The 57671-nt window shown below is 42.6% G+C and carries 47 protein-coding genes, 1 pseudogene and 1 riboswitch (1 of these 49 running past the window's edge); of the genes and pseudogenes, 32 read left to right on the forward strand and 16 right to left on the reverse strand.

Annotated elements, in window-relative coordinates; genetic code table 11:
- The 9 genes and pseudogenes from FTU64_RS04900 to lpxC all read left to right on the forward strand — a co-directional run.
- A pseudogene (locus FTU64_RS04900) lies at positions 1-91 on the forward strand (IS5/IS1182 family transposase); the annotation flags it as partial.
- 329 nt (positions 92-420) lie between these two features.
- On the forward strand, positions 421-1365 hold the full coding sequence (gene gshB, locus FTU64_RS04905; protein ID WP_168379397.1) for a glutathione synthase: 945 nt from the start codon (positions 421-423) through the stop codon (positions 1363-1365).
- Between the two features lie 303 nt (positions 1366-1668).
- Entirely contained in the window at positions 1669-2766 is a 1098-nt protein-coding gene (gene murG, locus FTU64_RS04910; protein WP_168379398.1) for an undecaprenyldiphospho-muramoylpentapeptide beta-N-acetylglucosaminyltransferase, read from the forward strand.
- A gap of 14 nt (positions 2767-2780) precedes the next feature.
- Complete coding sequence (gene murC / locus FTU64_RS04915) at positions 2781-4229, forward strand: UDP-N-acetylmuramate--L-alanine ligase (RefSeq protein ID WP_078190576.1); 1449 nt, start codon at positions 2781-2783, stop codon at positions 4227-4229.
- A 59-nt stretch (positions 4230-4288) separates the two neighbouring features.
- Positions 4289-5218, forward strand: a complete 930-nt coding sequence (locus FTU64_RS04920; protein ID WP_078193219.1) for a D-alanine--D-alanine ligase — start codon at positions 4289-4291, stop codon at positions 5216-5218.
- 3 nt (positions 5219-5221) lie between these two features.
- Positions 5222-6076 carry a cell division protein FtsQ/DivIB gene (locus FTU64_RS04925; protein WP_180054183.1) on the forward strand — a complete coding sequence of 285 codons (855 nt, stop codon included), beginning with the start codon at positions 5222-5224 and terminating at the stop codon, positions 6074-6076.
- Positions 6077-6144: 68 nt separating this feature from the next.
- Positions 6145-7407, forward strand: a complete 1263-nt coding sequence (gene ftsA / locus FTU64_RS04930; protein WP_078190573.1) for a cell division protein FtsA — start codon at positions 6145-6147, stop codon at positions 7405-7407.
- 159 nt (positions 7408-7566) lie between these two features.
- Positions 7567-8757: a cell division protein FtsZ gene (ftsZ, locus tag FTU64_RS04935; RefSeq protein ID WP_168379400.1), complete on the forward strand. Its 1191-nt coding sequence runs from the start codon at positions 7567-7569 to the stop codon at positions 8755-8757.
- A 125-nt stretch (positions 8758-8882) separates the two neighbouring features.
- A complete protein-coding gene (gene lpxC / locus FTU64_RS04940; RefSeq protein ID WP_180054184.1) occupies positions 8883-9785 on the forward strand; it encodes a UDP-3-O-acyl-N-acetylglucosamine deacetylase in 903 nt (300 codons plus the stop codon).
- Positions 9786-9882: 97 nt separating this feature from the next.
- On the opposite strand, the gene FTU64_RS04945 is transcribed toward lpxC, so the two are convergent.
- Positions 9883-10323, reverse strand: coding sequence for a DciA family protein (locus tag FTU64_RS04945; RefSeq protein WP_180054185.1), 441 nt, complete (start codon positions 10321-10323; stop codon positions 9883-9885).
- 106 nt (positions 10324-10429) lie between these two features.
- Here FTU64_RS04945 and FTU64_RS04950 point away from each other — a divergent pair, with 106 nt between their 5' ends.
- The 3 genes from FTU64_RS04950 (at position 10430) to FTU64_RS04960 (ending at position 16091) form a co-directional block, all read left to right on the forward strand.
- Positions 10430-11122, forward strand: coding sequence for a M23 family metallopeptidase (locus tag FTU64_RS04950; protein ID WP_180059327.1), 693 nt, complete (start codon positions 10430-10432; stop codon positions 11120-11122).
- 281 nt (positions 11123-11403) lie between these two features.
- On the forward strand, positions 11404-14106 hold the full coding sequence (aceE, locus tag FTU64_RS04955) for a pyruvate dehydrogenase (acetyl-transferring), homodimeric type (protein ID WP_180022342.1): 2703 nt from the start codon (positions 11404-11406) through the stop codon (positions 14104-14106).
- 2 nt (positions 14107-14108) lie between these two features.
- On the forward strand, positions 14109-16091 hold the full coding sequence (locus FTU64_RS04960) for a 2-oxo acid dehydrogenase subunit E2 (RefSeq protein ID WP_180054187.1): 1983 nt from the start codon (positions 14109-14111) through the stop codon (positions 16089-16091).
- Between the two features lie 48 nt (positions 16092-16139).
- Here FTU64_RS04960 and FTU64_RS04965 read toward each other — a convergent pair whose 3' ends face one another.
- Positions 16140-16847, reverse strand: a complete 708-nt coding sequence (locus FTU64_RS04965) for a methyltransferase type 11 (RefSeq protein ID WP_180054188.1) — start codon at positions 16845-16847, stop codon at positions 16140-16142.
- Positions 16848-16905: 58 nt separating this feature from the next.
- A riboswitch (yybP-ykoY riboswitch) is annotated at positions 16906-17048 on the forward strand.
- 74 nt (positions 17049-17122) lie between these two features.
- Between FTU64_RS04965 and FTU64_RS04970 the strand changes: the two genes are divergently transcribed.
- The 7 genes from FTU64_RS04970 to recJ all read left to right on the forward strand — a co-directional run bounded on the left by FTU64_RS04970 (position 17123) and on the right by recJ (position 24671).
- Positions 17123-17701 (forward strand): TMEM165/GDT1 family protein, encoded by a 579-nt coding sequence (locus FTU64_RS04970; protein ID WP_180041739.1) that lies wholly within the window; start codon positions 17123-17125, stop codon positions 17699-17701.
- Between the two features lie 194 nt (positions 17702-17895).
- Positions 17896-18693 (forward strand): MBL fold metallo-hydrolase, encoded by a 798-nt coding sequence (locus FTU64_RS04975; RefSeq protein ID WP_078190564.1) that lies wholly within the window; start codon positions 17896-17898, stop codon positions 18691-18693.
- Between the two features lie 99 nt (positions 18694-18792).
- Complete coding sequence (locus FTU64_RS04980; protein WP_078193208.1) at positions 18793-19158, forward strand: YkgJ family cysteine cluster protein; 366 nt, start codon at positions 18793-18795, stop codon at positions 19156-19158.
- A 220-nt stretch (positions 19159-19378) separates the two neighbouring features.
- Entirely contained in the window at positions 19379-20845 is a 1467-nt protein-coding gene (guaB, locus tag FTU64_RS04985; protein ID WP_078190562.1) for an IMP dehydrogenase, read from the forward strand.
- A gap of 118 nt (positions 20846-20963) precedes the next feature.
- Positions 20964-22295, forward strand: a complete 1332-nt coding sequence (gene glmM / locus FTU64_RS04990; RefSeq protein WP_180054189.1) for a phosphoglucosamine mutase — start codon at positions 20964-20966, stop codon at positions 22293-22295.
- A gap of 18 nt (positions 22296-22313) precedes the next feature.
- A complete protein-coding gene (gene pdxH, locus FTU64_RS04995; protein WP_180041705.1) occupies positions 22314-22970 on the forward strand; it encodes a pyridoxamine 5'-phosphate oxidase in 657 nt (218 codons plus the stop codon).
- Entirely contained in the window at positions 22971-24671 is a 1701-nt protein-coding gene (gene recJ, locus FTU64_RS05000; protein WP_180054190.1) for a single-stranded-DNA-specific exonuclease RecJ, read from the forward strand. It begins immediately after the preceding gene.
- 74 nt (positions 24672-24745) lie between these two features.
- Here recJ and FTU64_RS05005 read toward each other — a convergent pair whose 3' ends face one another.
- The gene (locus FTU64_RS05005) at positions 24746-25531 is read right to left on the reverse strand and encodes a putative porin (RefSeq protein WP_111884472.1); all 786 of its coding nucleotides are present in this window, start codon (positions 25529-25531) and stop codon (positions 24746-24748) included.
- 325 nt (positions 25532-25856) lie between these two features.
- Positions 25857-26675 (reverse strand): putative porin, encoded by an 819-nt coding sequence (locus FTU64_RS05010; protein ID WP_180008781.1) that lies wholly within the window; start codon positions 26673-26675, stop codon positions 25857-25859.
- Between the two features lie 181 nt (positions 26676-26856).
- Between FTU64_RS05010 and prfB the strand changes: the two genes are divergently transcribed.
- The 5 genes from prfB (at position 26857) to FTU64_RS05035 (ending at position 31937) form a co-directional block, all read left to right on the forward strand.
- Positions 26857-27952 (forward strand): peptide chain release factor 2 gene (prfB, locus tag FTU64_RS05015; protein ID WP_111884474.1). Its coding sequence is split into 2 segments (ribosomal slippage): positions 26857-26928 and positions 26930-27952, totalling 1095 coding nucleotides; the frame shifts between segments, so codons are not numbered across the junction.
- Positions 27953-28106: 154 nt separating this feature from the next.
- Positions 28107-28406 (forward strand): helix-turn-helix transcriptional regulator, encoded by a 300-nt coding sequence (locus tag FTU64_RS05020; protein WP_078190555.1) that lies wholly within the window; start codon positions 28107-28109, stop codon positions 28404-28406.
- 37 nt (positions 28407-28443) lie between these two features.
- Positions 28444-29532: an alkene reductase gene (locus FTU64_RS05025; RefSeq protein WP_111884475.1), complete on the forward strand. Its 1089-nt coding sequence runs from the start codon at positions 28444-28446 to the stop codon at positions 29530-29532.
- Positions 29533-29619: 87 nt separating this feature from the next.
- Positions 29620-30900 carry a 3-deoxy-D-manno-octulosonic acid transferase gene (locus tag FTU64_RS05030; protein ID WP_180059328.1) on the forward strand — a complete coding sequence of 427 codons (1281 nt, stop codon included), beginning with the start codon at positions 29620-29622 and terminating at the stop codon, positions 30898-30900.
- A gap of 326 nt (positions 30901-31226) precedes the next feature.
- A complete protein-coding gene (locus FTU64_RS05035) occupies positions 31227-31937 on the forward strand; it encodes a 16S rRNA (uracil(1498)-N(3))-methyltransferase (protein ID WP_180059329.1) in 711 nt (236 codons plus the stop codon).
- Here FTU64_RS05035 and FTU64_RS05040 read toward each other — a convergent pair.
- Positions 31923-32894, reverse strand: coding sequence for a mechanosensitive ion channel family protein (locus FTU64_RS05040; protein ID WP_078190551.1), 972 nt, complete (start codon positions 32892-32894; stop codon positions 31923-31925). The genes FTU64_RS05035 and FTU64_RS05040 overlap by 15 nt on opposite strands.
- Positions 32895-33017: 123 nt before the next feature.
- Positions 33018-33596, reverse strand: coding sequence for a DUF805 domain-containing protein (locus tag FTU64_RS05045; protein ID WP_180011586.1), 579 nt, complete (start codon positions 33594-33596; stop codon positions 33018-33020).
- 284 nt (positions 33597-33880) lie between these two features.
- On the opposite strand from FTU64_RS05045, the gene acs reads away from it, so the two are divergent.
- Positions 33881-35824: an acetate--CoA ligase gene (gene acs / locus FTU64_RS05050; RefSeq protein ID WP_180011584.1), complete on the forward strand. Its 1944-nt coding sequence runs from the start codon at positions 33881-33883 to the stop codon at positions 35822-35824.
- Positions 35825-36129: 305 nt separating this feature from the next.
- On the forward strand, positions 36130-37308 hold the full coding sequence (locus FTU64_RS05055) for an acyl-CoA dehydrogenase family protein (protein ID WP_168379415.1): 1179 nt from the start codon (positions 36130-36132) through the stop codon (positions 37306-37308).
- A gap of 71 nt (positions 37309-37379) precedes the next feature.
- Here the strand turns inward: FTU64_RS05055 and FTU64_RS05060 are convergent, their stop codons facing one another.
- The 4 genes from FTU64_RS05060 to msuE form a co-directional block, all read right to left on the reverse strand.
- Positions 37380-37994, reverse strand: coding sequence for a riboflavin synthase subunit alpha (locus FTU64_RS05060; protein WP_180059330.1), 615 nt, complete (start codon positions 37992-37994; stop codon positions 37380-37382).
- Positions 37995-38118: 124 nt separating this feature from the next.
- Positions 38119-39537: a deoxyribodipyrimidine photo-lyase gene (locus tag FTU64_RS05065; RefSeq protein ID WP_180059331.1), complete on the reverse strand. Its 1419-nt coding sequence runs from the start codon at positions 39535-39537 to the stop codon at positions 38119-38121.
- Positions 39538-40031: 494 nt separating this feature from the next.
- Entirely contained in the window at positions 40032-41138 is a 1107-nt protein-coding gene (sfnG, locus tag FTU64_RS05070; protein WP_078190545.1) for a dimethylsulfone monooxygenase SfnG, read from the reverse strand.
- Between the two features lie 39 nt (positions 41139-41177).
- The gene (msuE, locus tag FTU64_RS05075) at positions 41178-41909 is read right to left on the reverse strand and encodes an FMN reductase (RefSeq protein WP_078190544.1); all 732 of its coding nucleotides are present in this window, start codon (positions 41907-41909) and stop codon (positions 41178-41180) included.
- Between the two features lie 375 nt (positions 41910-42284).
- On the opposite strand from msuE, the gene FTU64_RS05080 reads away from it, so the two are divergent.
- Positions 42285-42935 carry a response regulator transcription factor gene (locus FTU64_RS05080; RefSeq protein WP_078190543.1) on the forward strand — a complete coding sequence of 217 codons (651 nt, stop codon included), beginning with the start codon at positions 42285-42287 and terminating at the stop codon, positions 42933-42935.
- A gap of 426 nt (positions 42936-43361) precedes the next feature.
- Here the strand turns inward: FTU64_RS05080 and FTU64_RS05085 are convergent, their stop codons facing one another.
- Positions 43362-44111: a hypothetical protein gene (locus FTU64_RS05085; protein WP_218950840.1), complete on the reverse strand. Its 750-nt coding sequence runs from the start codon at positions 44109-44111 to the stop codon at positions 43362-43364.
- 447 nt (positions 44112-44558) lie between these two features.
- On the reverse strand, positions 44559-48047 hold the full coding sequence (locus FTU64_RS05090; RefSeq protein ID WP_078190541.1) for a PAS domain-containing hybrid sensor histidine kinase/response regulator: 3489 nt from the start codon (positions 48045-48047) through the stop codon (positions 44559-44561).
- Between the two features lie 181 nt (positions 48048-48228).
- Here FTU64_RS05090 and FTU64_RS05095 point away from each other — a divergent pair, with 181 nt between their 5' ends.
- Positions 48229-48561 carry a DUF485 domain-containing protein gene (locus FTU64_RS05095; RefSeq protein ID WP_078190540.1) on the forward strand — a complete coding sequence of 111 codons (333 nt, stop codon included), beginning with the start codon at positions 48229-48231 and terminating at the stop codon, positions 48559-48561.
- 1 nt (position 48562) lies between these two features.
- Positions 48563-50278 carry a cation acetate symporter gene (locus FTU64_RS05100; RefSeq protein ID WP_180054197.1) on the forward strand — a complete coding sequence of 572 codons (1716 nt, stop codon included), beginning with the start codon at positions 48563-48565 and terminating at the stop codon, positions 50276-50278.
- 89 nt (positions 50279-50367) lie between these two features.
- Here the strand turns inward: FTU64_RS05100 and FTU64_RS05105 are convergent, their stop codons facing one another.
- A complete protein-coding gene (locus tag FTU64_RS05105) occupies positions 50368-50742 on the reverse strand; it encodes a hypothetical protein (RefSeq protein ID WP_180008801.1) in 375 nt (124 codons plus the stop codon).
- A 254-nt stretch (positions 50743-50996) separates the two neighbouring features.
- Between FTU64_RS05105 and FTU64_RS05110 the strand changes: the two genes are divergently transcribed.
- Positions 50997-51692, forward strand: a complete 696-nt coding sequence (locus tag FTU64_RS05110; RefSeq protein ID WP_180008803.1) for an ion channel — start codon at positions 50997-50999, stop codon at positions 51690-51692.
- 58 nt (positions 51693-51750) lie between these two features.
- On the opposite strand, the gene omp33-36 is transcribed toward FTU64_RS05110, so the two are convergent.
- Positions 51751-52650 carry a porin Omp33-36 gene (gene omp33-36, locus FTU64_RS05115; protein WP_180059333.1) on the reverse strand — a complete coding sequence of 300 codons (900 nt, stop codon included), beginning with the start codon at positions 52648-52650 and terminating at the stop codon, positions 51751-51753.
- Between the two features lie 1099 nt (positions 52651-53749).
- Here omp33-36 and FTU64_RS05120 point away from each other — a divergent pair.
- Positions 53750-55456: a diguanylate cyclase gene (locus FTU64_RS05120; RefSeq protein WP_180022384.1), complete on the forward strand. Its 1707-nt coding sequence runs from the start codon at positions 53750-53752 to the stop codon at positions 55454-55456.
- Between the two features lie 59 nt (positions 55457-55515).
- On the opposite strand, the gene FTU64_RS05125 is transcribed toward FTU64_RS05120, so the two are convergent.
- The gene (locus FTU64_RS05125) at positions 55516-56325 is read right to left on the reverse strand and encodes a toxin-antitoxin system YwqK family antitoxin (RefSeq protein ID WP_180059334.1); all 810 of its coding nucleotides are present in this window, start codon (positions 56323-56325) and stop codon (positions 55516-55518) included.
- A gap of 202 nt (positions 56326-56527) precedes the next feature.
- Between FTU64_RS05125 and blaOXA the strand changes: the two genes are divergently transcribed.
- A complete protein-coding gene (gene blaOXA / locus FTU64_RS05130) occupies positions 56528-57379 on the forward strand; it encodes a class D beta-lactamase (protein ID WP_373886570.1) in 852 nt (283 codons plus the stop codon).
- A gap of 270 nt (positions 57380-57649) precedes the next feature.
- Here blaOXA and FTU64_RS05135 read toward each other — a convergent pair whose 3' ends face one another.
- A protein-coding gene (locus FTU64_RS05135) for an NF045616 family extracytoplasmic (lipo)protein (protein WP_180054201.1) crosses the window boundary here: on the reverse strand, positions 57650-57671 show its end. It continues 479 nt past the right edge of the window; the window shows 22 of its 501 coding nt (coding positions 480-501); its start codon lies beyond the right edge, outside the window; the stop codon is at positions 57650-57652.

Raw genomic sequence — 57671 nt, forward strand, 5'->3', positions numbered from 1 at the left:
TAGAGGAATTGCCACAAGATACGATAAGCTAAAACGTAACTATCAAAGCGCTGTTGCTTTAGCTTGTATATTTATATGGTTGCCTCTTTAGCTCAATTTATCGGCTGTAAATGTCAACACACCCTAACACAATAGCTAAAAAAAATAAAAAGCACGTGTTTTTTCACCAAAAATAGTGATGGGCGAGATGTAGATGTGATGAATATCTGTATCGATTGTTTGGCGTCGATTTACACAGGCCTAACGCCATAATGCTTTCACGGCTTATTTCCTTTATTGAGATAAGGCCGATGATAGAAATATATCGAATTATCGCCTGCATCACACGAATCCATACATACACATGCAAAATCAGAATAAACAAAAGAAAAATCTCGGCTATACTCATTCATAAATTGATAATGAACAGAGCACTGAATAATGCGTGTACTTGTTGTGATGGATCCCATCGAAAATGTAAACCTAAAAAAAGATACCTCAATGGCGATGCTATGGGCAGCAGCACGTCGTGGACATGAGCTAGGCTATGCATTACAGCAAGATTTATATATCGATCAAGGCAAAGCCTTTGGTTTGATTTCACCGCTAAAAGTTTTTGAAGACTACAACCACTATTACGAACTCGGCGAAAAACAAAAAGAACCAATTGCTGCTTATGACGTGGTTTTGATGCGTAAAGATCCGCCGTTTGACATGAACTTTGTCTACACCACCTATATTTTGGAACAGGCTGAACGCGAAGGTGCATGGATTATTAACAAGCCACAAAGCCTACGTGACTGCAATGAAAAATTGTTTGCGACACAATTCCCTGAACTTCAAGTACCAACCTTGGTGACTTCGCAGCAAAGTCTGATTCGTGAATTTTTACAAGAACATGGTGATGTGATTGTGAAGCCATTAGACGGCATGGGCGGCATGGGCATTTTCCGTTTATACCAAGATGGCGTTAATATCGGTTCAACCATTGAAATCCTGACCAATAACGGCACTCAGCCGATTATGGCGCAGCGATACATCCCAGAAATTGTGGATGGCGACAAGCGCATCTTGATGATCAATGGCGAACCCGTACCGTATTGTTTGGCGCGTATTCCGCAAAATGGCGAAGTGCGTGGCAACTTGGCGGCAGGTGGTTTGGGCGAGGCGCGTCCATTGACCGAAAATGATAAAGCCATTGCAGCCAAAGTTGGGCCATTCCTTCGTGAAAAAGGGTTAGTGTTTGTTGGTCTGGATGTGATTGGTAATTACGTGACTGAAATTAATGTCACCAGTCCAACCTGCGTACGTGAAATTGATGCGCAATTTGGCACCTCGATTGCCGATGATTTATTTGATGTCCTTGAGGCAGGTTTAAAAGCTTAATTTTGCACTAGATTTAAAAGAGTCCTTCACGGGCTCTTTTTTTGGCCTGCGCTAAGGGGAGGGGAGCTTAAAAAGCAAAAAAACTGTAAGTGAATGCAATTAAAGTGAAAAATTGTCTGATTTTTTTTCAATTCTCATAGATTAATAATAAAACTAGTTTAAACTTTTAAAATAGTAGAAAAAAACAATCATACGCCTGTTGAAAAAAAGTAAATTACCTTTCACGGTCATGCGTTTGTGATTACAATTGTTTGCTTAAAATCGAATATCATTAGCCTCTTTTTAGAATTGAAGAATTAGACAGTGACCGAAGTAACGCAAGTAAAGCCGAAACATGTCATGATGATGGCTGCCGGAACCGGTGGTCACGTCTTTCCAGCGCTCGCTGTTGCCAAAGAGTTGCAACAACAAGGCTGTGAAGTTTCTTGGCTCGCAACGCCAACAGGTATGGAAAATCGCCTGCTTAAAAATCATAATATTCCAATTTATCAAATTGATATCCAAGGTGTACGCGGCAATGGAGTCGTGCGTAAGCTGATGGCACCATTTAAAATTCTCAAAGCTACATTGAGTGCCATGCGTTATATGAAACAACTCAAAGTCGATGCAGTTGCAGGCTTTGGGGGGTATGTGGCTGGGCCGGGTGGCTTGGCAGCTCGTGCATTGGGCATTCCAGTCATTATCCATGAACAAAATGCGGTGGCAGGTTTTACCAATACGCAGTTGTCACGTGTGGCCAAAATTGTTTGTCAGGCATTTCCAAATACCTTTCCAGCACAAGATAAAATCGTAACCACAGGGAATCCTGTACGTAAAGAAATTACAGAAATTTTAAATCCGTCATGGCGTTACCAAGAGCGTGAAAAAGCTGGGTTGCCATTACGGGTTTTAATTGTGGGTGGCTCACTGGGCGCACGTGCCTTAAATGAATGTGTGCCGGCAGCCTTGCAGCAATTAGAACAGCCACTCAGTGTATATCACCAGTGTGGTCAAAATAACGCTGAAAGCACATTGGCTCGTTATGCAAATGCACCTGAACATATGCAAGTTGAAGTTCAGCCGTTTATTGAAGATATGGCAGCAGCCTATTCTGCAGCGGATTTGATTATCTGCCGTGCTGGTGCGCTAACCGTCACTGAAATTGCGACAGCAGGTGTAGCAGCCGTGTTTGTTCCTCTGCCAAGTGCAGTGGATGACCATCAAACTGCAAATGCAGGGTTCTTGGCCAATATCAATGCTGCAAAAATTTGCCCACAAGCGGATATGACCGCAGAAAGTTTAACAGCGTTGTTGAAGCCGCTGATGAATCGCCAACGACTTATGGAAATGGCGGTTAAGGCTCGACAACAGGCACAACCCGATGCGACACAGCACGTGGTTGGTTTAATTCAAGATTTGTAAAATTCGAGTAATCTATGTCTCCATCAACGCCTGCCGATCAAGCGAAAAAGCTCATTAAAGTGCCAGAAATGCGCCGTATTAAACACATCCATTTTATTGGGATTGGTGGTGCGGGCATGTGCGGTATTGCCGAAGTATTGAAAAACCAAGGCTATAAAGTTTCAGGTTCAGATATTAAAGCGTCGAAAACCACGGCTCAGCTTGAAGAAAACGGCATTCAAGTTTTCATCGGTCATGCTGCTGAAAATATTCAAGGCGCCAATGTAATCGTGGTATCAACAGCTATTGATTCTGAAAACCCAGAAGTGAAAGCGGCGATTGAAACCCGTACACCTGTCGTGCGTCGTGCAGAAATGTTGGGTGAATTAATGCGTTACCGTCATGGTATTGCCGTTGCGGGGACGCATGGTAAAACCACGACAACCAGTCTGGTGACCTGCATGTTGGCAGAAGAAAATCTGGACCCAACTTATGTCATTGGTGGTTTATTAAATCGTACTGGTGTGAATGCTGCATTGGGTGCAAGCCGTTATATCGTGGCTGAAGCAGACGAATCAGATGCGTCATTCCTGCATTTACAGCCGATGGCAACGATTGTCACCAATATCGATGCTGACCATATGGATACCTATGGCGGTAGTTTCGATGTATTGAAAGATACCTTCGTACAATTCTTACAGCGCCTTCCATTTTACGGTTTAGCTGTGATGTGTGGTGATGATGCCAACATCCGTGAAATTATGCCGCGTATTGGTCGTCCTGTCGTGACTTATGGTTTCAATGAAGACAATGACATTCGTGCCGTTGATGTGGCTCAAGAAGGCATGCAATCACACTTTACAGTTTTGCGTAAAGACCGTGAGCCGTTACGTTTAACCATTAACTTGCCGGGTCTTCATAATATCTTAAATGCCTTAGCAGCGATTGGTATTGCAACGGATGAAGGCGTTTCTGATGCTGCGATTGCGCGTGCCTTAGAAAGCTTCAGTGGCGTAGGTCGTCGTTTCCAAGTCCAAGGCGAATTTGAAGTTGAAGATGGCTTGGTGAAATTGGTCGATGACTATGGTCACCATCCAAAAGAAGTGGAAGCGACCATTAAAGCTGCACGTGCAAGTCATCCAGATCGTCGTTTGGTGATGATGTTCCAGCCACATCGTTTTAGTCGTACGCGTGACTGTTTTGATGACTTCGTCGATGTCTTGTCACAAGTTGATCAACTGTTGTTATTAGAAGTTTATCCTGCAGGTGAAAAACCAATTGTGGGTGCGGATAGTCGTGCATTGGCTCGAAGCATTCGTCTACGTGGTGAAGTGGAGCCGATTCTCATCGATCCAGTAGAAGGTAACTTACAAGCAGTAATGAAAAAAGTGTTACAAGCAAATGACTTGTTATTAACACAGGGCGCAGGTAATGTTGGAGCAATCTCAATCGAACTTGCTCAAAACAATCTCTATGTAAAATGATCATCGCTTGGTGATCCAAAGTTTGTTTAGACTGTAGATAAAAGTTTAAGGATATAAACGTGTCAAATGCTTCAAAATTCGGCAAAGTTGCCGTGTTATTAGGTGGGAAATCTGCCGAACGTGAGGTTTCTCTCGATAGTGGTAAAGCTGTACTTGAAGCATTGGTGCGTTCGGGTGTAAATGCCGAAGCATTCGATCCGCAGCAACGCAGTGTGACTGAGTTGGTGGCTTATGACCGTGCATTTATCGTACTTCATGGCCGTGGTGGTGAAGATGGTCAAATTCAGGGTACTTTGGAATGGTTAAACATTCCGTACACTGGAACGGGCGTTCAAGGCTCAGCGATTGGTATGGATAAAGTCAAAACTAAACAAGTTTGGCAAGGTTCAGAACTACCGACAGCACCTTATCGTATTGTCAGTAAAGATTCAGATTTACAAGAAATTGTAGATTCAATTGGTTTGCCATTTATTATCAAGCCGGTGCATGAAGGTTCAAGCATTGGTATGAGCAAAGTTGAAAAAATTGAAGACTTTGCAACCGCAATTGCAAAAGCGACCCAGCATGATGCAGTCGTGATGGCTGAAAAATGGATTACCGGACGTGAATTTACCATTGTGATTTTAAATGGTCAGGCATTACCGGTGATTCGTTTAGAACCGCCTGCAGATGTGGCTTTTTATGATTACGAAGCGAAATATAACCGTAACGATGTGCAATATGGTATTCCATGTGGCTTGACTGAAGATGAAGAAAAGCGTCTACAAGCTTTATCTTTACGCGCTTTCCAAGCGGTAGGTGCGAGTGGTTGGGGCCGTATTGACGCGATGCAGGATGCAGAAGGAAACTTCTGGTTACTTGAGGTAAATACTGTTCCGGGTATGACCAGTCATTCTCTAGTGCCAAAAGCGGCCAATGCCGTAGGTTATAGTTTTGATGATCTTTGTGTCGCGATTTTGGAACAAACCCTAACAGGTGCGGCACACTAAATTATGGCTCAACTTCCTGCGTCTATGCGCCGTAAACGTGCAGCAACGACATCGATACATGACAAACCACCGACACGTAAGGAAAAGCTTACCAATGTGGGTGGATGGCTGTTGTTGTTTATTGCATGTGTGGTCTTGATTGCCGGAATTTGGGGGCTATATAAAGTCATGACGGATGCACGTGTGGCTGAACTTGATGTGGTGGGTGTGCGGAGCGTCCAAGAAAAACAACAAGTCATGTCATACGTTTCACCGATGATGACTCAAAATTATTTTACCTCTGATTTACGTGTCATTCGTGACCGTACTTTAGAAATCTCGTGGGTCGATCGCGTGGTGGTATCGCGTGCTTGGCCAAATGCAATTCGTGTACGGGTGATGCCGCGTCAAGCAATTGCACGTTGGGGAACTGGGCGACTGTTAAGCGACAGTGGTGATGTATTTGCCGAATTAACCCCGACCAATCATCAGAATTTGCCGTTATTGCATGGGCCGACGAGTCAGTCCAAAATGATGATGCGTCGCTATAATGAAATTAATCAATTATTTATACCTGTTGGCATTCGTTTAAAAGAATTATATTTAACCGAACGAATGACTTGGTTTATGCAGTTTGATTCAGGCTTACGCGTGATTGTCGATCAAGATCAGACCATGAGTAAGTTGCAGCGTTTAAGTTATCTCGCACACAGTGACTTAAAACCTGTATGGCCACGAATTTCTGCCATCGATTTGCGCTACCGAAATGGTTTAGCGATTCAATGGAAAAACTCTGTGCCAGCAAAGTCGGTAAATGGTCAGTTTGTTGTAACCAGTGATGACATAGGCATTGCGAATGCAGCGCCGGTAAAGCCATAATGATCGGCTTTATAAGTAGAGGCTTTAAGCCATAAATTAAACAAACATGTGAATGGTAGTAGTAAATAATGAATGAAGCTGTTCCCTCGGTTGTTGCGATTGACATTGGGACACACAAAGTTTCAGTTTTGATTGGTAAGGTACACGCGCCAGACAATATCCAAGTGGTAGGGATGGCGACCGCTCGTAACCGCGGCATGAATAAAGGGAAAATTGTCAGTCTCGATAAAGTTGTTACCGCAATTAAAAATGCAGTGCAGGAAGCGGAAGATATGGCGGAATGTCGTGTACATTCTGCGTGGATTTCCATTCCAAGTGCTGAACTAAAAAGTTTTTATGCCTCTGGTCGCACTCCAATTGAAAATAATGACCATGCGATTACCACCAATGAAGTGGTGCGTGCATTAGAACTGGCCAAAGCCAGTCATTTAACGTCTGACCACTATTTGGTGAGTGCTGTACCTTTAGGTTTTGAACTAGATGATGAACCTGAGTGGGTATTAAACCCGATTCGCATGTCAGCACGGAGTATGACAGGGCATTATCATTTGATGATGTTGCCCATCAGCACCATGCAGAATTTGGATCGTGCATTAAAAGGCGCCAATATTGGTGTTGAACGCATGGTCATTTCATCATTAGCAACAGCTGAAGCCAGTTTGCTTAAAGATGAAAAAGAATATGGTGTGTGCTTGGTCGATATTGGTGCAGGTACGACCAATATCGCGGTGTATTTAGATGGTCGCTTGGCGATGACACATACCTTGCAACGTGGCGGTGAGCATGTAACACGTGATATTGCTGCTGTATTGCAAACCACAACAGAAGAAGCGGAACGCATTAAGCTGTTGTATGGTTGTGTCGACCTGAAAGTGGTTAAACCTGAAAGTATGATTCAGTTCCAAGGGATTGATGGTCCACAAACCATTAGCCGTATTGAACTGACCGAAATCATTATTGCGCGCTATGAAGAAATCTTTAATCAAGTGCGTAATGAATTGGTCGATCATGGTGCAATTCATGGTTTATACCATGGTGTTGTACTCACAGGTGATGCCTGCCAAATTGAAGGAATGGTGACATTTGCACGCCGGATTTTAGGTGTCTCTGCACATTTAGGTAATCCACCTATGCAAGTGTATGCCGATGATCAACAGCAAGCAGCTTTACGTCGTTCACAATACGCGACTGCCGCAGGTCTGTTAATTTTCAGTCAAAGCGAAACACAAGATACGATCGTTGAGCCAGAAGATACGGAAAAACTTTCAGTATTGAATCGGGTAAAACGGGCATGGTCGGGCTTCAATGACACCTTGAAGTCGATCTTTTAAGTTGAAATATTTGGGAATATTGTTGGGAAGTTGTACGGATTATTGCTTGTACTTGACAAGCTGGAACTTGGACAGCATTCTAAAAAACAATTTTTATTAAGATCAAGGCAGTATACGGGCTGAAGTGTCTGCCAATTATGGATTAGGAATTTTTTAGGCATGGCCTCATTTGAATTTTTAGAAGATGATCAAAGCGACAGCAACGGTCAAGCCCGTTTCACAGTATTCGGTGTAGGTGGTGCTGGCGGTAACGCTGTGCAACACATGTTGGAATCAGATATCGAGGGTGTGAAATTTGTTTGTGCCAATACAGACAAACAAGCACTCGATCGCATGAATGCACAATTTAAAATCCAACTGGGTGAGCAAAGTACCCGTGGTTTGGGTGCAGGTGCAAATCCACAAGTGGGTCAAACTGCTGCTGAAGAAAGCCGTGAGTTGATTCGCCAACACCTTGAAGGAACGGACATGGTGTTCGTGACTGCAGGTATGGGTGGTGGTACAGGTACAGGTGCTGCGCCAGTTGTTGCTGAAATTGCCAAAGAAATGGGTATCTTAACGGTAGGTGTGGTGACGACTCCGTTTAACTTTGAAGGTAAACGTCGTCAGCAATCTGCTGAGAAAGGTATCGAAGCACTTGAGCAACATGTTGATTCTCTGATTATTATTCCGAACCAACGCCTGCTAAAAGTGTTCCGCGATATTTCAATGAAAGATGCCTATAAAAAGGCAGACGATGTATTGTTAAATGCGGTGCGTAGTATCTTCGATCTTGTGGTGCGTCCTGGTCATATCAACCTTGACTTCGCCGATTTGAAAACTGCGATGAGTACACGTGGTTATGCCATGATGGGTGCAGGTTCTGGTCGTGGTGAAAACCGTGCACGTCAAGCTGCTGAACAAGCGATCCGTAGCCCATTGTTAGATAACGTGACGATCATGAATGCAAAAGGCATTTTGATTAACGTAACAGGTGGCGATGACGTAACCTTCGGTGAAATTGAAGAAATCACTGATGTAGTGAACCAAATTGTGGATCTTGATGAAGGTCAAGTTTTCTACGGTACGGTATTTGATCCAGATGCACGTGATGAAATTAGTGTAACGGTGATCGCAACGGGTTTAACGCGTAATTCTGCCGATTCTGCTGAGCCAGTGAAACGCCCTGTCGCACAAGCAACGCGTACAGTCGCTTCTGCACAAGCACCTGTAGATGAAGATGATGTACCAGCGATTCAACGTCAGCACAATGAAGCAGCTGCTCCGGCGGCTGCGGCGGCGTCAGCATCGAATTCACGCCCTACGCCAATGAGTATTCAAGACTACTTGAAAAATCAGCAACGTAAATAACATAAATTCAATGACTTAAGTGTCTATTGATTACAAAAGGTAGCTGATCAGCTACCTTTTTGTTTTTTATCAATGGCTAAATATGCTAACGTATAGCGGTTTTGTGAACTGATGATAGAAGACACATGTTGAAACAACGTACCCTGAAACGCATCGTGAAAGCGAGTGGCATCGGACTGCATAGTGGGCAAAAAGTGATGATTAACTTTGTGCCACATCATGCCGATGGGGGGATTGTGTTTCGTCGTATCGACTTAAATCCACCGATTGATATTCCAGCCGATGCTATGCTGATTCAAGAAGCATTCATGTGTTCTAACTTGGTGCAAGAAAATGCCAAGGTGGGCACAATTGAGCACATTATGAGTGCGATTGCTGGTTTAGGGATTGATAACCTGATCGTGGAAGTGTCGGCGTCTGAAGTGCCCATTATGGATGGGAGTGCCGGCCCGTTCATTTATTTGCTTATGCAAGGTGAACTACAAGAACAAAATGCACCTAAAAAATTCATAAAAATACGCAAACCTGTCGAAGCACTGATCGATGATAAACGTGCTGCCTTTCAACCGCATGACGGTTTCCAATTAAATTTTACGATTGATTTTGACCATCCTGCATTTAAGAAAGAATTTCAGTCGGCAACCATCGACTTTTCAACCGAAACATTTGTCTATGAAGTCAGTGAAGCGCGGACTTTTGGCTTTATGAAAGATTTGGATTATCTCAAAGCCAATAATTTGGCTTTGGGGGCGAGTCTCGAAAATGCCATTGGCGTAGATGAAAATGGTGTGGTCAATGAAGAGGGTTTACGCTTCTCGGATGAGTTTGTTCGTCACAAAATATTAGATGCTGTGGGTGATTTATATTTGCTTGGTCATCAAATTATTGCGAAATATGATGCCTATAAGTCAGGTCATGCATTAAATAATCAGTTATTACGCAATGTCAAAAGTGATCCAGATAGCTATGAAATTGTAACATTTGATGACATTAAAGATTGCCCAATTAGTTATGTGAATGTGACATAAGTCATTGTCTTATAATAGTGATGTTATATTGTATCACTTGTAAGTGTTAAGTCTGTCACATTCTGAATATTCAAATTTATCTGTTACAACTCGGTGGTTACTTTTTATTGCTTGCCAAACGCAGCATTGCTTGGCTAAGCTTAGGGTCGCTCACAAAGTCAGCAGCATTACGGAGTAAATCCTGAGTTTCTGTACTGAGGGTTCTTGAAATTTTTTCAGGGGAGTGGGGCGTTGGAGACGGAGTTCTCAGACGAACTTGAATCTTGTGTAAATCCTTGAATTCGTATATTTGTGATAATTGTGCAATATATTGCTTTTGCAAATAGGCCAACTGACTAATCAGTGCCTGATTTTCTCCAGTTAATATAAGTACACCATTTATATAACAAACAACTTGCCATTGATCCGGTTGGGGCAATAGCGGTTGAACAATTTTCGTAAGTTTCTGCCATGCAGCAACTTGCGTTGAGAGAAACGACAAGTTTCCTGTTTTTATGTGTTTTCTTGTTGGTTGAAAGACGTTGACAGGTTCTGACATACATATTTCCTACATGTTTATGTCTTAATCTTATGCGCTCCTTTTGGCTGATATCAAGGACGAAATCACACAAGGAACAAAAGAGAACAGTTTATAGAGGTTTTTTATGCATTTACGACGTATTTTATTGGCGTTTTCATTGGCAGCTTCGGCCGCTTCAGTCGCTTTTGCAGATTTAGTTGAATTAAATCAAGCAGACTCATCAGATCGTATTGAACAGTTAACTCGCACTTTGTCTCAAGGTGCTTACTCTGAAAGCAATGATATTGATGTTCCAGCGGAAACGAAGTTGAATGTTCAAATTCGTGAAAAATCAATTGAACTCAACAATGCGACAATCGCAAAAAAATACGGTTCAAGCAATTCCTCTCAAAACTATTCAGCAAGTTCAAATAATCCATATTCATGGTTAATTGCCCACCCACTTCCAGACATGAAGCGCGTGAGCTCAAATTATGGTGGCCGTACCATGGGTGGCCGTGCAGAAAATCATTCAGGTTTAGATCTTTCTGCGGCAAGTGGTACACCTATTTATGCAACGGGTCCAGGCATTGTAACCAAATCAGGCTGGGGCACAGGTTATGGCCAATATGTTGAAATCAACCATGGTAATGGTTACCTGACACGTTATGCACATGCATCACGCTTAATTGCACGTGTAGGCGACCGTGTTGCTGCGGGTGAGCATATTGCTAACGTTGGTTGTACTGGTCGTTGTACTGGCCCACATTTACATTACGAAGTAGTGAAAGATGGTCAACGTAAAAACCCATCAACGTATTTAGCGATGTTGCCATAAGCACATATAACATCTATATACGAAGCCATTGTCTGAACCTCTACAGACAATGGCTTTTTTATTTATCGCTAATAACTATAAAATTATCATTTTAAAAAATATTGTCTGTATGAAAAATGGCGAAAATTGACCCAAAAATGTAAATTTGTGTAATTGTTAATCAATGAGTATTTAGTAAATAAATAACAGAGCTATTTCGTATTCATTTGTGGCGATAACTGAGCTTAGCCAAAATATGGTACTAATAGAGCCATATATTTAGCACATAGGATAGGTGAAGTATGGCGTTTTATGGCGATACAGATGCGCAAGAAACCCAAGAATGGCAGGACGCATTTGATTCAGTTTTACAGCACATGGGAACTGACCGCGCTGCATTTTTGCTTGAAAAACTCTATCAACAAGCGATTGCTAAGCACGTTCCCATTCAGCGACTAAATACTCCTTACTTAAATACCATTTCAGTTGAAGAACAGCCACCTATGCCAGGTGATTCGGATATGGAGCGCCGTATTCGTGCGTTGATCCGCTGGAATGCCTTAGCGATGGTACTGCGTGCCAATAAAACAGGTGATGACTTAGGTGGTCACTTGGCAAGTTTTGCATCATCTGCAACTTTATATGACGTGGGCTTTAACCACTTCTTCCGTGCCAATAGCGACAGCTTTGGCGGTGACATGATCTATTATCAAGGTCACTGTGCGCCAGGTATCTATGCACGTTCGTTCTTAGAAGGTCGTTTGACTGAAGAACACTTAAATAATTTCCGTCGTGAAGTCGGCGGTAAAGGTTTGCCTTCATACCCACATCCGTACTTGATGCCAGATTATTGGCAGTTCCCAACTGTATCGATGGGTCTAGGTCCAATCATGTCGATCTATCAAGCACACATTCAAAAGTACTTGATGAACCGTGGCCTGATCAAAGAAGAAAACCGTAAAGTTTGGGCTTACCTCGGTGATGGTGAAATGGATGAACCTGAAAGTACAGGTGCCATTTCACTTGCAGGTCGTGAAAAGCTCGACAACCTAATTTGGGTCGTGAACTGTAACTTACAGCGTCTAGATGGCCCAGTTCGTGGTAACGGTAAAATTATTCAAGAACTTGAATCATTGTTCCGTGGTGCAGGCTGGCGGGTAATTAAAGTGGTATGGGGTCGTCATTGGGATCCGCTACTGGCAAAAGATGATTCAGGTGCCTTAAAAGCGGTGATGGAAGAAGCGGTCGATGGTGACTTCCAACGCTATCAAGTGAAAGGCGGTGCGTATACGCGTGCACATTTCTTTGGTAAGTATCCTGAAGCTGAAGAGTTGGTGCGCAACTTAAGCGATGAAGATATTGATAACCTGAACCGTGGTGGTCATGACCCATTCAAAGTGTATGCGGCTTATGCCGAAGCGATGAAGGAAACGGGTCAGCCAACAGTTATCTTGGCAAAAACAGTCAAAGGTTATGGTTTGTCGGAAGAGATTGAAGCAGTCAATAAGACGCATCAAATCAAGAAAATGCAGCTTGAGTCGTTGAAATACGTGCGTAACCGTTTCAACTTGCCATTTACCGATGAACAGCTTGAAGAAGTGCCATTCTACCGTCCAAGTGAAAATTCACCTGAAATTAAATACATGAAAGCACGTCGTGAGGCATTGGGTGGTTATTTACCTGCACGTCGTAAAGAAAGCGAGCAGCTGGCGATTCCTGAATTGTCTGTGTTTGATGCGGTACTCAAAGGCAGTGGCGGTAAAGAGCAATCGACGACCATGTTGATGGTACGTTTGATTTCATCATTATTGAAAGAAAAAGCCATTAAAGATCGTGTCGTACCAATTGTGCCAGATGAAGCGCGTACTTTCGGTTTGGAAGGTATGTTCCGTCAGTTGGGGATCTATGCTGCGCATGGTCAAAAATATACCCCTGAAGACCAAGAACAGTTGATGCATTACCGTGAAGCTAAAGATGGTCACATGTTACAAGAAGGGATTAACGAAGCGGGTGCGATGAGTGCTTGGGCTGCGTTAGGAACCAGTTATTCAACCAATAACTTGCCAATGATTCCGATGTATATGTACTACTCGATGTTTGGTTTCCAACGTATTGGTGATATTGCATGGGCTGCAGGTGATGCGCAGGCGCAAGGCTTCTTGCTCGGTGCAACTGCGGGTCGTACAACACTGAATGGTGAAGGTTTACAGCACCAAGATGGTCATTCACATATCTTGGCAAATACGATTCCAAACTGTATTTCTTATGACCCATGTTTTGGTTATGAGTTGGCAGTAATCGTACATGATGGTTTAAAACGCATGTACGTGAACCAAGAGCGTGTGTTCTACTACTTAACAGTAATGAATGAAAACTACGAACATCCAGCTATTCCTGAAGGTGCTGAAGAAGGCATTAAACGTGGTATGTATCTCTTCGAAGAAGATGAGAAAGCAACGGTTCAGTTGATGGGTTCAGGTGTGATTCTGCGCGAAGTAATCAAAGCAGCGAAAATCCTTCGTGATGAATATCAAATTCATTCAAACGTGTGGAGCGTCACTAGCTTTAACGAATTAGCTCGTGATGGTATGGCGTGTGAAGAATACAACCGCTTACATCCATTGGCTGAAGATACGAAAGAAGCTTGGGTCTCTCAATTGCTTCGTGAAAAAGACGGTATTGTGGTATCGGCAACTGACCACATGCGTGCATATAGCGAACAAATCCGTGCCTATCTTCCAGACAATCGTCCATTCGTTGCATTAGGTACAGATGGTTATGGTCGTTCAGATACACGTGGCAACTTACGTAGCTACTTTGGTGTCGATGCCGCACATATTGTGGTAGCAACATTGAAAAAACTCGCGGATGAAGGCGAAGTTGATGCACGTTTGGTTAAAGATGCCATCTCAAGCTTTGAACTAGATACTGACCGTCCAGTGGCATGGGCTCCGCAGGAAACGCCGGAACTGCATGCTGTGGCTGACTACAAAGAGGAGAACTAATCATGCAAATTACGACTCCTGATATTGGTGTAGATAAAGCAACGGTCGCTGAGATTTTAGTGAAAGTCGGCGACACCATTAGCGTTGATGACAGCATTGTGTTGTTAGAGTCTGACAAAGCCTCTGTTGAAGTGCCCAGCACTTCGGCAGGCGTGGTGAAAAGCATTGCAGTTAATCTGGGTGACAGTGTTGCTGAAGGTGCTGTGCTGATCGAGTTGGAATCAGAAGGTCAAAGTACTGCTACCGCTGAGCCAGTACAAAATGCAACTGAAGACCAAGCAGTAGAACCAACTCCGGTTGTGGAAGCAGAACAAGCTGCAGCAGCACCTGTTGCAGCCAATGCTACTCAGTCGCAAAGTATCGATGTGCAAGTTCCTGATATTGGCGTAGAAAAAGCTACGGTAAGTGAGATTTTGGTCTCTGTTGGTGATGAGATTGATGTCGATCAAAGTATTATCGTGGTGGAATCAGACAAAGCGACAGTCGAAGTCCCAAGTACTGTATCAGGCCGTGTTGAATCGATCACAATCAGTGCTGGCGATGTAGTGAAAGAAGGTGTAGTGATTTTAACGGTGAAAACGGCGGCTTCATCTGCTGCGGTTGAATCGGCTGCTGTGCAAGAAACTGCACAGCCTGTTGCTGCACCTGTTGTTGCAGAAGCAACACCAGCGCCGTCTACGGCTGCGGCGTCTGGACCTGTTGATATTGCAGTGCCTGACTTAGGTGTTGATAAAGCAGCAGTGGCTGAAATTTTAGTCGCTGTGGGTGATGTGGTTGAAAAAGACCAAAGCATCATCGTGGTGGAATCAGACAAAGCAACGGTAGAAGTGCCAAGCTCTACCGCTGGTAAAATCACCGCGATTCATGTCCAGTTAGGGCAAAGTGTCTCTGAAGGCGTCGCTTTAGTGACGATTGAAGCTGAAGGTCAAGCTGTTGCAGCACCCGCGCCAGCAGCGAAACCTACTCCAACTGTAGCACAGCCTGCGACAGTTGCTCCAAAAGCTGAAAGCAAAGTTGAAGCAGCACCGCAACCACAAGGCGCAGATAAGCTCACCAAAGAGCAAAATGCGGCGAATGCTAAAGTGTATGCAGGACCTGCCGTTCGTAAGCTTGCACGTGAATTGGGTGTGGTTTTAGCAGAAGTCAAAGCATCGGGCCCGCATGAGCGTTTAATGAAAGAAGATTTATTCGCTTATGTGAAAACCCGTTTGACCACTCCGCAAGTTGCACCTGCAGCTCAAGCTGTGGCACAGGTTTCAGGCTTGCCGAAATTGCCAAGCTTTGATGCTTTTGGTGGTGTGGAAGAGAAAGTTTTGACACGTTTACAACAAGTGTCGATTCCGCAATTGTCTTTAAACAATTTTATCCCGCAAGTGACGCAATTCGATGCTGCGGATATTACCGATCTTGAAGCTTGGCGTAATGATTTAAAAGCTAACTTTAAGAAAGAAGGTATTGGCTTAACCATTATGGCTTTCATCATCAAAGCAGTGGCTTATTTGTTGAAAGAAGAGCGTGAATTTGCAGGTCATTTGTCTGATGATGGCAAGTCAGTATTGCTACGCAATGAAATCCATATGGGGATTGCCGTTGCCACGCCTGATGGTTTGACCGTGCCTGTACTGCGTAATCCAGATCAAAAATCGATTAAGCAGATTGCAATTGAGCTGGGTGAGCTGAGTCAAAAAGCACGTGACAAAAAACTATCGCCAAAAGATCTACAAGGTGCGAATTTTACCATTACCAGTTTGGGTTCAATTGGTGGCACGGCATTTACACCGTTGGTCAACTGGCCACAGGTGGCGATTTTGGGTATTTCACCTGCAACCATGCAGCCAGTATGGAATGGTGAAAGCTTTGATCCACGTTTGATGCTGCCGCTGTCATTGTCATACGATCACCGTGTGATTAATGGAGCGGACGCTGCACGTTTTGCCAATAAACTGACGAAGCTGCTCAAAGATATCCGAACTTTATTGATCTAATCTGACCTGTTTAAGTTTCAAAATGAACCCTGCTTTGGCAGGGTTTTTTTATGGCGTGGTGGTGGACTGACAAAGCCAATCAGGAAGTTCAATGGGTGAAGGGTACAGCTTTAATGCCGAGTTTGCGTTGAGGTTGTAGGTGAGTGGAAGCGTACGATGCGGGTGCGCCGTCGGCCAAAGCTTGTGCCTTAAATGTTCAAAGCGTTGGAAGTCTTTTAAAAATAAGCCCCAAAACTTTTCATAATGCTCCAGTTCTTGCACATGTTGATGCTGATAAGCATGTGTTTGACCTTGTTGGTGTTGAAAGTCATAGCCCATCAGCCAAATACGATGCGGTTGAAAGAGATGTGCGAGTGAATAGGCTTGAAGGCCGCAATTATTACCATAAACAAAGTACGGTGAATGAAATAACTCCGCTTGCGTATCGATGCGCACGGTTTTGAAGTTAATCACTTCATGTTCAGGATATGGCCGGTTGTGACCTAAACCACATCCGCTAATGATGTCACCTTGAAAGCAGGCTTTGAGCATGGGCTGATACTGTAACCACCATGCATAGTCTGAATGATGAGCAATTTGAGCCTGAGGAAGTTGAAGAAAACTTTGATTACAGCAAATGATCAGCAGTTTTTTTGAGGGCTGAATGGTGGTTAAGTCGAAATTGAGCTGAGATGGACCACCTGCAATGATTAATACATCCTGCACATGCATATAGTGTTGAATAAATTCTTGAAATTTTTGATTATTGTTTTGCATATCAAATTGAGTCATCGAAAATTAAAATTGCGAAAACATGCATTCCTCGCTAGAATAACATTACTTCATTGGGGAGTAGCCGCTTTTTACGCAAAGTAAAAAGGTGATGGTCAACATATTTGCTCTAAAACGAGCATGGTCATCATAGCAAAGAACCAAATGAGCTCTTCGTAGCTTTCTTTTGTTGGCAAGACCTTTGATTTATCACTCTGCACATTGGCTAGCAGGAGGGATAAGTCATCGGTATATGTTTTTGCTAGCCAGAGAAATGCACCATGTTAACCGCTTTCTTCATTTCCCTTGCTGTTGTTGCCCTGTCAGAAATGGGCGATAAAACACAATTACTTGCTTTACTGCTTGCTGCACGTTTTCGTAAACCCGTTCCGATCTTAATTGCAATTTTCCTCGCGACTGTGGTGAACCACGGGGTTTCTGCTGTGTTGGGTCAATGGATTACCACTGTTTTAAGTCCAACCGTTTTATTGTGGATCGTTTCTCTGGGCTTTATTGCTATGGCGGTGTGGATGTTGATCCCCGATCAATTGGATGATGAATCTGAAAGTATCAATAAGTGGCAAAAATATGGGGTTTTCACCGCCACTTTCGTTTTGTTCTTCTTGGCTGAAATTGGAGATAAAACCCAAATTGCCACTGTTGCACTGGCTGCACGCTTTGACAGTATTGGCTGGGTGACTTTGGGGACGACACTAGGCATCATGTTGGTTAATGCGCCTGCGGTATTTATTGGGAACAAACTAGCAGAAAAACTACCGATTTCACTGATTCATAAAATTGGCGCCCTAGTATTCTTGGTGATTGGTTTGGCTGCGTTGGCACAACACTATTTATTTTAAATAATGATCTCACCATATTAAAAATACATGAAATCCTGAGTTAAAAACTCAGGATTCTTTGCCAATAAATGAGACCCAATTCACTGATATTTCAGATAATATTGACTGAATATTTATTGTAAGTTTCCCTAAATAAATATATGTTATTAACCTATAGAATATATTTTTTTTGATAAAAAATTTGGGGAATGGGAATGGCTTTCGAACGCACAACATCACAGGTACTTTATGATGATGGAAAGCATAAATGTATTAGCTTTACCAGCTTGGTAAAAGGCGAGGGCGTACAGGCGAACCAGTTCCTGATTTTGGATAATGAGCGCGCAGCGGTGCTCGATCCGGGTGGTGACTTGACCTATGTCCCACTGACTATGGAACTGAATAAATATACCCGTTTGACCAATCTTGACTATGTGATGGCCTCGCATCAGGACCCAGACATTATTACCTCGATGCCGCGTTGGTTGGTTTATACTGACGCCAAAGTGGTGGCATCTAAGCTGTGGGCGCGTTTCTTACCGCATTTAAACTCTGCATTTATGAGTGACCGGATGAAAGGCAACTGGTTGGATCGTCTGATCGAACTGCCAGATCATGGTCAGGTGATTCCATTAGGCAATAGTCATTTGGTGGCTGTTCCTGCACATTTCCTACATTCGGTTGGTAACTTCCAATTTTATGACCCGATTGCCAAAATTTTATTCTCAGGGGATATGGGCGCATCTATGGTGGATGATGCCTCTAAACCTTTAGAAAATTTTGCCGCTCATATTCCTAAAATGAAAGGCTTCCATCAGCGCTACATGTGTTCGAACAAAGTGATCCGTCTGTGGGTCAACATGGTACGGACGATGGATGTGGAAATGATCGTACCGCAGCACGGCACGCCATTTATTGGTAAAGAACAGATCAACCAATTCTTAGATTGGATCGAAACCTTGCAGTGTGGTGTCGATTTAATGGATGAAACAGTCTTTACTTGCCCAGTATAATGACTTGAAAATTCAGAAAAAATAATTGAGTTTGCAGATAACATTTTTTAGTATTTTTCGTCCATAAAATAAGCCTTTAGATGACGAGAATAGATAAAAATGTTGTCTCAAATACCGACTCAGGATGCATGTTTAACCTGTGGAGCATGTTGTGCTCACTATCGCGTTTCTTTTTATTGGGCAGAAGGGCTAAATATGCCTGAACATTATACGGAACCTGTGACATCGGTGTATTCATGTATGGTGGGTACGAATCAGGCAAATCCACGTTGTATTGCTTTGGGTGGAGAAGTAGGCAAACAGGTGAGTTGTAACATGTATGAGGCACGTAGTTCATCTTGTAAAGAAGTTCAAATCGCCGATGAGCAATGTAATAAAGCACGCATCGCGCATCAAATGATTCCATTGATCAGTATTCCACTGCATGACGCTGAAAATGACGAAGATTTCGATCAAGTCAGTTAAGGCTTTATTTCCAGAATAAATTTATTGAAATCTAAGAGGTAGAATCTTCGGATTCTGCCTGTATTGCACTGGATGCTGACCAACCCCCAGAGTATTCTTGCTGAAAACAGCATATTTGATGGTTAATATTGAAAACTCCGTAAAGAATTGCGGCAATTAAAATGAAAATTGAACGGAAATTTGTATATAATGGCTCACGGAAATTACCAGCGAGACTGTTATGTTGACCATCGTTCAAGAAGCCCTAACCTTTGATGATGTCTTATTACTCCCTGCCTATTCTACTGTTCTCCCAAAAGATGTCTCTCTTAAGACACGTTTCACACGTGGCATCAATTTGAATATTCCACTTGTTTCTGCTGCAATGGATACTGTGACTGAATCACGTATGGCGATTGCAATGGCGCAAAACGGTGGTATCGGTATCCTGCATAAAAACATGGATATTGCTGCACAAGCTGCAGAAGTTCGCCGCGTGAAAAAATTTGAAGCAGGTATGGTGAAAGACCCAATTACCGTTACACCAGAAACGACTGTACGTGAGCTGATTGCTTTAACTCAAGCAAATAACATCAGCGGTGTACCAGTGGTGAAAGACGGTCAAGTGGTGGGTATTGTTACTGGTCGTGACACTCGTTTTGAAACCAATCTTGAGCAACCTGTTAGTAACATCATGACAGGTCATGATCGTTTGGTGACTGTTCGTGAAAACGAATCAAAAGAAAATATCCAAGCATTACTTCAAAAACACCGTATTGAAAAAGTCCTTGTTGTAAATGACAACAACGAACTGAAAGGTTTAATCACGGTTACTGATTTCCGTAAAGCTGAAAACTATCCAAACAGCTGCAAAGATGACTTAGGTCGTTTACGCGTTGGTGCTGCAGTTGGTACAGGTGCAGAAACACCAAGTCGTGTAGAAGCATTGGTAGAAGCGGGTGTTGATGCGATTGTTGTTGATACTGCACATGGTCACTCTGCAGGTGTAATTGAACGTGTACGTTGGGTTAAAGCCAACTATCCACAAGTTCAAGTGATTGGCGGTAACATCGCGACTGGTGATGCAGCACTTGCATTATTAGATGCTGGCGCAGATGCAGTGAAAGTGGGTATTGGCCCAGGTTCAATCTGTACTACACGTATCGTTGCTGGTATTGGTATGCCGCAAATCTCTGCGATTGACAGCGTTGCCAATGCACTGAAAGACCAAATTCCATTGATCGCAGACGGTGGTATCCGTTTCTCTGGTGATATGGCAAAAGCGATTGGTGCAGGTGCGAGTACCATCATGGTAGGTTCATTGATGGCGGGTACTGAAGAAGCACCAGGCGAAGTTGAATTCTTCCAAGGTCGTTACTACAAAGCGTATCGTGGTATGGGTTCATTGGGTGCGATGGCAGGTGCAACAGGTTCTGCTGACCGTTATTTCCAAGACTCAAAAGCCGGTGCTGAAAAACTTGTACCAGAAGGTATTGAAGGTCGCGTACCGTACAAAGGCCCAATGGGTAACATCGTTCATCAAATGATGGGTGGTTTACGTTCATCTATGGGTTATACCGGTTCTGCAGTGATCGATGACTTACGTAAAAATGCACAGTTTGTCAAAATTACTGCGGCAGGTATGTCTGAATCTCACGTACATGACGTGACTATTACTAAAGAAGCACCAAACTACCGTGTTGGTTGATATTTAGTAGCTTTTAGCCGAAAAGGCCGTCATTAATATGACGGCCTTTTTGTTTTTGGTGTAAAGTATTTGCAGTAAAAAGTGATGATTAAGATCACCATTAAGAAGTGAGTACAACATGAGTTATTTTGGTACAGATGGCATTCGTGGCAAATTCGGTGAATTGCCTATTACCCCTGAATTTGCATTAAAACTAGGATTTGCCGCAGGTAAAGTATTAAAACAATACAGTAAAAAAGCAAAGCCCATCGTTGTACTAGGTAAAGATACCCGATTATCGGGCTATATTTTAGAGTCAGCATTACAAGCCGGTTTAAACGCAGCAGGTGTTTATGTTCATTTGCTGGGTCCATTACCTACACCCGCAATTGCCCATTTAACCCGTGCATTACATGCCAGCTTAGGCATCGTGATCTCGGCGTCGCATAACCCTTATTTTGATAATGGCATTAAGTTCTTCTCGAGCGAAGGTAAAAAATTGCCGGATGAAATTCAAGAAGCCATAAACAAAGAACTTGAAAATGACTTGGTGATCGAAGACCCTGCAAACTTAGGTAAAAGTGTGCGTGTAAAAGATGCCAATGGTCGTTATATCGAGTTTTGTAAATCAACCTTCCCGTACCATTTTGACCTGACAGGCTTAAAAATTGTAGTGGACTGTGCTAATGGTGCAGCCTATAGCGTTGGCCCTTCGGTGTATCGTGAACTCGGTGCAAAAGTGATTGCGCTGTTTAATGAACCGGATGGTTTGAACATCAATAAAGACTGTGGTTCGACGCATCCTGAATTTTTACAAAAAGCAGTGGTTGAACATCAGGCGGATTTAGGGATCGCTTTTGATGGTGATGCTGACCGCGTGATTATGGTCGATAAAAACGGTCAGCAAATTACTGGTGACCATATTCTTTATATTTTAGCCACTCAAGCGAGTCAAAAACCTGCGGGTATCGTGGGTACGGTTATGAGCAATATGGCGCTTGAAATTGCGCTAGATAAAGCCCAAGTGCCATTACTGCGTGCCAAAGTCGGTGATCGTTATGTATTGCAAGGTTTGGAAGAAAAAGGTTGGGTAACAGGTGGTGAGCCATCAGGTCATATTCTGACTTTGGACAAGAGCACCACAGGTGATGCGATCATTGCTTCACTTCAGGTGTTAACGGTGATGGTTGAGCAAGGTAAAGCTTTGCATGAATTGGTGGAAGGGTTTGAGTTATTACCAAATGTCTTGGTGAATGTTCGCTTGGCTGCGATGTTTGATCCCTACGCCGTACCTGCACTGGTGAGCGAGTTTGAAAAAGCTGAAGCTCAGCTTAAAGGGCGTGGTCGCATCTTGATTCGTAAATCAGGCACAGAGCCGGTCATTCGTGTCATGGTTGAAGGTAATGACCTTGAAGAAGTCACCGCATTGGCAAATCATTTGGCCGATGCTGTTCGTGCCAATGCAGCTTAAATCAAGAGGGGAAATTGCATGAATGATGTGATTAAGGACTTAAGTGAACTGCGTTTAACTTATCAAAAAGGTGAGTTGCATGAAGATCAGGTGAACCGTGATCCACATGAGCAGTTTTTATTATGGTTTAACCATGCCTTAGCAGCACAACTGCATGAACCCTATGCTATGTCTTTGGCTACGGCAAATGCCCAAGGTCGTCCGCACGTGCGGACGGTCTTGTTGCGCGGTGCGACCCATGCAGGTTATGACTTCTACACCAACTATGACAGTCAAAAAGGCAATGATCTGCTCGATAATCCTTATGCAGAATTATTGTTTTATTGGCAAGAGCAGGAACGTCAAATTCGGGTCAGTGGTCGTGTGGAAAAGATATCTCTCGAAGAATCGACAGATTATTACCATAAGCGACCGCGTGATAGCCAAATTGCAGCGCACATTAGTACTCCACAAAGTGGTGTTATCGCTAGTCGTGAAGAATTACAACAGCGTTTCCAAAATTTGCATGATCAAGTGGAAAGCAAAGACGTTTTGGAGAAACCTGAGTTTTGGGGCGGCTATCGTTTAGTTCCGGATTATTATGAATTTTGGCAAGGCCGTCCGAATCGTTTACATGACCGCTTGAGTTATAAACTACAGGATGGTCAATGGGTTTTACAGCGACTGATGCCATAAATGTCTAAACTTTTAATTCAACAAAGACCCTATTTGACGCGCCCTGAAGATATTCAGGGCGTTGCGCCGTTTATTGCGGACTTATTGGCACGTCGCGGGGTTTCTTCCGCACAAGAACTGGAATTGAAGCTTAAGCACTTACATGCGCCAAACTTAAAGGGTTTAGAGCAAGCGATTGAAATAATCGATCAAGCAATTGATACTCAAAAGAAAATCGTCATTGTTGGTGATTATGATGCCGATGGTGCAACCAGTACTGCATTGATGGTCTTGGCACTGCGTGATATGGGTGCGGATGTTGAATATCTGGTTCCAGATCGGTTCAAATATGGTTATGGCCTGACACCCGCCATTGCCGATTTGGCCTTCGTGAGTTTTACCCCAGATGTGCTGATTACAGTCGATAATGGTATTTCGAGCCATGCTGGTGTAGCACAGGCACAGGCGCATGGTATGCAGGTGATCATTACCGACCATCACCTGACCACTAAGGAAACACCACAAGCAGAAGCGGTGGTAAATCCCAATCAGTTGGGATGTGAATTTCCAAGTAAAGCCTTGGCTGGCGTAGGTGTTGCATTTTATGTGTTGGCCAATTTGGCCAGTATGCGTAAAAAAAATGCTAAATCCACAGCCAACCTCAGCCAATATTTGGATTTGGTGGCTTTAGGCACTTATGCCGATGTTGCAAGTCTAGATCTGAATAATCGGATCTTGATCGATGCTGGTTTGAAGCGGATTCAGCAAGGACTATGTCGTCCAGGGATCAGTGCATTATTGGATATCGCTGGTCGTGATCCCGCACAGTTAAAAGCACAAGACTTGGGCTTTGTGGTCGGCCCACGACTCAATGCAGCTGGGCGTATGGAGACTATGGATATTGGGATTGAGTGTCTGATTGCGGCAGATTTAAGTACGGCTTATCCGATTGCGCAGCAGTTGAATCAACTCAATATTGAAAGACGCCAAGTCGAAGGGCAGATTAAACAGGAAGCTCTGGCTGAGTTAGAACATATTCAGCTTGATCAGGATAACTTACCTGCAGCCTTGATCATGTTTGAACAGCATTGGCATCAAGGGGTGATTGGGATTGTTGCAGGGCGTTTGAAAGAACAATTTCATAGACCTGCAATCGTCTTTGCCGCAGATGAGGATGGCGTACATATTAAAGGCTCTGCGCGTTCTATCGAAGGTATTCATATTCGAGACAGTATTGAGCGTATTGCTGAATTACATCCGCATTTGGTGAGTCATTTTGGCGGGCATGCAGCCGCAGCAGGACTAACCATTCAAAAGCAGCATTTTTCTGAATTTAAAACCGCTTTTGAAGCACTCATCGCTGCGCAAGATGAAAGTTTATTTCAGGCCACTATTTGGACAGATGGCGAATTGCCCGATTCGGCCATTAATGTCGAAACCGTCGATCTTCTGCAAAATTTAAGTCCATGGGGACAAAAATTCCCTGCACCGGTCTATGAAGGCCTATTTAAAATTTTAGATTATCGTTGGTTGAAAGATGTGCATCTGAAATTAAAACTTGCTTTAGATAATGGTTTAATGGTGGACGCAATTGCATTTAATGCGGCAGAAAAATATGAATTTAATCCTATGCAAGATAAAATCCGCTTGGTCTACGAACTCGATAAAAATGAATTTAGAGGAAATGTCAGTGTTCAATTGAGAGTTCTACACTTGGCTTAATAAATTCCATTTTTACAGGCAAATAAAAAACCGCTCAGAAGAGCGGTTTTTTTTATGGTTTTGACTTCAATGGATTAGAAGCGGTATTTCGCTGCTACACCAAATGAATTGTAGTCATTGTTGCCAACTTCACCGAAACCAACACGACCTTCAAGGCTCACTTGTTGGTTGAAGAATTTACGTGCATTGATCCCTACTTCGTTACGATCAGTGACATCGTTGTTGTAGTAGTCAGCACCAACACTGAATGTTTTGTCGATGAAGTAATCCGCTGCTAGATTGAATTCATCTAGATCACCGAATGCTGCACCCGCTTCAAGGTTGATGTCTTTACCATTGCTTAAAGTTGTTACGTATTTAGCACGTAAAGTTGGATCTACACCGTCGTCATCGTCATTGTCCCAACCTTTTAGACCGGCAGCAACTAAGAAACCAGGTGCAGGAAGGTAACCCACTTCAGCTGCATAATAAGTTGTATCGTTGTCTACTGTGCCGAATGGAGTGTCAACTTCGACATTATTACGGCTTACATCACCAGATACATAGAAATCTGAGTTTGGTACGAAATATTCGATACCAACGCCATAAGTATTGTCGTCAACATCGCCACGGTCAGCGAAAGTTGCATGTGCATTTACGTTACTTGCACGGTTTAAGAATGCAGCTTCTGCAAGAGGAGCGTTACGCGTTTGAACAGGGTTGAAGTAATAAGTACCGTTTACACCAAATTCACTGCCAGAGCTTCCATTATCTGGGTCGATGTAACCAGCTGAAGCGCCTACTTCTGCTTGATAAGCATGAGCTGTACCTGTAATAGCAAGTGCAGAAAGAAGTGCTGAAGCAATTGCGAGTTTTTTCATGGAAACTACCCCTCTAAATTGTTTGGCTAAATTTAATACATTTTTTGTTACAAGTTTTAGTCTAGAGAATTTTTAAAGATGGTCAATCGCTGCAAAGTTGCAGAACTGTGTATTCGGTAATTTTATGTAATTTAAATAATTTAATATATTGAAAAATATGAATTTATTTATAATGTTTTGTTTTATTAAAACTGTGTAGATATTATGAATTTGTAGATTATTTGGTCAATAACTGGACTTTTTTTAAAGTAAATATTACATCGAAAAGAAAAAAGCACCTCAAATTTGAGGTGCTTTTTTATGCAAATTGCTAAATCAAACGAAATTAGAAACGGAAAGTTGCATTGATGTTGAACGCTTGAACGTCATCGCCAAAACCAACTTGACCACCGATTGCTAGGTTCGGGTTAAGGAAGTATTTTGAACGAATAGCGAAGTAATCCGTGTCTTCATCACCATCATCTTCGATGTTGTAAGATGCACCAATGCTAAAAGCTTGGTCGAAGTAGTAGTCTGCACCAATCGTAACAGAATCAATGTCACCAAAAGCACCATCTGCTTCAAGGTTGATGTATTGACCATTGTTCAACGGCGCAACATATTTTGCTTTTACAGCAAAACGGTTGTCTTCGTCTTCATCGTTGTCGCCTTGATAGCCATCAATACCTGCAGCAAGTAATAGGTTTGATACAGGAAGATAACCCACTAATGCACGGTAAGTAGTCACATCGTAGTCTTCATCATAAAGAGTTTGACCAAATTCAGTTTCTTTTTGATTGTATTGACCAAGACCAATTTCACCATTGATATAGAATTGATCGACAAAATATTCAATACCTGCGGTTAAGTGGTGAGTATCAGATTCAAGTTTTGAACCAAAAACTTCATTACTTTCCCAAGTGTTATATGAATAACCAAGATAGGCATTGCTGTTATGACCTAGAAATGCAGCTTCATTTAATGGACCATTACCAGTTTGTACTGAGTCAAAATACAAAGTACCTTTTAGGTTGAATGTATTATCAGTATCAGTAAAATCATCATCCCAATCTGTATAAGTAAAACCGCCATCAATTTGGCCGTCATAAGCAAAACTTGAAGATGCGATTACAGCTAAGCCTAGTGCAAGTAATGTCTTTTTCATAAAACCCTCGAAACATTATTGTTGTAAAAAAAATGTAATAAATAGTAATGCGAGCGTATTGTTCATATTATGTGCATTGAAGTCAATGATTTGGATGATCAATCTGGCTGAAACTGTGCAAATTCTCTGTGATATAATAGGCGGCTATTTAAGCCAAATTTTTTGATTGAGAGTAATTCACGTGGAAATTAATCCGTATCTATTACAGCTAAAAGACTTAAACGACCGTGGTCAAACATTACGGGGGTATCTTTGACTACGATCTGAAAAAAGAGCGTTTAGAAGAGGTTCTACGTGAGCTGGAAGACCCAGCAATTTGGAATGATCAAAGCCGTGCGCAAGCAATGGCAAAAGAAAAAGGTGAACTCGAAAACGTCATTAACGTGCTCGAAGGGCTTTCAACTCAACTAGAAGATGCCCAAGCGATGCTGGATCTTGCGGTTGAAGCAGAGGAAGAAAGCTTACTTGCGGATGTGCAAGCAGAGTTAACTTCAGCGGAAGCAGAACTTGCGAAATTAGAATTCCGTCGTATGTTCAGTAATCCGATGGACCCGAACCCATGCTATGTCGAAATTCAAGCAGGTTCTGGCGGTACTGAAGCACAGGATTGGGCATCGATGTTATTACGTATGTATCTACGTTGGATTGAACGTCATGGCTTTAAAGCAGAAGTGATGGAAGAGTCTGATGGTGATGTGGCAGGGATCAAGTCTGCAACGATCCGTGTAGAAGGTGAGTATGCATATGGTTGGTTACGTACAGAATCTGGCGTACATCGTTTAGTCCGTAAGTCACCTTTTGACTCGGGTAACCGTCGACATACTTCATTTTCAGCGGTTTTTGTATCGCCTGAAATTGATGACAATATTGAAATTGAAATCAATCCAGCTGATGTTCGTACTGATACCTATCGTGCATCTGGTGCGGGTGGTCAGCACATTAACAAAACAGACTCTGCGGTACGTTTAACTCACGCTCCAACAGGGATTGTGGTGGCATGTCAGAACCAACGTTCACAGCACGCCAACCGTGACCATGCATGGAAACAGTTACGTGCAAAATTGTACGAACTTGAAATGCAAAAACGTAATGATGCGGCACAAGCGTTGGAAGACACCAAGTCCGATATCGGTTGGGGCAGCCAAATTCGTTCATACGTTTTAGATGACTCGCGTATTAAAGACTTACGTACCAGTGTGGAAAGTTCAAACACCGGCGCAGTACTTGATGGCGATTTAGATAAGTTTATTGAAGCCAGCCTTAAACAAGGTTTGTAATTTAAATTTATATAGAAAACAAAGTTCTATCTGTTTTTGATCAATATATCTAAAAAAATCGATATAAAAATCGAAAAAATACGATATAGTGTATTCAAGATGCTGAATAGAACTTTGTTGTCCAAATTTTTATTTAATTAAACCCGTTTAAATTATGGATATTGATTTAATTTTTAAAGCACTTGCCAATCCGACTCGACGTCAAATCTTGGAATGGTTGAAAACACCTGAACAATTTTTGTCAGAAGAACAATGTGGCGGCTTTAATCGTGGTGTATGCGCTGGCAATATCGAAAAACTCGGTAATGTTTCGCAGTCTACGATGTCTAATCATTTGTCTGTGTTACAACAGGCGGGCTTAATTCAAGCCGAGAAATATGGTCAATGGTCGTATTTTTCACGCAATGAAGAACTCATTCAGCAATATATTGATTATCTGCAGAACTCACTTTAAATCATTTTTCGCATTTGAAGTGTCAGGCGAGACATATATGGCTGAACTTAATACTCCTCTCATTTTGGGTGATTTACACCTCAAAAATCGCGTTGTAATGGCGCCACTAACCCGTAGTCGTGCAACCATTGACCGTGTTCCAACGCCGATGATGGCTGAATATTATGCACAGCGTGCAAGTGCTGGATTAATCATTTCAGAAGCAACAGTCATTTCAGAAGCAGCTAATGGCTATTTGCAGACGCCGGGTTTATTTACCGATGCTCAAGTTCAGGGCTGGAAATTGGTGACCCAAGCCGTACATGAACAGCAAGGTTTAATTGTGGCACAATTGTGGCATGTCGGACGTGTCTCACATCCCGACCTTTTGAATGGTGATACACCAGTTTCTGCCAGTGCGGTACAACAGGCGGGTTATGTCAGTCTGCTTCGCCCAAAACGCGAATATGTCGTGCCACGTCCATTAGAGATTGCAGAAATCAAAAGCATTGTAGAACAATACAAACAGTCTGCGATCAAAGCCAAAGAAGCGGGATTTGATGGTGTGGAATTGCATGCGGCCAATGGTTATTTGATCGATCAATTCCTACAAAGCAAAACCAATTTACGTGAAGATGAGTATGGTGGTTCTGTAGAAAACCGCGCACGTTTATTGCTTGAAGTGGTGGATGCGCTGATTGAAGTGTGGGGGGCAGGTCGTGTAGGTGTGCATCTTGCGCCGCGTGGTGATGAACACGACATGGGCGATCATGATCCACGTGAAACCTTTGGCTATGCTTTAGAGCAGTTGGGGCAGAGGAAGATTGCATTTTTCTTTACCCGTGAATATCTGGCGGATGACAGTATCAGTGATTATCTGAAACAGCGCTCAAATGGTGTGCCATATATTGCCAATATGCGTTTAAGCCGTGAAGATGCTGTAGATTTATTGGCCTCAGGTAAAGCCGATGCGGTGTCTTTTGGTAAAGCTTATATTGCCAATCCAGATTTGTTTGAACGTTTGCTAGCGAATGCTGCACTGAATGAATTGCAGTTGGAAAATATGATTGGAACAGATGTAGCCGAAGGCTATATTGATTATCCAAGCATGAAAAATAAATTTGGTTCAGGTCGTTCAACCTATTAATCGACACTTGAATACGCATTATCCATTAACATGTGGATAATGCTCTGATATATTCTGCCGATTCAAACCGTTTTTGAGCGTAATAATTTGACTACTCCTTTTTGGTATAACGCAGCTTTGGCGCTGATTAAGCCGCTATATCAATGGCGCATCAAAAAACGTGCTGAAGATTTCCAACTATATCAGCAAGAGTGTCTTGAGCGCTTTGGGCCATTTCAGCCGGTTAAAAACCGCGATGCAATTTGGTTTCATGTGGTTTCCGTAGGAGAAACCAACGCTGCACAGCCGCTGATTGAACATTATCTCAAAGCAAGCCATCCAGTCTTAGTCACCAATACCACCAAAACCGGACAAGCGCGTGCGAAACAATTATTTTTAAAAGCACCTTATGAATCACTGTTTCAGGCCGTGTATTTGCCGGCAGATCAAAAAAAATTAGTCCGTCGTTTTATCGAAAAATATCAACCGAAAATGTTGGCACTGGTCGAAACTGAACTCTGGCCAAATTTGATGATTGAAGCCGATCAGGCCAACGTTCCGTGTTTATTAATTAATGCCAGATTATCTGAAAAATCGGCGAAAGGTTATGGCAAAGTCCCGAGTTTGACGCAGCCGATGCTAAAGAGTTTGAAACAATTATTGGCGCAAGATCAGGCAACTTTAGCGCGATTTATTGAGTTGGGTGCAAACCCCCATACCAGTCAGGTCGTGGGAAGTATCAAGTTTGATATTCATGCACCCGATAGCTTTGTGCAACAAGCAGCGCAGTTGCGTGAAGATTGGGGTTTGCAAGAGCGCAAAATCATTACCATTGCCAGTACGCATGCGCCAGAAGAACAAAAACTACTCGCAGCGCTGCAGCCGATTTTGCAACAACAGCCTGAGCTGTTATGTATCGTCGTACCACGGCATCCTGAACGCTTTGATGACGTTTTTGTAGAAGCGCAGAAACTGAATTTACGCACACAGCGCCGCAGTTTAAAGCAAACGATTCAGCCTGAAACACAAGTATATTTGGCGGATAGTATGGGCGAATTATGGCTTTGGCTGGCACTGAGTCAGGCGTGTTTTGTCGGTGGTTCTTTAAATGAACCGGGCGGTGGACATAATATTTTGGAGCCTATCGCGCTGCATGTCCCGACAGTATTAGGTCAGCATTATTTTAATTTTCAAACCATTGTGGATGAATTTGTAGCGGCTCATGCGGTTGTGGTTGTGCAGGATTTTGAGCAGGCGGCCAGTGCATTGGTTGAGATCATTCAAAATACTGCGAAAGCGCAGGCTTTAAATGATGCAGCGCAGCTGATTATGCAAAAGAATACCGGGTCGCTGCAAAAGCATATTCAGGTGATTGATCAATACCTTTGATTTTTCAACCATGATTTAAATTGGTTGTTGTTTTAAATAGATGAATGAATAGGCTCGATGGAGTCTTACATCTAAGGTTTGAAGAAAGGGCTTAGCCTTCGGCTGGAGGTACTCTTACGAAACGTTGTTTCTCATTCGGCAAAATGGAATGCGAAGCTTCGCAAGGAAGCCATCTTGCGGTGCAGTGCAGCTCACCGACAAAACGCGTCGAATTTTTATGTCTAACAAATAATCGCTGAAACTTGAGTGATTCTATTGAGTGTTGCCTTGAACCGTTGTGGATGACGTTTTCGTGTATCCAATTGAGCTGGGTAAGAGAATTTTTTATGAACATCGTCCTGCTTGACCCACGTCAAACTGAATCTGAGCTGTGGAGTATCAGTGCCAAACGCCAAATTGAGCATTTAAAAACCCATGTCGATGTACAAGTGGGCGATACACTCAAAGTCGGGATTCGGGAAGGAAAGCGTTATTTAACCCAAATCATCAGTATCAGTGATGAGCGCATTCAACTTAAACCCTTACAAGAAGAAGAAGTACCTGCAAAGCATCCGGTGACTTTAATTGTGGCAATGCCTCGTCCGAAAGTGTTGCGCCGTCTGATCATGGATGCCGTCACCTTAGGTGTAGAAAAAATCATTTTGCTGCACAGTTATCGCGTGGATAAAAGCTATTGGCAGACACCATTTTTACAGCAGCTCGATCACTATGTGACGTTGGGTTTGGAGCAGGCAGGTGACACCATTGCGCCCAAAATTGAACTGTATAAACGCTTTAAACCCTTTGTGGAGGATGTTTTACCGAGCGTGATTTCATCGGACTATCCCGCTTATGTTGCGCATCCTTATGTTGAAGATGTGATGCCCGCAGGGATTCAACATGGATGTACGATCATTATTGGACCTGAAGGTGGATTTATCCGTTATGAGGTGGATTTACTCATAAAAAACGGCTGCCAAGCAGTCAGCTTAGGCAACCGAATTATCCGTACAGAAACTGTGATTCCGTACGTTTTAGGGCGATTATTTAGCTGTTGAAGCTTCTGCCTCAGCTTGATCACCACGGTAAACTTTCACTTCCTGTACAGGGTACGGAATTGAAATACCATTTTGATTGAATGCTTGGATAACGTGTTCTTGCACTTCACTGATCGAGTTCGCAGTGGTGGTTTCAGTGGTATCAACCCACCAACGGACATTCAGATTGACCGAGAAATCAGCCAAAGCATTCACGTTTACGGTAAACGCAGGTTGGCTCAAAATGGTTGGGTCTTTGTCCAAAATAGCCAAAACAATATTTTTAGCTTTTTGAATGTCATCTTCATAACCAATACCCACCACAAATTCACAACGACGACGTTGATAAGCGGTATTCACCGTTACCGCACTGGTGTAAACCGTCGCGTTTGGAATCACGATACGACGACCATCTGGAGAGCGTAGAAAGGTTGCACGGATCTGAATATCTTCAACCGTACCTTCCATTCCTGACACAATAATATCATCACCGATTTTGAAAGGTTCACCGAGGAGAATCAAAATACCCGACAGTAAGTTCTGGAAAATATCTTTAAACGCGAAACCGATTGCAACCGAACCAATCCCCAAGGCACTCATGAGTTGACCCGGTGTGAACCCAGGAATCGCAATGACCATCGCAATCAGGAAACCGAAGAACATAATGGCTGAGCTACCCACACGGTTCAGGACCAAAACTAGATTTTGTTTTGAGTAAGAACGGTCAGTGAGCGCTTTACGAACAAAGAATCTAAAGAGTTTAGACAGTAGATAGAAGATCGTAAAAACAATTAATGCGATACAAATATAAGGCAGGCGTTCCCAAAATCCATCGACAAATTTATCGATCGTTGAGTATGCGTCATTATATTTAGAGGTATGTTCCAGCACGGTTTGTGCAGTTTTTTCAGTTGCCTCTTGCAAAAGTTGAGTCGTGCCTTGAGTGACATCACTCAAGGCATTTTCTTTTTCAGCCACGAGTTTTCCAAATGTTCAGATTTTTCGCTATTTTGCCTGAAATTAGTGGCGAAAATAACCCTCATTTACAGGCTTGCGAACGGATGTATCAAAATTCAGACAGGCTCAAATTCGGTTAGTGGCTTAGAAATATTCAGTACCTTGTTGAATGATTTCTGTAGGCGATTCAATTTCTCCGCTACCCATCATATAAGACGTGATGCTACCTGTAGCCACGAGCGACAAGACACTGATTAAAATCATCAACCATGCCAGAATTTTTTCCCAAACTGCAGCAGGGCGTGGCGCGCCGTATTGATTTACGGTCGGTGTGCCTGAGGCCAATAATAAATACAGGATAAAGAATAGATTGATCACGGGGATAAATAAGAGCAGTAGCAACCAACCGGCTTTATTGAGGTCATGCAGCCGACGCACGACAAAGACACAATAAAAATAGATATAGAGAATAATAATCGCCAAATAGGCGAGGCCAGATACCCCAGTGAATATGCCAACAAATTGCTCATTTAACGTCATGGTATTGATGTTGAAAATACCCACGGCAAGGCTTAAAGCGATCAAGGCAAAAAAGCTGATGATATTGAGAAAGCCATACCAACCAATCATGCTCAGTCGACCAAAACGTCCATCTGGTTTCAGGGGATTATCCGATGTAGTGGTCGTCTGACGGGAAAAGAAAGAAGAGTCATTGGTATTCATGCTTGGGTCAACTCAACGTGTATGGAAGAATAAAAAAGTGGAATGCTGAGTAAAATTACCTTTGCATTATAGGTTCAAATGAACTGATCAGATACTGAATTGAAACATGTTTTTGTTGAAATTTTGCTTATAGATGTGCTTTAAATGGGAAAGAATAATACGACCAAAGCATGATTGCTGCGATTAAAAATTAATCGTCATACTGCTGTGATGCAGAAATTATAAAAGTAGAAATGTGGCATGGCATCTCGTGATGAGATGAATCAGATCAAGGAAAATACAATATGAAAGAGATCTATCCAGTACCTGAAAGTTTTAAAAAAACCGCGCGCATCAATGAGTCGGAGTACTTTGAGCGTTATCAAAAATCGATTGAACAACCAGATGAGTTTTGGGCGGAGCAAGCGCAAAAGATCGATTGGATCAAACCGTTTACCCAAGTTAAAAATACAAATTTTAAGCAAGATGATTTCAAGATTGAGTGGTTTGCTGACGGTGAACTGAATGTCAGTGCCAACTGTCTCGATCGACATTTAAAAGAACATCCACATAAACCAGCCATTATTTGGGAAGGAGATCATCCTTCACGGCATAAAATCATTTCTTTTGAAGAACTGCATGATGAAACTTGCCGTTTTGCTAATGTGCTGAAAAAACATGGCGTGGGCAAAGGCGACCGTGTGGTGCTGTATATGCCAATGGTGCCAGAAGCGGCAATTGCGATGTTGGCCTGTACCCGAATTGGAGCAGTACACTGCGTGGTTTTTGGCGGGTTCTCACCAGACTCATTGGCAAGTCGTATCGATGACAGTCAGGCGAAAGTCGTGATTACTGCGGATTGTGGGATGCGTGGTGGCAAGCCCATTCCACTCAAAGAAAATGTCGATCTTGCACTCGACATTGAAGGCACATCTTCGGTTCAAAATGTCATTGTGGTGCACCGTACAGGTAACCCGATCGAAATGAAAGCGGATCGTGATTTGTGGTATCACATGGAAATCATGTCGGTTAATGATATTTGTCCACCTGAACCCATGAATGCCGAAGACCCGCTGTTTATTTTATATACATCAGGTTCAACTGGAAAACCGAAAGGTGTATTGCATACCACGGGAGGCTATTTAACCTATGTGAATTGTACTTTCCGTGAAGTTTTTGACTTAAAACAAGATGATGTGTTTTGGTGTACCGCAGATGTCGGATGGATCACTGGGCATTCATATGTATTGTATGGTCCCTTGTCGAATGGTACCACGACCGTGATGTTTGAAGGGGTGCCGCAATATCCAAGTTGGGCACGTACGGGACATATTGTCGATAAGCACAATGTCACCATTTTATATACGGCACCGACTGCAATTCGCGCCATGATGCGAGAAGGCGATGCCTTTGTCCGAGAAAGTGACCGCAGTAGTTTGCGTTTACTGGGTTCGGTGGGTGAACCCATTAACCCAGAGGCATGGAATTGGTACTACACCGTGGTAGGTGAAAGCCGCTGTCCAGTGGTGGATACATGGTGGCAAACAGAAACGGGTGGTTTCATGATTACGCCATTGCCGGGGGCAACTGATTTAAAACCGGGTTCGGCGACGCGTCCATTTTTTGGTGTACAACCTGCGATAGTTGATGCTGAAGGCAATGAGCTTGAAGGCGCCGTAGAAGGTAACTTGGTGATTAAGGATTCTTGGCCGGGACAAATGCGAACCATTTGGGGTGATCCTGAGCGCTTTATTGAAGCTTATTTCTCCACTTATCCGGGGACGTATTTTACAGGTGATGGCGCACGTCGTGATGAGTCTGGCTACTATTGGATTACGGGCCGTGTGGATGACGTCTTAAACGTTTCAGGGCATCGATTAGGAACGGCTGAAATTGAAAGTGCGCTGGTTGCACATGATGCTGTGGCAGAGTCTGCGGTGGTGGGTATGCCGCATGATATTAAGGGACAGGGGATTTGCGCCTTTGTGACCTTACAAGCCGGGACAGCCGAGACGGATGAGTTGCGTCAGGAACTGGTGGCTTGGGTACGAAAAGTCCTTGGACCAGTGGCAACGCCAGATGCACTGCATTGGGCGCCAGCCTTACCTAAAACGCGGTCTGGTAAAATCATGCGCCGAATTTTAAGAAAAATTGCGGCCAATGAGCTGGACTCTTTAGGCGACACTTCGACCTTGGCAGAACCTCAAGTGGTTGAACATTTGATTGTGACGGTTTATCCGAAGTCATAAGAGCAATTTGAGCATGAGTGATAGCGTTCTGATGAAAGTTCACTATCGCTCATACGACGGGTTATTAAGGCAATATTGAACGTCCTTTCCCTTAGGAAAGTTGATTAGGAAGAAGGGATGTTCATGATGCTTTTAATCCACCGTACATACGCCGTATAAAAAGACCAAGCCATAAGTCGCCTGAATTTAGGTGACTTAGATTTCATGAGATATAGATTTTACAGATATAGACTGCAGGCATTGAGATAAGCTGAATGCCTGCGCTTTGTTAAGCTAAAACGGTAACAGAATAATCAGATAGACATATGAACGCTTCAACTCCATTGACTCAAGATCCAATCGATATTGCCCAAAAACTGGCGGCAGAATTTGCCACCACGGCTGCTCAGCGTGATAAGCAGGGGGGAAATCCCAAAGCTGAACGTGATTTGATTCGTCAAAGTGGTTTGCTTGCACTGTCCATTGGACAGCAATATGGTGGACAGGGTGCAGATTGGCAGACGATTTTTAAAACCATTCAAACCATTGCCCAAGTGGATAGCTCATTGGCGCATGTTTATGGTTTCCATCATTTATTGATTGCAACCGTACAGTTGTTCGCGCAGCCAGAGCAATATGGCCCATGGTTTGAACAGACTGCACGTGAGCATTTATTTTGGGGCAACACCTTAAACCCTTTGGACCGTCGTACGACAGTGACGCAACTGTCTGAACATGAATATGTGTTTCATGGCGATAAAAGTTTTTGTTCGGGTTCCATGGATTCTGACATTTTGCTGTGTTCTGGGTTCAATGATGACGGAAAATTATTGATCGGGGTGATTCCTACAGCACGTGAAGGCGTCAGTTTTCTCGGCGATTGGGACAATATGGGACAACGTCAAACCGACAGTGGAAGCAGTCATTTTGAACAGGTAAAAATTTCCAAAGATGAATTACTACTGAACCCGGGGCCTTTGAGTACGCCGTATTCCAGCTTGCGTCCATTGATTGCACAGTTGATCTTTGTGCATTTGTTTTTAGGGGTGGCAGAAGGGGCTTTTGAAACAGCAAAACAGACGGTTCAAAACCAAAAGGCGTGGTCAAAATCATTGGCTGAAAATGCAGTGAATGACCCATTTATTCAAAAGCATTTTGCTGAGTTTTATGTGCAATTAGAAAGTGTACGTTTATTGGCAGATAAAGCGGTTCAGCGTTTGCAAGGGGCTTGGGAGATTGGTGAAGCTTTGACGGCGGAACAACGTGGAGAAGTCTCTATTGCGATTGCAACAGCCAAAATTGCGGCCACCAATAGTTCGCTGTACATTACGCAAAATATTTTCCAAGTGATGGGCGCACGTGCCACGACGGCCAAACTGAATTTAGACCGCTTCTGGCGCAATGTGCGTACCCAGACCCTGCACGATCCGATTGATTATAAATATCAGGAAGTTGGTGAATGGGTGCTCACAGCCAAAGTGCCAGATCCAAGTTTTTATTCTTAAACGTATATTGCAAATGAGCCAATAAAAAGCCTCCGAAAGGGAGGCTTTTTGCAATGTGCTGTCAGTCGATTTTAACGCTGATGAATATTTTCTAAGGTATCGACTAAGGTTCGCGTTGTTTGATCAATTTCATAATTCACGGCATCACCGACTTGGACATCTTTCCATGTAGTGAGGCGCAGTGTTTCAGGAATGAGATCGATTGAAATTTCACTATTGGCACGATCAACACGGTTCACAGTCAAACTGCAACCATTGAGTCCAATAAAACCTTTGAGAAAGAAATATTTAATATTGCCTGCCGGAATGTGAATATCGAGATGAAAGGTTTTCCCACGATGTTCTAAGTTTTTGATCGTGGCTGTGCCTTCGATATGTCCATATAGATTGTGACCACCATTTTCTGCGCCAACTTTGGCTGAGCGTTCGACATTGACCTCATCACCGGCCTTGAGAGCTTTTAGCGTGGTGAGTTGATTGGTCAAATCTGAGACATCAAAATGCACTTGGTTGGCTGCCAAATCAATATGTGTGGCCGTTAAACACACGCCATTAATCGCTACACTTGCTCCGATAAAGACATCATGAAAAAAATTCTGATGATTTGAAATCACCAAGGTTGTGAAGCCATTGCCTTGACGAATGTCTAAGACTTTTTCTAAACCTTGCACGATGCCTGTATACATGTGAGCGTCTCTAAAATGATTTGCGTTTTCTATATTGTAGGGACAAAACGAACGCTCGGCTATGCTTTACAGTGATCATTTCAGTACGGCGTTTTGATCTGTCGCAGTTCGATCTTGGCAATATCTACAATGCTCGGAATGTTTCAATTGCAGTTAAGCGAGACTGCTTTATATCGACGATCGGTTGAGGGTAATTCAATTCCAGTTGAGGATTTTTGGCAAAGGGTTGGTGAATTTGCTTTGCATCCAAATCTGCCAGTTCAGGTAGCCATTGACGTAAATAATCCCCGTTCGGATCAAATTTCTGAGATTGGCTGATCGGGTTAAAAATCCGAAAATAAGGTACAGCATCTGTACCCGTCGAGGCGCACCATTGCCAACCGCCATTATTGGCTGCTAAGTCACCATCGACAAGGTGCTGCATAAACCATTGCTCCCCCAACCGCCAATCGATCAGTAGATTTTTGCTGAGGAACATGGCACAAATCATCCGCACCCGATTATGCATCCAACCCGTAGCCAATAGTTGACGCATCCCTGCATCGACGATCGGAATGCCCGTCTGGCCGTATTGCCACGCAGCAAAGTCTTGTGGTGCATGGCGCCATTTTATTTTTAAGGTTTTGGTTTGAAACGGCTGGTGCTGAGAAACTTGCGGGTAGTCAAATAAAATGTGCTGGTAAAATTCACGCCAAAGCAGCTCATCGAGCCAAGTTTGTTGTCCTCTGTGGTCGATCTGGAAATAGCCGCCTTGTTCACGAAAAAGGGCTTGCAGACATTGGCGAATAGACAAGATGCCCAAGTTTAAATACATGCCAATTCGACTGGTTCCATTGAGCGCAGGAAAGTCCCGATCATCAGCATAACGATGCAGATGTTGTTCTATAAATTCATCTAAGCACTGCTGTGCATGATTTTCCCCAATCGGCCAAAGCTCGATTTGAGCAGCTAACAGCGATGTGGGATAAAAAGGAGTTAAATCAAATTGATTTTGCCACAGCGGATGCGGTTCGAGAGCCGCTTGGGCTTCAATAGCGGGATAACAAGTAGGCAGACTGATGCTTAATTTTTCGTAGCAATTTTTCTTAAATGCACCGAAAACTTGATAAGGATGTCCAGATTGATTGCGAATACTGCCAACAGGAAACAGGGTGCGGTCATGGTACAGCTCAACAGAGATGTGCTGCTGTTCTAATAACTGTTGTACTTGGCGATCTCGTTGGAGTTCATTCACACCGTGTTCAATATGTGCATGCACAGTGTGTACATTGAGCTGAGTGCATATGCTTAAAAGCTCAGTGGCGATGTCTGACCAATGGGGAATATGCTGAATAATCAGTGGAATATTTAGTTCAGCCAATTGCTGTCGCAAAAGTTCCAGCTGGGCAAGATAGCGATGGATTTTAATGGGGGCATCGTCATGCCTTGCCCATTGTTCAGGAGAAAGCGCAATAAAGGCAATCGTTGGACCAGACTGTGTCGCCTGCCACAGTGCGCTATGGTCATGTCGTCTTAAATCTTGTCGAAACCAAACCAGTTGCATGTTTATTGCCTCGTTTTTGTTGGAAATATCACCAGAATTACGGGGGTATCTATTGGTAATGAAATTATCTAAAAAATCGATTTCTATAAAAAACCATATAATATCTATCGTTTAACTTAACCGATTGCGCACAATTCTGTCAGCTTAAGCGTACAAGCAACGAAGTTTTTGACGCTAGGCGCACTTTTAAATTTTACCTAAGATGAACTCATACAGGAACAGGACGTTCCGGAACATAAAACAATAACAAAGTGTTCACCATCAGGACTGTGAAGCAAGACAGGAGTCATGCTTAAGTATCTATATAGAAAAAGCCCGACAGGATGTCGGGCTTTTTCTTTGTCTACAGTGTCCGCTCATTTTATAGAATCAGAGCATGTCTTTAAATGGGACTCGAGATAAAAAATCCCCTAAGCCGAGCCTTAGGGGAGGAAAGTGAAGTGAGCCGGTTGTGATTATTATGCTGATTACATGAGCTGTGACTGCATCAACAATTATGCTGATTTAGCCTGCACAACTTGCTGCTGTTGAGCTTCCAGTTCACGAACCAGTGGCAACACTTTTTCGCCAAAGTATTCCACTTCTTCAATGAAGTGGAGAAAACCTGAGAGAACCAAATCGACACCTACACTTTTGAGTTCCACAATGCGTTCGGCAATTTGTTGTGGCGTGCCAATCAGATTGGTTTTAAAGCCGTCGTTATATTGAACCAAATCTTCAAAAGTAGATTTTGCCCAGTTACCTTCGCCTTCTTTTGTGGATGCACCTGCTTCACGAGTTGCATCGCCAAAGGCATTGACCGCTTCAGTATTGGCATTGTCGATAATCGCTTGAAGCACCGCTTGGGCTTCTTCCTCAGTATCTCGGGCAATGATGAAGGCATTCACCCCGATTTTGACCTGATGGTTATTGGCTTTGGCTTTTTCACGAATATCGTCGATCTGCTTTTTCAACTCAGCAGGGGTATTGCCGTTGGTGAAGTACCAATCGGAAACACGGGATGCCATGTCACGTGCTGCACGTGAACTGCCACCTTGAAAGATCTCGATATGCGGTTTTTGCACCGGTTTTGGAGATAGGGTGTAGTCTTTAAATTGATAGTATTTACCATCAAAACTAAAGTTATCCTGCGTCCAAACGCCTTTTAGGCTACGAATGAACTCTTCAGAACGCGCATAGCGTTGATCATGCTCTGGCCATTCTTCACCAATCGCATCAAACTCTCCACGGAACCAACCACTCACGACATTAATCGCAATACGGCCATTGGTGAGATGATCGATGGTCGCCAATTGTTTCGCAGCCAGAGCTGGTTTCCAAGGGCCGGGTAAAATCGCTGCAATGACTTTGAGCTTTTCGGTTTTGGCCAAAATACCATGGCTGAAACTCACCGACTCATGTTGATTTTCGGCGTTATAGCCTGCGGTAAAACGAATTTGAGTCAGCGCATAATCAAAGCCACTTTTTTCTGCAGCTTGTGCCAAACGCACGTTATAGTCATAGCTCCAATCGGTACGCTGTTCAATATTACTGACCACCAAACCACCACTGACGTTTGGTACCCAATACGCAAATGTAATGTTTTTTTCTTGTACTGACATTTTGCAAACCCTCGGGATCGAATTGTTATGCTGTGGTGTTTAGGCCACTTGCGTTTTTGGCTTTTTACTATGCAGTCGAGCTTCAGCGGCATCCAAACTTGGAACAGCTGCAGAAGGAAGGACTTCTTCTTGCTCGATTTGCTTATTAATGCCCAAGTTTTGGTTGGCTTGTTGAGACTTGGCTTTCACCACTTCAGCACGCTGACCTTTGGCCGGAGCCCATTCCAAAATCGGCAGCGCACGTGCTACGGCTAAAGTAATGCGGTCACGGAGTAATTCACTATGAATGGTGTATTCAGGGGTGAAATCACGATCTGTTGCATAGACTCCGATTGGTAATGTTTGCGCTTGGAAGAAACTGAACAATGGACGCAGTTGATGTTCAAGCACTAAAGCATGGCGTTCAGAACCACCCGAAGCTGCAAGCAAGACAGGTACATCCACCAAGGCAGTTTGTTCGACAAAGTCAAAGAAGTGTTTAAACAGGCCTGTAAATGAAGCACGGTAAACTGGTGTTCCAACAATCAGTGCATCAGCAGCTTCAACAGCAGCAAGGTCATCTTGTACACGTTGTGGCAATTGGTTACGGTAAATCGCGCCACCTAATAAATTGCCAATTTCACTAAACTTAATAAAATGCACATTGATTGGAGTTGCATCACCGAGTTCATCAACAATGGCTTGCACCAAAGCTTCAGTTTTAGATGGATTGTTTAGACCACCTGACACAGCAACAATATTCAGGGGTTTTTGTAGATTAACTTGAGACATTTTTTAAACCTAAAAGTGTGGTTTCTCGGAATGCCTTTTATTAATCCCGATGGGTGGATCACTGTAAAATAACGAAAATCAGAAAAGTTATCTGATTTTTAGATATGTTGGAAAAACCAGAAGATTCGTGAAATTTCAAATTTTAAACTGTTGATATTTCAACATATAATGCTTAGATATAAGCATTTTTACTGTGTTGATAAAATTTATATGAAAATATGATTAGATTTAAAGATTTATAGAAAATGCGAAAAAAAGACGCATTTTAGGTGAAAATCTACATTTTAAATGCAAAAAAATAAGTTCTTGCATATCCTTCACATAGCATGTGTGGTTAGAATAGGGTCATTGTGCACAAGATCTCTCACGTTGCTTATGAATATTTTAATCGTTGATGATCACCCGCTGTTTCGTCATGCTTTAATTCAGGCGGTTCGTTATAGTTTGCCTCAGGCGCAAATTCATGAGACTGCAGCAGTCAATGAATGCTATGAACGTCTTGAAAATGGCCCTGAGCCTGATCTTGTGTTATTGGATTTAAACTTGCCAGGTGCTTCAGGCTTTTCTGCCTTGGTGCATATTCGCGCACAATATCCATCGATTCCAATCATTGTGGTCTCTGCGCATGAAGAAGCGTCGATTATCCAACGTGCGATTGCACATGGCGCGATGGGTTATATTCCAAAATCTGCGCATCCAAGCCACATTGGTGAAGCGATTCGTCAAGTATTAGAAGGCGAGATTTGGTTGCCACCAAATTTACCTGCCAACATGAATTTTGACCCACGTGCTGCAGATGAAACAGCATTGGCAGAACGTATTCAGTCTTTAACACCGCAACAATTCCGTGTGTTAATGATGGTGGCGGAAGGTTTGTTGAATAAGCAAATTGCCTATGAGTTAGATGTATCTGAAGCAACCATCAAGGCGCATGTAACGGCGATTTTCCGTAAGTTAGGCGTACAAAACCGAACTCAAGCTGTATTGGCAATTAATGCATTGAATATTGAAGAAAAGAAAATCTAAGGATTTTTTCCAAAAAAAAGACCTCCATCGTGGAGGTCTTTTTTTATGCTGTTTAAGCGATAGAACAATGCGAATTAAACCAATAACTGATATTACGCACCTAAAAGTAATTTCGCATTTTTAAAATGATTTTTAAGTCAGTTCGACGGAGTCTTACATCTAGGGATTAAATAAAGGGATCAGCCTTCGGCTGGAGGTACTTTTGTTTCGGCAAAAGTACCCAAAACCATTGTCATCCGCAAAACTCGTTCACTTGCGCCAAATTATTCAAAGTATCGCAAAAACATTTGTGATTAGAAGTCGTCCTGTCTCAAACACTTGCGGATGACGTTACCGCGTATCGTTCTTTTATTTGAATCAAATTGTGCTTCTGATGTTACTGCGTAACATCAGTTAATACCTTATATAAACAACTTCAACAATAACTTAAGCAATATAGTCTTGCTTAGGCGTCAAATCCTTACAGTACAAAGGGTTGAGCGCACATTGTAATTCATCAATTTGTTCATCGGACACATAGCCGCGCGCTTTGAGATAATCCGCGACACGGTCATCACGTAAACTCAGGAAAGCAGCATCATAAACACCCAAATCCACAAATAGAGCTGCGGTTTCTAAGCTGTTAAAACGGTCCAGATAAACATCATTGTCATACATCAGGAAGATATGGTCTTGCTTGGAGTTGGCATCAACATTTAAACGTTGTGCCAATTCAAATGGCGCTGTTTTAATAAATAGTAAATCGGATAATTCATCAAACTGTGTTTTATCCAGCTGGTTTTTGTCGGTTTTGACTTTACCGAGCCAAGCTTTAAATACTAAGACCGCACCACCACGCAGTAGCATGCTCCAAATCTGATGACGGGTGTCCAAACCTAAGCCATTGGATTCTGCTTCTAAATTTTGCAGTAGTAGATCTTCCTGTTCTGCCAGTCGATCGAATAAGCCAAGGCCTTGAGGTTTGTAGGCATTTGGCGCAAAGACATCAAAATTCAGTTCGTCAAATACTTGTAAAGCGAGAGGAACGGCACTGCGATAGAGCGTTTCCAGCGCTTCGACTTGCACATCACTTAATTTGCTGAACTTAAATAGCTGACGCCAATCGATCTCTGGCAAAATAGCATTGGCACCATACTGACGATGAAACTGTAGATTTTGATCAAAACCATGCGGCATTGTTTCTGAAATATTCACAAGATCACTCCTAATATGAGGGGGAGATCAGCTTCTCAAGTGTTGAGTTATGACGCTTCTTGAATTGGCTTGAAACTGATCAACTTCTTATGAATATTTTTAAAACGAACGGCCGCAGCTAAATATACGACTAAAGTTTTAGTTTTTATTTTTGGTTATAAAAATATGATTTAAATCAAATAGATTTTTAATTGTAACTAAGTGTACAAGTGTTCACTCACGCATTCGATATCTTTTGCCATAGGCAATCTTAATTTGATATTTATGGCTAATAAATAGACGAAATATCGGGGCTATTTTGAATGGTCTTGCTGTTGAGACAAATTTTTTTGCCAGTTAGGTAAGTTTAAGTAAAAGCAAGGTAAACAAAAGCCCATTTCATGTGAATGAAATGGGCTACTTTTCACAGAGCGATGTCCTGTAACAACGCTACTGATTTGAAATTTTTAAACCAGATAACCATGAACGCAGTGAAGCCGGTTTCAATGGTTTTTTCAGTAAGACGATGTTTAACTCTTTTAGACGTTGCGGTAGTTCAGGATCAGAATCTGCGGTAATCAGCGCCACAGGGACATTTTCCTGACGGTTATCTAAAATAAAGTCGAGACCGATCTTGTTGTTATTCAAATGTTGGTCAACCAACCAAACTTGAATATTTTCTTGTTGAATCAACTCCATGGCCTGTTCAGGTTCAGTGGCTTTAAAGACTTGATAGCCCCATTTGGTCAGTAAGGTCGACATCCCTTCCAAAATCGTTTCATCATTGTCTAAGCACAGAATCTTATAGGCTTTGGTTTTCAACGGAACCGCTTGGGTCGGTGCAGCGACCACTTTTGGCGCAGCGACCACAGGCACTTCAATCATAAAGCACGAACCATGACCAAGTTCTGAGAACACATGCACCGGATAGTCGAGTAGGCTGGTCATGCGTTGCACGATGGCTAAACCTAAGCCCAGACCTTGTTCGCCCCATGGAGAGGTATGTCCACAGCGTTCGAACTCTTGGAACAACTTAATGCGTTGTTCTTCCGCGATCCCAGGACCTGTATCCCAAACGCCAATACGAATATGTCCTGGACGTGCTGAACGTAGCACACCGACAACCACACGACCACGTGCCGTATAGCGTAGGGCATTGCTGACGAAGTTTTGAATAATACGACGAATCCACTGTGGGTCGGTGTCAATCCAGAACTGAGCATCGTGTACGGTCAGTTTGATATTACGCTGTGCCGCAATCGATTTAAATTGAAGTTCAAGATCACTGAGTAAGTCATGCAGCGGATAAGGCTGACGTTTTGGTTGAATGGTTCCACCTTCGAGTCGTGCAATGTCCAATAGGGCAGAGAGCATACTTTCCGCACCATGCAGCGCACGATCAAGTTGCTGAAGCGTTTTACGATCATCGTCATTTTGTACGCTTTGCTCGAGGGCGGTACTAAACAGACGCGCAGCATGCATCGGTTGCAATAAGTCATGGCTTGCGGCAGCGATAAAGCGGCTTTTCGACATATTGGCTTTATCGGCTTGTTCACGTGCCAATTGTTGTTCGGACAGGGCATCTGCCAACTGTTGGGTACGATCTTGCACACGCCCTTCAAGCAAGGCTTCATTTTCACGGAATGCGGTAATATCGGCAAAGGTCGTCACGAAACCGCCGCCTTCGATCGGATTACCACGCATCTGAATTACACGGCCATCTTTACGAATCCGTTCAAATTCGTGTGCGCTGCCGACTTGCATCCAATGCATGCGTTTACGCACATGTTCCTCGACTGAACCGGGACCACATTCGCCGCGTTCAGCGTTATAACGAATCAAGTCTGAAATTGGGCAACCGACATAGACAATGTCTTTTGGATAATCAAACAGTTTGAGGTATTGATTATTCCATGCCACCAAACACATATTTTCATCAACCACGGACACACCTTGAGTCATATGGTCGATCATGGTCATGATCAGGTTTTGGTTAAAGCGCTGCCACTGTGAGGCTTGGTCAAGAATATTGGCGACCTGACCGAGTGCTAAACCATTATTGACCATGGCTGTGGTGAGTAGGGTACGGGCAGATGCCGCACCGATGGTGCCGGCAAGATACTGTTCGGTAAAACGCCACCACATGCCGTTGGCGCTGCTATTTTCATTCAAAACGACATTGTTTTGTGCGCAGAACTGGTTGAAGGCGCGCATAGTTGGACCTTCACCGGTAATGCGTTTTGCCAAAGTAATCAGATCACCTACTTTTAAGCGTGCCACATCATGGTGAATATAGCTGATGTCGTTTGATGTACTTTGAGCCGGGAGGGGCTTGGTTTCATAATAAAAGAAACTTTCGGCCTGAATTTGCTCGGCAACACTTGGACGGAAGACGCGGGAAATCCAAATATAGAGGGTGATATTTAAACCGAGTGCCCAAACTACGCCATGGGTAAGTGGATCGAAAGATTCAAACCCTAACAGTGCTTCAGGACGTAACCAACTCAAGCCTAGCGGACCCTGACTTAAAAGATTTTCGGTAAATGTTTTAAATTGTTCAGGCAGGCTACGCAATACGGTTGGTAATAACAGGGTATAAGCCCACATGCCAAAGCCGACCAACAGACCTGCATATACGCCTTGCTTACTTCCGCCGCGCCAATATAAACCACCAATTAACGCCGGTGCAAACTGTGCCACAGCACTGAAGGCCAATAGGCCAAATACCGATAATTGGTCAATGTCATTGAAGAAATGGAAGAACAAGAAGCCCAATAACATGACCGCTAAAATACATACACGACGTGTGAATTTCAGTACGAGTGGTAGGCGTTTGTCATGACGTGACAATAAGCGTGTACGCCACAGTGCAGGCATGATCAAGTCATTACTGAGCATAATCGACAAGGCCACTGACGACACCAACAGCATACCTGTCGAAGCTGAAAAACCACCGAGAAATGCAAGTAAGGTCAACCAGTCTTGGTTATAACTCAAAGGCAGTGAGAGCACAGCAACATCGGGGATTGCCAAGTAGGCAGGTGCTGCATGCAGCGCCCAACTGGCAATCGGGATGATCGCGATAATAGTTAAAATCAGATAAATGGCAAACCAACGACGAGCACCACGGATATGCTTTTCATCTCGCAGTTCAACCACCGCGACATGGAACTGACGTGGTAGACAAATAATCGCTAATGCAGCCAATAAAGTTTGAATCCAAAAGCTTTCTGGCACACCTTTGAGCTGAACATCTTTAAAGGTGGTGTTGATGTCATGGCTGATTTGAGCCATGTTTTCAGGTGATTCAAAAACAAAGAAAAATGCGACTGCAAGTAGTGCAAACAGCTTGACGAAAGACTCAAATGCCACAGCCAACATTAAGCCGCCGTGCTGTTCAGTATTGGCAATCTGTCGTGTCCCAAACATCATCGCCAAAATCGCCAATACACCAGTCAAAAACAGCACACTATTGGTGGTGCCGGTCAGACCAGCGGTCGGTTCTAAAATGACCGTTGCACTTAGGGCAATTGCACGTAGTTGCAAGGCTAAATAGGGAATAATGGCAATCACTGCAAGGATCGTGACTAATGACGCTAAGGGGCCACTTTTACCATATCGTGCTGCTACAAAGTCGGCAATCGATGAAATGGCATGATGCTGACGGACACGGCCTAAACGTCGCCAAATATCATAGCCGAGCGCAACAAATAGCAGCGGTCCTAGATAGATCGGCAGGAAAATAATGCCCTCACGAACCGCGGCACCTGTTGCGCCATAAAACGTCCAAGATGAACAGTAAACCCCTAAAGTTAGACTAAAGAGAAGCATTCTGCCGCGAGTACTGAGCCTGCTGGCATGCTTTTCACCAAAGAATGCACATACAAAGAGTAATGCGATGTAAAGGGCCAATACCCCGACGATAAGCCAACTATTCATAGAGCCTGCAGCATATTAATTCTCGCTTAATGATAACGCATCCATAGGCTTAGGGAGGTTATTGCTCAAAATTTAACGACCAAAGTCTAAATTACAAGAGATAAGGAACATTGGTAAGTTTAGCTTCGAAATAATTCGAATTAGAAAATTGCGCGCCAAGGTTCGGCGTAAGGAGAACATTATGGATGAGAGACAGGTAGAACAAATTCTACAGAATCCAAAATTTAAGGAAATGGTTAGCCGTAAAAGTAAGTTGAGCTGGACTTTGACGATCATCATGTTGGTGGTCTATGTCGGCTTCATGCTACTTGTGGGCTATAACAAAGAGTTCTTGATGCAATCCGTGAGTGGTGGTGTAACCACGATTGGTATGCCATTAGGTTTGAGCATTATTGTATTGTCATTCCTGCTCTGTGGTGTGTATTCGTACATTGCAAATAATAAATTAGATGCATTAAACGAAGAAGCAATGCGTGAAGTAGAAGCAATTACTCAAGAAAAAGGACTTCACTAAGATGAAATGGAATTCATTGAAAGCAACAGCACTGGCGGCTCCCGCTCTGCTCATGTCAAGCATGGCAATGGCAGGACCAGATTTAGGTGAAGCACAGCAGCAAGCGACCAACTGGCACGCAATTATCATGTTTGCCATCTTTGTAGGTTTTACGCTGCTAATTACTAAATGGGCTGCAAAACAAACTACCAACACTGCAGATTTCTATACTGCTGGTGGTGGTATTTCAGGTTTCCAAAATGGTCTAGCGATTGCCGGTGACTATATGTCAGCAGCATCGTTCCTCGGTATTTCCGCAATGGTATTCAGTTCAGGCTTTGATGGCTTGCTGTATTCATTGGGCTTTATGGTGGGTTGGCCAATTGTATTGTTCTTAGTAGCAGAGCGTCTGCGTAACTTAGGTAAATTCAACTTATCTGACGTTGTATCGTTCCGTTTGGCTGAGAAACCTGTCCGTACCCTTGCAGCAGTAAGCTCACTTGTGGTTGTAGCGTTCTACCTGATTGCACAGATGGTGGGTGCAGGTCAGTTGATCAAACTACTATTCGGTTTGAACTACAACATTGCGGTTGTGATCGTTGGTCTACTGATGATGGCTTATGTAATCTTCGGTGGTATGTTGGCAACAACTTGGGTACAGATCATTAAAGCTGTGATGCTTTTGTCTGGCGCAACCTTCATGGCATTTATGGTCATGAAAGGCGTGGGCTTCAGCTTCTCTGAAATGTTCACTCAATCGATCCAAGTTTTCTCTAAAGTACATGACGTATCTTTAGCTGAAGCTGCAAACATTATGGGGCCGGGTAAATTGGCTGCAAACCCAATTGATGCGATCTCTCTAGGTCTTGCATTAATGTTCGGTACAGCAGGTCTTCCACACATTTTGATGCGTTTCTTTACTGTAAAAGATGCAAAAGAAGCACGTAAATCAGTAGTTGTTGCTACAGGTTTTATTGGTTACTTCTACCTACTGACTTTCATCATCGGTTTTGGTGCGATCCTTTATGTATCGAACAACCCACAATTTCTTGATGTAGCGAAAATGGCGGTAACTGGCAAGTTAGAACTTGTTGGTGGTAACAACATGGCAGCGGTTCACTTGTCTGATGCATTGGGCGGTGACTTGTTCATGGGCTTTATTTCAGCGGTAGCATTCGCAACGATTCTTGCAGTAGTTGCAGGTCTAACATTGTCTGGTGCTTCAGCTATTTCACATGACTTGTATGCAAACGTATTCAAGAAAGGTCAAACAACGCCAGAATCTGAACTTCGTATGTCTAAAATCGCGACTTTAGGTCTTGCGATCTTCGCGATGATTTTAGGTATCTTGTTCGAGAAACAAAACGTTGCATTCATGGTTGGCTTGGCGTTCTCTGTAGCAGCATGTGCAAACTTCCCAGTGCTTGTATTGTCGATGTTCTGGAAAGGTTTAACGACGCGTGGTGCGGTGATTGGTGGTGTGGTTGGTCTAGCAACTGCCGTGATTCTAATTATCTTATCTAAAGCAGTTTGGGTAGATACATTCGCAATCTCTGAAACACCAATTAACCCATTCAATGGTCCTGCTATCTTTGCAATGCCATTGGCATTCATCTGCTGCTGGTTGTTCTCTATAACTGATAATTCAGCACAAGCACAAGCTGAGCGTAAAGCATTCGATGCACAGTATGTACGTTCACAAACTGGCATTGGTATCTCTGGTGCTTCAGATCACTAATCTGAATCGCCTAAAAAGCCCCTAATAAGGGGCTTTTTTTATGTTTGAGTGAATGATATGAAACAGAGGTTTGTAGACAAATCTCTGTCCTATTTGCGTGTATAATTTTCTCCATTGATCGACATTTTCCAATGGCCTTGATCATCTTGATAAGGCGAGCGCTGAATGGTGAATTGTTGAGAGAAATTATCCTGACCGATGCTAAAGCTCTGATCACCAAAACTGCTCAAATGGGCTTTTATTCGCGACTGTTCAGCACCACTGAAGGTTTGGTTGGCAATACTTTTTTCAGTATGTTCTTGATGGTAATACGTCACTTCGCCCGACGATTTGATCACTAATTCACTGTGGTTGTTTTGCCAAGTCCCCACATAATTTTCATGGCCTTTGAGGAGCGGACTGTTTTGTGTACAGGCAGAGAGCATGAGCAGACAGAGGGGTGCAAATACGAGATGTTTTTTCATAATGAAATCTACCACGCAGGAGATTTCTTTAAATGTGCGCCTGAATGCTGAAACTTACAATAGGCTTTTTGAGGCTCATAGGTGATAAAAAAACTGAGGCAGAACAGTAGGCATATGTGATGTTTTTCAGGACACGCTCAACAAATCTTTGCAGTAGAAGAAACTTGCTTCATGCTAATTTAAAATCAATCAGTTGATGATGCTTCAGATTGATCATTTCAGCGCATGATAAAAAAATATAGAGATTGAACATAATGCAAGGATTCGTGGATTTTTGGAAAAGCTTTAGACTTTTACCCTCAGCATGGCTGTTACTGGTGCAGTTTCTGATCTTGGTTTTAACCGCGATTACCCGAGAAAGTCTGTCTTTTCGTGCGCTAATTTGGGTACTTGGGGTGTCGGTACTATTGATCATTGCCAAAGTGATTCGCCAAACTCCAATGTTTACGATTCTAGGACTGAGTTTTGTTGGCTGCGCCGTATTGTTTTCTACTTTGATTATGCTCGGTGTAAATCATCCGAATATTCAAATTATTGCGCATGGTTTTGAAGCCTGTGCGTATTTTAGTGCAGCCTATGGCTTATTACGCTATATGTTTGCCGATCGCTATTTAACCAAAGATGAACTTTTTGCAGCAGGGGCAGTATTTACCCTCATCGCATGGGGTTTTGCTTTTCTCTATAGTATTTGTCAGCTGATTTATCCGGATAGTTTTGTAAATCCTGCAGAGCCGGGCATGCAGTCGTGGTTAGATTTATTATTTTTAAGTTTTAGTTTGCAGTCTGCCACGGGCTTGTCGGATCTCATGCCTGTGAGTGCGCCTGCACGGGTCTTGGCTATGCTTCAAATGTTCTGTGGGGTGATGTATTTGGCTCTCATCGTTTCACGCTTAATTGCATTGCAATATATTGCCCATTTACCGGAACGCCATGAGCCCAAAGACAAATAATGGCAGGAAAAAAAAGGACGCAATTGCGTCCTTTTCTATATTCAGTATCTAATATGAATTAGAAACGGAATTTAGCATTTACGCCAACAGTTTGAGTGTCAAGCGCTACAGCATCTTCAAATGCATCGTTTTTAGCTTCATAGTTAGCATTTACATAGCTAGCACCAACTGAAACAGCTGGAGTAACGAAGTAGTTTACGTTAGCAGCTAAAGCTTTGTCAGGAGAACCAGCATAGCTAGATTCCATGTAAGAAACGCCAACGCTTAGTTTAGGGTTAAGGTAAAGTGTAGTGCCTAGGTTGTAAGCAGTGTCATCACCGTAGATGATGCCTGATTCGAAACCAATTGCCATGTTAGTGTCGTCGATTGCGCCAACATATTTAGCACGTGCAGTGATTGCATCTTGGTCTTGGCCAATAGTTGTAGCTTCAGCAGCAGCTTTAGCAACACCGTTGCCCATAACGTTGAACGCGTCAACAGCAGCTTGGTCAGCAACGCTAGTGTAACCAACAGCAACTAAGAAGTTTTGAGTTGGAAGTGCACCAACTTCTAAAGCATAACGGTCGCCATTGTTGTCAGCGAATTTTTGGTTTTTGCTGTCAAGAATAGTGTGGCTGTAAGACGCGCTTGCATATACAGGAACAACTTTAGTTGGAACATAAGCTTCAGCTTTAGCACCGAAGTTATGAGCAATTACGTCAGTACCTTCTGAACCAACTTCACCGTAGTTGTAAGCAACAGCTACGTTAGAAGCTTGGTTTAAGAATGCAGCTTCTGCTAAAGGACCTTTTGTAGAGTCAACATTTTTGAAGTAGTAAGTACCTTGAACACCACCAATGAAATCTTTGTCATTTGCAGTTGTGTCGATGTATTCTGCTTGGCCTTGAACTTCAAATTGGTAAGCTTGAGCACCGGTCATGGCTAATAATAAAGCAGTGGCTAAACCGAGTTTTTTCATGATTTTCTACCAGTTGTTACAAATGGATTAAACATTGAGCATTGTATTGTAACAATATATTAAGTCAATGATCCTAAAGGTTATTATTCAGTCTCTGACTCAGATCTTTATTTCATAATAAGAAATTCAGTTTTTACTCTAACTAATAAGTCACTGAAAAAAAATCATTGAGAACAATTAAGTAAGTTTGATTAAATTCTTAATTAAAAAAATACACTTGAAAAAATACACAACTTTTCAATCTGAAATAACAATTATTATTGTTATTTTAATTCAAAATAACATTTATTGTAGTGGGTAAATTCTAACGCTTTTCACGCATTTGAAGCGATAAATTGCGGCTTTGACTGCCGAATTGTTGGGCAAAAACTGTTTATTTGCATAGTAAATGGACGTTTTTGTTTTAAATCTGAGGTCTACTTCACTTAAATATGTGTCTTTGTGATAAATTTAATATCCTTGTGAAATACTTGGCTTTACATCAGGTTTTATTTGATTCATAATTTGCCAATCGAGTCGTCACACAGTTTAAAAGTGTGACTTTGACCCTGATTCTCCATCATTTGTTTTTTATTCGCCCAGCTTTCCCCAAGGTTGGGCTTTTTTTTTGTCTAAAAATGGAACTTTACCGCAAAGATTATAGATAAAACGGAGATGGAATAAAAATAAATGCCCTTTTATGGTGCATATATTATTGAATTTATCATCGAGTTCAGTAGGTCCAGACAAAAAAAATCCTGATTTTCATGGAAAATCAGGATTTTTTAGCCAAAATTTTCGGGAAACTAAAATATTCTGCTGAGGAAGAAATTTAGTGTGCCCTAATACGGTGCATTCTGCACCAATTTATTGCAATTGTAAATATTTATTTAAGCAAGTTCATAAAAAAAATTATTCCTTTCAAATATGTTGCTGTTTTTTAGCAAATTATCTCGTTTTAAAATGATAAAAATGTGACAGATTCAACACATTTGTATAGAATTTAGCTGTATAAATGTTCATTTTATAAATTAATAAATTATTGATCATTAATTTAAATATTCCCGCGTTTAGTTGATAAGTGGGTTGGGGTATGCAACAAGTGTGGGGCATAAAATAGATGGAAACATTACGAACAGAGCATATTAGTAAGCGCTTGCAACTTGCGATGCTAGTAATCGTCTTGTCTATCGTATTTATTAGTGTTCCACTGATTGTGAGCAGTTATCAAAACTACCTCAAAAATGCTCAAGCGCTGAAAGAAATTCAGATGCTAAAAATGGTGGCAGATTTAACCAACCAAATTTCTCGTGAACGTGCGCCAGCTAACAGTGCAATGTCGAGTCAAGGTCTTCAGCGCGAGCAAAAAATTATTGAGTTGGCTGAATATCGTCAAGGCGTTGATCGGCAATATCAAGATACACTGAAAGTTTTAAAAGAAACGGGCTTTGCACCGATCGCCCAGCAGTTAGAGTCCAATTTATATCCATATTTGTTGCAGGGTCGCAAAACGGTCGATCAATATATTGCGCTGCCGACACAACAGCGTGAAGCTAAAAAATTGGATCATGCCATTTTGGCGATGTTCCAAGCTTGGGATCAAAGCTATATTGCCATGCAGAAATTGGTCAATCATTCACATGGTAAAGATACCCGTGTATCGAATTATTACACGCTGATTTTATTACTGGCAGAATTACGTGATCAGGCGGGACGAGTCGCATCAAATATTATGGCTGCGGTATCATTTCAACAGGAAATTCCAGAGCAAAATTTAGCGCGGAGTTTACAAACCCAGCGTCAAACACGCTATCTATGGGAATTGATCAATGTCGTGCAGTCCGAACATGACAAAACACCCGAGTTTAAACAGTTACATCATGCGGTACGAACGGAATTTTTAGATAAAGGTTTGCCAATTATTGATGGTTTGGCTCAAAAAAGTCTTCAACATCAGCGTTATCACATGGATGGCACCCAGCTCACTGATGCAATGGTCAATAAATTTGTCACAGTGGTGGAATTGCAAAGTTATATTTTAGATTACAGTCTCAAAGTAGCTGCGGATGAACAACGTGAAGCGCGAAATAAATTGATTTTCACGCTTTTTGTCTCGCTCGTGTCATTACTGACTGCATTATTAACGATGTTCTATGCCAAGAAATGGGTGTTTGAACCTTTAATTCGTGCTCGTAATCAGTTATTTAAACTGGCTCGGCACCGACAAATGGATCAAGGCGTGATTGAACCTGCCAAAGTAGGTTATCTCAGTTTATTTGATGCCATTCAGCATATTGAAAACATGTTGGAACAACGTGATGCCTTTGAATTTCAGCTTAAACATATTGCCAATACTGACTCACTCACCAATGTCGCCAATCGTTTTGCCTTAGATGAATATATTAAATTTCGCGACAGCCAAAATTCAGGCTTTTTACATACAGCACTGATCGTGATTGATATTGATCACTTTAAACAGGTGAATGATCGCTATGGGCATATTGTCGGCGATTTGGTGATTCAACATGTTGCCAATCAATTACGACAACATATTCGTTCATCCGACTTGGTGGTGCGATATGGTGGAGATGAGTTTTTAGTCCTGATCGAGGGGATTGATATGCTCAAAGCCCAGCACATTGCCGAAACCATACGGCATGATATTCAGCATGTGAATTTCAATTTGGCAGAAGACGAAGCAGATCTCATCGTGACGGTGAGTATTGGTGTTGCAGTGGGTGCCAAAAGCTGGATCGATTTATTAGAGCGCGCAGACCAAGCATTGTTTAAAGCCAAAGCTGCGGGGCGTGACCGTGTTTCAGCCTAAACGCAGCTTGATATTCATAAATATCTTGGCAGATTCATAAAGTTAGCTAGAAAAATCAATTAATCTTCATCTTTATATAATTTATTGCAGGCTTGTTGGTTCATTTGACTCCCATCTTCATTCCAACACTGGGCTTGGGTAATTTTGCCTAAATCGTACTGAAGCACCGCTTCAGGTTGCCCATTGTCATACCAAATTTTATAACTGTTATGACGAACGCCATTACGATAATAACCTTGGCGTTCTAGTTTGCCGTTTTCAAACCACATTTTCAGCTCGCCAATCAGTTTATTGTTTTGAAAATTGGCATAGGTCCACGGTTTACCAATACTGTACCAGCGTTGGCGCAGGCCATTTTCGATCCCATTTTTATAATTTTGAGAAAAAGCCAGTTGGCCATTCGGATGCCAAATTTTGTAATCCCCCTGCGACTCACCATTGATGATGCTACTTTCTTGCTCTTTTATCCCATTGGCAAACCAAAACTCAAGTTTGCCCTCGTACTCCCCATTTTTATAAGCAATGCGGCTACGGGGTTTGCCGTTGGGGAAGAAACTTTCAAATACGCCTGAGCCTTGAATACCATCTGGAAAGTGAATGAGATGTTCACATTCACCATTTTTAATTTTGCTATTACTCAGAAAGATGGTGGTCAGGGCATTGCCATTGGCATAGACATATTGATTTTCAAAGATCCCATTGTGTGGTGTCGGGGTGCTGAGGGCTTTACATTGCGGCTTATCTTTCCATGGGCTAAGATCGGGGTCTTCTTGTGAGACAAACAGCACCATGTATTCGTTTAGATAGCCATCGGCAAAGCTATATATCGGACATAATAAGAGGCTGAAACTTAAGATAAATTTATTCATTGTTAGTATGCTTTTATATTTTAAAAAATTAAAAATTATTCGTTGTTGAGTCCACGATAGGCGTCATCATAAGGATGTTTTGTTTAAAAATAAATAGTCGATATGCTGAGTTTTCGACAGATTGAAGACTGTTGAAAAGTAAACAATTCAGGTTTGAACTTCATCTTATACTATGGACTTTAAACACCATAAAAATAGTGCAATGAAAAAAATATATCTATCGTTGATGACTGTCCTGAGTTTGACAGCATGTACAGCAAATGAAGGCATGTTGGATTCATCTCAACACTTAAAACAAACGGCTCAAGCCAATTTAGAAAATTCACGGGTGAGTGAGATTCTGTCTTTATTTAATCAAGCACAAACACAGGCAGTTTTTGTCACATTTGATGGTCAGCGCATGAGCCATTATGGCAATGACTTACAGCGCGCCCAGACAGCATACATTCCTGCATCTACCTTTAAAATGTTAAATGCTTTAATTGGTTTGCAGCATCAGAAGGCGACAACCACTGAAGTTTTTAAATGGAAAGGTGAAAAACGTGCTTTCCCGTCATGGGAAAAAGACCTGACTTTGGGTGAAGCGATGCAAGCGTCTGCGGTGCCTGTTTATCAGGAACTGGCAAGGCGAATAGGTTTGGCGTTAATGCAACAAGAAGTCAAACGGGTCGGTTTTGGCAATGCCAATATTGGCAAACAGGTGGATAATTTTTGGTTGGTTGGGCCGTTAAAGATTACGCCCGAGCAAGAAGCCAAATTTGCGTATCAGCTTGCGACAGAGAAATTACCGTTTGATGTCGCGGTACAAAAGCAAGTCAAAGACATGCTTTATATTGAAAGTCGTGGCGATGCGAAGTTGTATGCCAAGAGTGGTTGGGGCATGGATGTTGAACCCCAAGTCGGTTGGTATACCGGTTGGGTGGATGATGGTCATGGCAAGATCATGTCGTTTAGTTTGAATATGCAGATGGCAGCAGGGGATGATGTGGCAGAGCGTAAGCAGTTAACTTTGGATGTGTTGGATAAGTTGGGTGTGTTTCATTATTTACGTTAATTTTTTGAATTTTGAATTTTGAATTTTGAATTTTGAATTTTGAATTTTGAATTTTGAATTTTGAATTTTGAATTGGCACGTCCTCGCTTTGCATTAGGTTTTAGTTTCCATTGCGTAGGAGATTCCTACTTTTGAAAGCACAAAAGTAGGCAAAATGCTTTTGTTTGACTGAGGGCACATCCGTGTTGCCCTAGTCAAACAGGCGACATCCATGTCGCCTTCATGTGATTGAGTTTGTTTAATTAAAAAGCATATCTCTTAGAAATAACTTTAAAATTTACTACTGTCCGTT

Source organism: Acinetobacter sp. YH12128 (genome assembly GCF_013418655.1).
GTDB classification, from domain to species: domain Bacteria; phylum Pseudomonadota; class Gammaproteobacteria; order Pseudomonadales; family Moraxellaceae; genus Acinetobacter; species Acinetobacter amyesii.

Excerpts from the sequence above, each read along its gene's own strand:
- FTU64_RS04950 (WP_180059327.1), top strand. The coding sequence starts at position 10,430 with ATGCATTTACGACGTATTTTATTGGCGTTTTCATTGGCAGCTTCGGCC.
- FTU64_RS05055 (WP_168379415.1), top strand. The coding sequence starts at position 36,130 with ATGAACGCTTCAACTCCATTGACTCAAGATCCAATCGATATTGCCCAA.
- ftsZ (WP_168379400.1), top strand. The coding sequence starts at position 7,567 with ATGGCCTCATTTGAATTTTTAGAAGATGATCAAAGCGACAGCAACGGT.
- FTU64_RS05095 (WP_078190540.1), top strand. The coding sequence starts at position 48,229 with ATGGATGAGAGACAGGTAGAACAAATTCTACAGAATCCAAAATTTAAG.
- FTU64_RS05035 (WP_180059329.1), top strand. The coding sequence starts at position 31,227 with ATGAACATCGTCCTGCTTGACCCACGTCAAACTGAATCTGAGCTGTGG.
- FTU64_RS05020 (WP_078190555.1), top strand. The coding sequence starts at position 28,107 with ATGGATATTGATTTAATTTTTAAAGCACTTGCCAATCCGACTCGACGT.
- FTU64_RS04975 (WP_078190564.1), top strand. The coding sequence starts at position 17,896 with ATGGCTTTCGAACGCACAACATCACAGGTACTTTATGATGATGGAAAG.
- FTU64_RS05105 (WP_180008801.1), bottom strand. The coding sequence starts at position 50,742 with ATGAAAAAACATCTCGTATTTGCACCCCTCTGTCTGCTCATGCTCTCT.
- FTU64_RS05090 (WP_078190541.1), bottom strand. The coding sequence starts at position 48,047 with ATGAATAGTTGGCTTATCGTCGGGGTATTGGCCCTTTACATCGCATTA.
- FTU64_RS04945 (WP_180054185.1), bottom strand. The coding sequence starts at position 10,323 with ATGTCAGAACCTGTCAACGTCTTTCAACCAACAAGAAAACACATAAAA.
- lpxC (WP_180054184.1), top strand. The coding sequence starts at position 8,883 with ATGTTGAAACAACGTACCCTGAAACGCATCGTGAAAGCGAGTGGCATC.
- msuE (WP_078190544.1), bottom strand. The coding sequence starts at position 41,909 with ATGTCTCAAGTTAATCTACAAAAACCCCTGAATATTGTTGCTGTGTCA.
- FTU64_RS04965 (WP_180054188.1), bottom strand. The coding sequence starts at position 16,847 with ATGCAAAACAATAATCAAAAATTTCAAGAATTTATTCAACACTATATG.
- recJ (WP_180054190.1), top strand. The coding sequence starts at position 22,971 with ATGTCTAAACTTTTAATTCAACAAAGACCCTATTTGACGCGCCCTGAA.
- FTU64_RS05110 (WP_180008803.1), top strand. The coding sequence starts at position 50,997 with ATGCAAGGATTCGTGGATTTTTGGAAAAGCTTTAGACTTTTACCCTCA.
- FTU64_RS04960 (WP_180054187.1), top strand. The coding sequence starts at position 14,109 with ATGCAAATTACGACTCCTGATATTGGTGTAGATAAAGCAACGGTCGCT.
- FTU64_RS05025 (WP_111884475.1), top strand. The coding sequence starts at position 28,444 with ATGGCTGAACTTAATACTCCTCTCATTTTGGGTGATTTACACCTCAAA.
- pdxH (WP_180041705.1), top strand. The coding sequence starts at position 22,314 with ATGAATGATGTGATTAAGGACTTAAGTGAACTGCGTTTAACTTATCAA.
- FTU64_RS04925 (WP_180054183.1), top strand. The coding sequence starts at position 5,222 with ATGGCTCAACTTCCTGCGTCTATGCGCCGTAAACGTGCAGCAACGACA.
- FTU64_RS05125 (WP_180059334.1), bottom strand. The coding sequence starts at position 56,325 with ATGAATAAATTTATCTTAAGTTTCAGCCTCTTATTATGTCCGATATAT.
- glmM (WP_180054189.1), top strand. The coding sequence starts at position 20,964 with ATGAGTTATTTTGGTACAGATGGCATTCGTGGCAAATTCGGTGAATTG.
- FTU64_RS05080 (WP_078190543.1), top strand. The coding sequence starts at position 42,285 with ATGAATATTTTAATCGTTGATGATCACCCGCTGTTTCGTCATGCTTTA.
- FTU64_RS05010 (WP_180008781.1), bottom strand. The coding sequence starts at position 26,675 with ATGAAAAAGACATTACTTGCACTAGGCTTAGCTGTAATCGCATCTTCA.
- FTU64_RS05060 (WP_180059330.1), bottom strand. The coding sequence starts at position 37,994 with ATGTATACAGGCATCGTGCAAGGTTTAGAAAAAGTCTTAGACATTCGT.
- FTU64_RS05085 (WP_218950840.1), bottom strand. The coding sequence starts at position 44,111 with ATGCCGCATGGTTTTGATCAAAATCTACAGTTTCATCGTCAGTATGGT.
- FTU64_RS05045 (WP_180011586.1), bottom strand. The coding sequence starts at position 33,596 with ATGAATACCAATGACTCTTCTTTCTTTTCCCGTCAGACGACCACTACA.
- sfnG (WP_078190545.1), bottom strand. The coding sequence starts at position 41,138 with ATGTCAGTACAAGAAAAAAACATTACATTTGCGTATTGGGTACCAAAC.
- FTU64_RS05065 (WP_180059331.1), bottom strand. The coding sequence starts at position 39,537 with ATGCAACTGGTTTGGTTTCGACAAGATTTAAGACGACATGACCATAGC.
- FTU64_RS05005 (WP_111884472.1), bottom strand. The coding sequence starts at position 25,531 with ATGAAAAAACTCGCAATTGCTTCAGCACTTCTTTCTGCACTTGCTATT.
- FTU64_RS05120 (WP_180022384.1), top strand. The coding sequence starts at position 53,750 with ATGGAAACATTACGAACAGAGCATATTAGTAAGCGCTTGCAACTTGCG.
- gshB (WP_168379397.1), top strand. The coding sequence starts at position 421 with ATGCGTGTACTTGTTGTGATGGATCCCATCGAAAATGTAAACCTAAAA.
- ftsA (WP_078190573.1), top strand. The coding sequence starts at position 6,145 with ATGAATGAAGCTGTTCCCTCGGTTGTTGCGATTGACATTGGGACACAC.
- omp33-36 (WP_180059333.1), bottom strand. The coding sequence starts at position 52,650 with ATGAAAAAACTCGGTTTAGCCACTGCTTTATTATTAGCCATGACCGGT.
- murC (WP_078190576.1), top strand. The coding sequence starts at position 2,781 with ATGTCTCCATCAACGCCTGCCGATCAAGCGAAAAAGCTCATTAAAGTG.
- FTU64_RS05100 (WP_180054197.1), top strand. The coding sequence starts at position 48,563 with ATGAAATGGAATTCATTGAAAGCAACAGCACTGGCGGCTCCCGCTCTG.
- FTU64_RS04970 (WP_180041739.1), top strand. The coding sequence starts at position 17,123 with ATGTTAACCGCTTTCTTCATTTCCCTTGCTGTTGTTGCCCTGTCAGAA.
- blaOXA (WP_373886570.1), top strand. The coding sequence starts at position 56,528 with ATGAAAAAAATATATCTATCGTTGATGACTGTCCTGAGTTTGACAGCA.
- guaB (WP_078190562.1), top strand. The coding sequence starts at position 19,379 with ATGTTGACCATCGTTCAAGAAGCCCTAACCTTTGATGATGTCTTATTA.
- acs (WP_180011584.1), top strand. The coding sequence starts at position 33,881 with ATGAAAGAGATCTATCCAGTACCTGAAAGTTTTAAAAAAACCGCGCGC.
- aceE (WP_180022342.1), top strand. The coding sequence starts at position 11,404 with ATGGCGTTTTATGGCGATACAGATGCGCAAGAAACCCAAGAATGGCAG.
- FTU64_RS04980 (WP_078193208.1), top strand. The coding sequence starts at position 18,793 with ATGTTGTCTCAAATACCGACTCAGGATGCATGTTTAACCTGTGGAGCA.